We start from the raw sequence: 56,484 nt of genomic DNA on the forward strand, positions 1-56,484 counted from the left end.
GTCCGTGTGCTGCGGAGAGACGTACCGCTCCGTCTCGTACACCGCGTTCGGCCACTGCGACTCGGTGATCGTCGTCTGCATCACCACCATCATCGCCGACAGGTCCTGTTCGATCAGCGTGTGCGCCTCGATCAGCGGATGGTGGCGCCGGACCTCGTTCCAGGCGATCGCCGCCGCCGCGGCCGCGCTCAGCAGCGCCGTCAGCGCCGGACCCGGCCCCGAGCCGACCGCGCCGAGCACAGCGAACAGCAGGGCCAGGCAGGTCAGCAGCACGATCGTCCACGACCACAGCGCCGTCGCCCGCCGGGACACCTCCGTCTTGCGCTGGTACCAGTTGCGCTGCTCGATCAGCCGGTCCCGTACGTACGTCTCCCGGCGCAGCTGGTAGCCCTGGCCCCGCAGCCGCTGCATCGCCCCGGTGATCTCCCCGCCCTCCGGCACCAGCCCCGCGGCCCGGGGGTCCTCCCAGCCCATCTTGCGCAGCTCGTCCAGGCCGGCCTCCAGCCGGGTCCGGTACGTCGCCTCGGGGGCGCTGACCTCACTGCCGAACGGCGCCCCGTGCACCGCGTACCGCCAGGCCAGGGACTTGATGAACTCCGCCGCGCTCCGGTTGAGCTGCCACTGCGGCCGGGCCCGGCGCCGGGTCGCCCGGACGCCCACCGCCAGCACGCCGGCGTAGGCCAGCGCGCTCAGCGCGCCGAACAGGTGCAGCGAGCCCGCCGCGGGCGCGGCGGGCAGGGTGGCGGCCGCCGCGGCCGCGACCAGCAGCACCAGCTGCCGGCGCGTGGCCCGGGTGGACTCCCGCTGCCGGGAGATCGCCGCCTGGTCGGTGTGGTGGAAGAGGGCCGGCAGGTCCTCGTTCCGGAACGTCATGCTGTCGCTCACAGCGAACCCCCCAGGTCTGCTGTAGGGGCGCGGGGCGGCCCGTGCGGGGGCCGCGCCGCGCCGGATCACACGGCGAGCGGCTCCAGGTCGCGGTGGACGCGTCGCTCGTCGCGGGCGTAGCGGGTCAGGCCGTGGTCCTCGCCGAGCAGCCGGGTCAGCTCGCCCACGGTCTCCGTCCGGACCCGGGCCGCCTCCTCCTTGCGGCCCATCATGTCCAGGCTGACCGCCATGTTGGAGGCGGCCGCCAGGGTCTCCGGGTGGTGCGCCCCGAGCGCCTCGCGCAGCCGCAGCACCACCAGCCGCTCCAGCTCCAGCGCGCCCTCCGGGTCCCCGAGGTCGGCGAGGGCGTTGGCGAGGTTCAGGTGGCCGAAGATGGTGTGCGGGTGGTTGTCGCCCAGCACCTCGCGCATGTGCCGGATCGTCTGGCGCAGCATCGGCTCCGCCGTGTCCGCGGAGCCCGTGCCCCAGTGGAACACCGCCAGGTTGTTCACGGCCGCCAGGGTGTACGGGTGCCGCTCGCCCGGCACCTTCACGTACTCGTCCACCACCTCCTGCGCCAGGTCACGGGCCGCGCCCGGGTCACCGGTCGCGAACAGGTCCGCCGCCAGGTTCAGTTCGCAGGCCAGCAGGTCCGGGTTGACCGAGGTGTACTTGGCGCGGTAGCGGTTGCGGGTCGCGGTCGTCAGCCGCAGCGCGTCCTCCAGATCGCCCGCCCGGCGCAGCGACACCGCCAGGTTCTTCGCCGCGGACAGGGTGCCCGGGAAGGCCCGGCCGAGCGTGCGCTTGTAGATGTCGTAGGTCCGGCTCAGCAACTGCACCGAATCGTCGTACCGGCCCACCTCGCGCAGGTCCCGGGCCAGGTTCTGCGCCGAGGACAGGGTGTACGGGTGGTCCGGGCCCAGTACCTCCGTACGCCGGTCGAACACCTCCTGGTCGATCTCCCGGGCCCGGGAGTACTGGCCGACCATGCGCAGGTTCAGGGCCAGGTTGTTGGCGGCGGCCAGGGTGCGCGGGTGCGCCTCGTGGAAGATCTGCCCGAAGCCCTCGTGCGCCGCGGTCGCCAGCTCCATCGCCTCGCCGTAGCGGCCGAGCGCCCCCAGGTCCATCGCCAGGCCGCTGGTGGTCATGTACGTGTGCGGGTGCGAGGGGCCGAGCGAGGTCCGCTGCCGTTCCAGGGTGACCTCGTCCAGTTCCTTCGCCTCCACGAACCGGCCCTGCGACCGCAGGATGTTCGACAGGTGGAAGCGCAGGTACAGGTACTGCAGGTCGCTGTCGCCCAGCATCTCCTTCCACACCTCGCGCAGCTCCTCGCCGAGCTGGTACGCGGCCTTGAAGTCACCGCGCTTCCACAGGTAGCGCACCCGGTCGATCAGCAGCCTGCGGGTCTCCGGCTCCTTGCAGAACCGGGCCTCGGAGGGCGTCAGGTGCGGCCAGATGGTGTTGAACCGGGGCCAGGTCGCCGGATTGTCTATGGGCTCGTCGTCATCGGGCCGGGCGCCGGCCAGGATCCGGTGCACGGCGTGCCGGGCCTCGCGCTGCTCCTCCTCCGACAACTGCGCCCGGATCACGGCCTGGACCAGGCGGTGCACCTGGATGCTGTTGCCGACCTGGTCGACCTTGGCCATCGCGAACCGGCCGATCTCCCGGATCACCCGGCCCAGCATCAGCTTCTCCTGGAGCGAGGAGTCGTACGGCTTGAGGGCGTTGATCATCTCCTTGCTGTAGAGCAGGTTCGCGGATATCGGCTCCGGCGCGAAGAAGGCGCACAGCTGCAACAGCCGTACCGCGGCCGGGGAGCGCTGCTGGAGCCGCTCGATGGAGACGTTCCAGGTCGCGGCGACCGGTTCCGGATAGCCGGCCGGCTGGTTCAGCCCCAGCACGCTCGCGGCCTGCTGGGCCAGCTGCTCCAGGTACGCGGACACGGGCGTGGCGGTCTCCGCGATCCAGGCACCCGCCTGCTCGACGGCGAGCGGCAGGTCACCCACCGCTATGGCCACCTGCTCGGCGTCCTCCTGGGAGAGCCCGGGGGCCCGCCGCTGGAGGTGCTCGACGGACTCCTCGCGCAGGAACACGTCCACCGGCAGCGCGTCACCGTACTGCGACCAGGACTGGTTGCGGGAGGTGACCAGGACGTGCCCCGGGCCGCCCGGCGGGAAGAACCGCTTGAGCGTCTCGGGGTCGTCGGCGTTGTCGAAGACCAGCAGCCAGCGCGAGGTGGGCACGCCGCGCCGCAGCAGGTCGATCGCCTCCTGGGACGCGGCCGCCATGTCCTCGCCCGTCTGGGCGCCCAGCCGGACGGCCAGCTCCGCGAGGGCCGCCACCACGTCGTCGGTCTGCTCCGAGGAGATCCACCAGACCAGGTCGTAGTCCGCCATGAACCGGTGCACGTACTCCAGCGCCACCTGGGTCTTGCCGACGCCGCCGAGCCCGTACAGGGTCTGCGGCTGCGGCAGCACCACGGCCATGCCGCCGCCGAGCTGGTTGCGCATCCGCTCCAGCACGATGCTGCGCCCGGTGAAGCCGGTGTTGCGGGGCGGCGCGTTCCAGATCTTGGGCACGGTCCCCGGGAACCGGGGGCCGGGCTGGGAGGCGCTGTTGACCGTGTCGGTCAGGGCCATGGGCCGCTCCACCGCGCGCAGCAGGGCGGTCGTCGCGTGCACCTCGTCGAGGCGGAAGAGGTCCACCGGGTTGCGGTCGATGTACGGCGTCGCCAGCCGTACGTCGCCCACCCGCAGCGGCACCAGCTGGCGCCGGCCCCCCGTCGGGTCCTCGGCGGCGGCCCGGTTCCACACCTCGACGGCGCGGCCGGACTTGAGGAAGGCGCTGGAGAGCAGCACGACCGTGCGGGCGGCGTTGTCGACGCTGAGGCCCGATCCGCCGAGCGTGCCCCCGTCGGAGGGGGCGGGGGCCGCTTCCGCCGAGACGTCCTTGGGCACCACGCGGAAGCCGGCCCGGGTGAGCACCGACTCGATCCAGTCGGCCCACATCCGGTTCTCGGCGACGTAGCAGAGGAACAGGTCGGCGGGCAGGGCCGGGCGGCGCCGGGTGAAGGCGTCCCGGATCCGCATCCGGACGTCCTCCGCGATGGCCGGCATGGAGGTGATCTCGCCCTCGGTGACGACCGCGGTGAGCCGCTCGAACGCCGACAGCAGGGAGTTGGTCAGGCCGGCCTCGTCGCCGAAGGTGGCCAGGGTCTCCTCGTAGGCGTAGTAGGGCCGGTACGGGATCTCCACCGCGCCCCAGTAGGAGGTCAGGTCGTCCCCGACGAGGCCGCCCGGGAAGCGGTCGAACTTGATCCGCGCCAGTGCCCGGCCCGCGTCGGCCTTCTCCTTCTCGCCCTCGTCGATGCGCATCGGCACCGGGTAGATCTTGATGCCGCGGTCGTTGAACCGCTCGTCGATCTGCCGGGCCACGGAGGCGGCGCCGTCGATGGACTGGTCGGAGAGGGTGAAGCAGTCGACCAGGACGTCCGGCAGGTGCACGGTGCAGATGTCGGCGATGTCGGACAGGCCGGTGCGGCTGTCGATCAGCACGTAGTCGTAGTTCTTCTTCATGTCGGCGCGCAGCGCGTCGAAGAAGAGGCCGCCGCCGAGGCGGTCGTAGAAGTTGTCCCAGTCGAAGGTGGACACGGTCGCCGAGTACTCGCGGTTCTGCCGGCCCGCCGAGACGAAGTCGAGGGTGCCGCCGTCGGGGAACTCCCAGCCCAGCGTCTCCGGGGTGAGGGAGACCGCGTGCGGCTGGATCCGCGCGTAGTCCTTGTGCCAGTCGTCGGCGCGCTGCACGGGGCTGGTAGCGGCCCAGGCGTACTCGCTGATCAGGTCGATGACCCCGGTGGTCGCCCCGAGCGTGGAGGGATCCAGGAAGGGGTGGAAGAAGCGGTGCAGACCCGGCGCCTCCAGGTCCCAGTCCACGGCGAGCACCCGCTTGCCGTTGGCCGCCAGGATCCAGGCGGTGTTCGCGAGCGCCATCGTGCGGCCGGTACCGCCCTTGTAGGAATAGAAGGTGACGATGCGTCCGCCACGGCTGTCACGACCGGCTGTCATCCGTGTCCCCCCGCTCTGTGTCGCTGACGTCGTTGGTGTCGGTCCCGCGCGGTGCGTCACCGCCCGCCTCGGTGTCGGGCGGGAAGGGAACGCGCGGCAGCGGCGGCGGGGGCGGCTCGTCCATCCCCATCGGCCCGACCAGCCGCGGCCGTTCGGTGTGGGTGCCGCCCGCGGGCGGGTACACCTGGGCGTGTCTGAGGAACTGCTGGGCGGCGGCCTCGACCACCTGGGGCAGGATCTGCCCGAGCATCTCCATGTTGGCGACGCCGTTCGCGGCCGCCCGGCAGGCGGCCCGGCCCTGGCTCATCTTGACGGGCATCGTCCCCTCCAGCCGGTCCGCCAGCTCGCCCTCCTTCGCCCGGCTCTGGTGGTCGTACCGGTTCCAGGGCACGACCACGTTGATCCACGGCCGGTGCTCCTGGTCGAAGGCGGCCAGCCGCTGGCGGCGCGGTTCGTCCTCCACCGCCCAGCGGTCGACGATCAGGATCTCCGGCCGGGTCGGCGGCTGCTTGCTGTCGAAGTGCCCCGCCTCGTCGTCGAACGAGCCCAGGCTGGTCTGGTAGTTGAGGTTGCGGATCACGTCCTCGGCCACGTAGGCGATGGGCCGCTGCGCCACCGGGTGGTACGGGTTCCACTCCAGCGCGCTGTCCCCGTAGTACTCGGGGCTGCGGCCCTCGGGGAGGTCGTGCCGGGAGGCGGCCGCCACCGTGATGTGCAGGGTGCGGGCGGGGTTGCCGCCGTTGCTGCCGAAGGCGCTCGGCACCACCCGGTAGTCCAGCGGCTTGATCGGATCGATGCGTACGCTCTCGGCGACGTGCACGATGCGCTTGGCGAGTTCGTACACGGCCGCCTCGTACTGCTCGGCGTAGCCGCGGAGTTTGATCAGCCCGTACAGGCCGTCGGTGACGTAGCGCTCGCCGAAGGTGTTGTGGTTGAACTGCAACCGCGAGGCGGGGCCCGGCATGTGGGTGGCGGGCACCGGGACCCACAGGGCCGGCACGATGGCCTCCGGCGGCGGCTCGTTGTGGCGCGCCCCGTGCTGGATCGCGCGCTGCGCGAAGGCGAACCACTCCTTGCCGCACATCTCGCTGGCGAAGTAGCGCGGCGAGAACAGGGGGACGAAGACCCGGCAGGTGGCGAGCGCCGCCGCGAGCCGTTCCGACCAGCCCTCACCGCTGCGTATCTCGCGGTCCATGAAGCCGGCCTCCGAACCGGCGGGCAGATCGGTGAGCGCCATGACGTGGTTGCAGAGGTCACGGAAGAGCCGCTCGACCCACATGTCGGGGTCGGGACCCCCGGCCCCGAACCTCGGCGTATGCGCATAACTGAGAAAGAAGTACGGCTGCACTGATGCGGGCACACGACCCCCGTCCCGAAGATGCGAGCGAAGAAACATCATTCCGGAGCTGCTTCGCCACATCCCCTCATCGTTCAGTCAATCAGCGTCTGTTTTCGGTCATCCAGTCGATTGCGTGACCAACGGCATCGGAAATCGAGAAGAGCACGGCCCCGGCCCCTCCCAGCCGCCCCCTGCGCAACCGTGAATCCGGGAACGCGTCGCCGATCTCCGCGAAATCACTGTCGTCCAGTGCGACGTCCTCGTACGTCGTCCACTCCTCCCCCTGCCGTCCCCCCGGAAGGTTCACCTTCACCACACAGTCGTACATGCGCAAGGGGGGCTTCGGAATTCGGTACTCCGCCAGATGGAAAGCGGTGCAGGCCGAAAATCCCACATTGATCATGAGTACCTGGCCGCCCTCCCAGCACATTTTTCCCAGGGGCGACTCCTCGCCCAGGTGGCATTCGAGGCGGTGGCCGGAGCACAGCCGCCGCGCGTCCTTTCCCAGCGCCGCGAACGAGGTCTGCGGATGCGCGCTGCGCGCGGCGCCCGCAGTGGTACGGACGGCCTCGGCGAACCGCCCCACGCCCTGGCTCGGCGTCCACCGCCGGTCGAACGCGGGCATCCGGGCCCGGAACTCCCGCACCTGCGGCTCCGAAAGGCCGGCGATCCGCTCCAGGTGCGCCGTGGAGGTGAGGGAGTTCTCCGAGGTGAACGCGGGCACCACCAAGGTGCCGTGCCGGCCCAGTACCCCCGTCAGGGCGTCGCGCAGCGGCCCGGTCCGCAGGCCGGTGCCGCCGAGCGCGGCGTGCACCAGCAGCCGCGCCCCCGGGCGCACCCCGAGCAGGCATAACTCCCGCGCCAGCGCCGGCACCTCCGGGCCGGCCGGCGACCTCACGCGTCGACCGCCTTCGACTCCCACCGCAGCTCCGCCACCAGCCGCTTGCCGGTGCTGGTCAGCTCGGCCGCACCGGCCAGCCGGTCCAGGGCCCGCTGGATCCGGTCGGCCGCCCCCGGTTCGGGGGCCGCCGTCGCCCGCCGGTACGCCTCCACCGCCACCCGCTCGTGTACGTCGGCCAGCAGCCGGGACACCGGGACCGGGCGCTCCCGCCACGGCGACGGGTGCTGCCACTCACCGTCCAGCGCGTACAGGTCGGCCACCTCGGTCAGCGCCCGCAGCCGCGCCCGGCGGCGGCCGGTCAGCAGCGCCAGGGCCGTCTCCCGGACCCCGGCGCCGTACGGCACCCCGAGCGCCCCGGGCCCGTGCCGCCCGGCCTCGCCCCGGCCGGGCTCCCGCGGACCGCCCGCGAGCGGGGTCAGCGTCGTCAGCCCCGGCGCGGCGGCCCGGGCGAACTCCGGGACGGCGGCGTGCAGCAGCGCCCAGGCCGCGTCGAGCCTGCCCCGCCACTCCTCGGCCTCCCCGGCCCCCAGCCGCAGCCTGGGCGGCCGGGCGAAGCAGTTGCGGTACGGGTCGAGGTCCTCCAGCGCCACCGGGGCGGTGTCCGGCCCGGGCGGCGACCAGCTCCGTACGGGCAGCCACCGCGCGTCCCCCGCCGCCGGACCGAAGCGGTGCTCGGCGCGGCCGTCGCGCACCGCGTACCCGGCCCCGGCGGCCCGCAGCGCGGCCCGCCCCCGGGTGCCCGGTTCGCCCAGCCGCAGCAGCCCCAGGGTCGGCAGGTACACCTCGCCGTCCCGGTAGGGCACCTCGGCCGGCAGGTCGAGCCCGCCCCGCAGCACCGCGGCGGCGGCCAGCGCGGCCAGCCTGCGCGCCGCGCCGGGGCCGTCGGGGCGCCCCTCCCGCCCGGCGTCCAGGGCCTCCAGGACCCAGGTGCGGGTGAACGGGTGGTCCAGTACGGCCGCCAGCGCGGCCGCGCCCGCCTCCCCGGCGCGCTCCACGGAGGCCAGCAGCTCCCAGGACCGCGCCCATTCGGGATCACCCGTACGGTCGGCGTTCAGCCGGGCGAGCAGCATCCGGGTCAGCTGCTCCTGGGAGCGGGCCAGTTCGGCCGGGTCGGTGAGTTCCGGCGCGGTCTCCCGGGCGGCGGTGCGGCCCTCGACCCCGTCCACCAGCTCGCGCAGGTCGGTGCAGTACACGGAGGGGTGGTCGAAGCTCCCGCCGCCGTCCGGGTCGGCCCGGTAGCGGTGGGTGTAGAGGCCGCCGCCGCACGAACGTACGACGGGGCAGCGGCGGCACGGGTCACTGACTCCGGCCAGGCCCAGCTGCCGGGCCCGCACCCCGGGGTGGGCGGCGACCTGGTCGAAGGAGTGGCGGAACACGTCGAAGCCGGTGGCGGCGGCGCCCTCGTAGGCGCTCTTGAGGGAGTCGACCTGCTCCAGGGTCCCGTCCGTCTCCACGACGACCAGGTCGGTCGGCGCGAGGCCCAGGGACTCGGTCAGGCTCGGGCCGCCGCGCAGGGTGGACAGCAGGGACTCGAAGAGCCGTACGGAGACCGGCCGCCCGAGCCCCTCCCAGTGGTCGAAGACCCGCAGCAGCCAGCGGGCGTACGCGTCGGGGGCGCCGTCGGGGCGGACCGGCGGGGTCTCCCAGGTGGCGTGGGGCAGCAGGAAGTCCACCCGGGGCGGCTGCAGTTCCACCAGGGCGTCCAGTACGGCGACGGGGTCGTTGGCCACGTCCACGGTGCAGAGCAGGCCCTGGTAGAGGTGGCGGTAGGGCTCCGAACGGAGCAGTGCGACCGCGGCGAGGACCAGGGGGTGGCTGGTGCGCCCGTCGGCGAACCTGCGGTGGCGGTCGTTGGCGGCGCGGTCCCCGTCGAGGGAGATGCCGACGCGGACGCCGAACTCGGCGAAGAGGTCGAGGCAACGGCGGCCGAGCTGGAGCCCGTTGGTGTGGATCCGCAGGTCGAGCGCGGCGGTCCCGGCGAGGGCGCGGGTGAACTCCTCGCACACGAGGCGTAGTCGGGCGGTGCCCGCCAACAGGGGTTCCCCTCCGTGGAGAATCACCGTGACGGAGGGGATTGCATGGTCACGGGCATGTTCGGCGAGCCGCGACGCGGTCTGCGAAATGACCTCGGGGGAGATCACTTTCGGCCGGGCTCGCCAGCTCTGATCAGCGTGTTCGTAGACGTAGCAATGATCACAAGCGAGATCGCATCTGCTGTGAACCTTGAGGACGATCTCGCGAAAAGCGATCAGGCCGGTCATTCCACCAGTCTAGAGCGCGTGCTCCGGTGTCAGAGCGCAGAGTTGAAGATCGGTGCCTGAACGTGACGGCCGTTTTCCGAGGGCAGGACGCGGCCGAGCGCCGCGGCCGCCGACGCGCTGCGGACGTCGATCCGGTCGAGCGGGACCCGGGGGGTCTTGACCGTGCTGGTCGCGGGGGTTGCGGAAGTGTTCACGACACCGTCCTCGGGGAGGCCATGCGAAATGGGCAGGGGAGCGACACCAGCGGTCGCCGCTGGTGTCAAGCGTGGACTTTACTCGTCCACACCTTATTGGCAACCGAGACATGACGCCTGGTCAAGCGTTCTACGGAAAGGCTGCCGCAATTCTCGAGGTGCGGTAATCGGCCGTTTGCCGTAGGGCAAGATCCTTTATTCCTGACGCCAGGTCATCGCCGGTGGGGATCAGGGTTCCGGGTCCGGCCGCGGGCCCGGACACCCGGTCGGCGGACCGGGGAGCCGGGCTACGCGGGCTGTTGTTCGCCGGGCCGGGGGACCGGGAGGTCGCGCAGCAGCCAGGTCAGTACGCCGGGCAGCGCGCGCAGGGCCGCGAAGTGGGCGGCGGCCGGATCGAAGGTGGTGGTGGCGCCCGGGATGCGGCGGGCCAGCCAGCGGGAGTGCCCCACGGGCGAGAACACGTCCAGCTCGCCGTGCCAGATCAGCACCGGGCAGCGGATGTCGGCGGGGTCGAAGCCCCAGGGACCGCTGAACGCGATCGCGTCGTCGATCCACCCGTACGCCGAAGTGCGCACGCCCTCGCGGTAGTTGCGCAGCAGCATCGCCCGCAGGCCCGCGTCCGCGACGATCAGGCGGTCGTTCTCCGTCAGCTCCCGGCGCAGGTCCTCCAGCAGCCGGCGGGGATCCTCGCGGATGCCCTCGGCGCGGGGGATCAGCCGGGCGGCGAACCCCTCGGGGTCGTCGTAGGCCTTGGTGTACTCCTCGACGTTCGAGGCGGCCATGCCGTCGAACCAGTCGAGGTCCTCCGCGTCCCGCGGCGCGAGCGGGACCAGGGCCGCCGTGCGGGTGACCCGGTCCGGGAGCAGGGCGGCGCAGGCCAGAGCGCCGGGGCCGCCGCCGGAGCGGCCGGCGACGGCGAAGCAGTCCAGGCCGAGCGCGTCGGCGATCGCGGCCACCTCCGCGGCCACGTCGGCGACGGTGCGGCCCGGGTGCCGGTCGGAGCCGCCGTAGCCGGGCCGGTCGTAGGCGATGAGCTGGACCCGCCGCTGGTAGAGGACCATGCCGCGGGGGGCCGGCCCCAGGCGGCTGCCGGGGGTGCCGTGGAGCAGGAAGACCGGCTTGCCGTCCGGGTCCCCCCAGCGCTCCACCATCAGAGTGCGGCCGTCGGCGGTGCGCACCTGGTTGCGCACGCGCTCCCTCCCTCCCTCACGTTCGACGTGAGCAGTCAGGGTGATTGTGCGCTTCGGTGCAGGAGTGCGGTAGAGCGCACCCGGCGGCAATTTCCCGGCTCGTCCGGGGGCGCGGTCCGCCGCCCCTGGCGCTTGCGCCCGTGCGGGCATCGCCCACGGCACAGTGGGGACATGAACGCAGACGACGAGAACGTGCTGGCCCGGGGACGCGTGGCGACCCGGCTCCCGGCCGGGGACCTCGACCGCGCGCGGCGCTTCTACTCCGAGCGGCTCGGCCTGGAACCCGTGGACGAGCGGCCCGGCGGGCTGCTGTACCGGTGCGGCGGCACGGAGTTCGCGGTGTTCCGGTCGACGGGGTCCTCGCCGGGCACCTTCACCCAGATGGGATGGGAGGTCGACGACCTGGACACGGCCGTGTCGCAGCTCAGGCGGCGCGGCGTGGTGTTCGAAGAGGTCGACGTACCCGGCTTCCGGACCAGGAACGGGATCGCCGAGATCGAGGGGAACTACCCGAGCAAGGGCTCCCGGGGCGAACGCGCCGCCTGGTTCCGCGACAGCGAGGGGAACCTGCTGGGCATCGGCGAGCCGGTGGCCTGAGGAGACGACGCCCGAGGAGACGACGCCCGAGGAGACGACCGGTGGCCTGGGAGACGCGGCGTGCCGGTCAGGGCCCCGGTGTCCGGGCGCCGGGGCCCGCCGTGCCGCTGCCCACCGCCGGGCCGCCCCGGCCGTGCCGCCGGACCGCGCAGACCAGGGTGACGGCCGAGCCGAGCACCGCCCAGGCGGCCAGCACCAGCATCGCCGGGCCCGCGTCGTTGCCCCGGAAGTACGTGATCGAGCGGGCGGCGTACGTCCCGGCGCCCGGTGGCAGGGCCGGTCCGATGGCCCTCCAGAACGGCGGCAGCAGCGGGTACGGGTACGCGCCGCCCGCGCTCGGGTTGCCGAGGACGACCACCAGCAGGATCGCCAGGCCGATGCCGACCACCCCCGCCACGCCCTGGAACGCCAGGGTGATCGCGCCCACGGCGAAGACGACCAGGGTGCCCAGCCCCCACAGGGCCGGCACGCTGCCGGGCAGCGCGCCCAGGACCGGGCCCGCGATGACCGTGCCCAGCAGCCCGGCTGCGATCGAGTACAGCAGCAGCGAGCCGAGCCGGATGACGGCGCGGGCGGAGTTCGCGGGCCGGGCGCCGGCGCTGATCGCGAGGATCGCGGCGCACAGGTAGCCGCCGACGCACCAGCCCACGACCAGGTAAAAGGAGCTCAGGCCGCGGGCGTCCCCGGCGGCGGCCGGGGCCACGTCCACGATCCGCACCTCGCGCCCCTGGGCCGCCTCGGCGCGGCCGACGACCTCGGCGAGCGCCTGGGACAGCGAGGCCCCGGCGCCACTGGCGACCAGCAGCCGGTCGGTCCTCCCGGCCGGGTCGATGACCAGCGCTCCGTCCACGTCCCGGGCCCTGACCCGGGCGAGCGCCGCCGCCTCGTCCGGGACGGTGCGGGTGTCGAGCGGGTCGCCGGGCAGGGCGTCGAGGCGCTGCGCGGAGCGGGTGGCGAGCTGTTCGGCGGGCGCGGTCACCGCGAGGGGGATCCCGCTCGGCTGGGGGTGGTGGAACGCCCCGATGTAGGAGGTGATGAAGGCCAGCTGGAGCGCCAGCACGCCCAGGACCAGCAGGAAGGCCCGGGTGCTGACGGCGTCCTTGATCTCGGCCAGGAAACCGCCGGAGGGGCCCGCGGGTGCGTCGGTGGTGGGCTGGGTCATGTCTCACACGTTCGGCGGACCGGGGGCCGGGCGCAGCAGGGGTGGGCCGAACGGGGGCCGGGTCCGCCGGAACGGACGGCGAATGGATGATCGAACAACTGTTTCGCACGGGTATTCGAATTGCTCTATGGTGGAGACGGGGGAGGTGTTCACCGAAGGGAAGCAGGAGGCCGCGGGTGCCAGGTTTTACGCATCTGCACACCGTTTCGGGGTTCTCCATGCGCTACGGAGGCTCCCACCCGGAACGGCTGGCGGAACGCGCCGCCGAGCGGGGCATGGACGCCCTCGCCCTCACCGACCGCGACACCCTCGCGGGCGCGGTGCGCTTCGCCCGGGCGGCGGCGGAAGCCGGGATCCGGCCCCTGTTCGGGGTCGACCTGGCCGTGTCGCCCGCGGCGGGCTCCGCGGGGCCGGGGGGCTCCGGATCCCCCCGCGCCGCCGCTGCCCCGGTCTCCGCCTCGGCCGCCGCTTCGGGCCCCGGCCACGCCGAGGCCTCCTCCCGGCGGCGCAACCCCGTCCGGGGCGGCGCCTTCGTCGACGAGTCCGCCGCCCGGGCCGTCTTCCTCGCCCGCGACGGCGCCGCCGGCTGGGCCGAACTGTGCCGCATGGTGACCGCCGCCCACGCGGGCTCCCCCGACGTCCCGCTCCTGCCCTGGCCGGAGCTGCGCGGCGCGAGCGGCGTGTTCGTCCTGCTCGGCCCCGGCTCCGAAGTGGGCCGGGCCCTCGCCGCGGGCCGGCCGGACCGGGCCGCGCGCCTGCTCGCGCCCTGGCGCGAGGTCTACGGCGACGACCTGCGCCTGGAGGCCGTCCACCACGGCCGCACCGGGACCGGGCCCGGCTCGCTGCGCCTGGCCGCCCGTACGGTCGGCTTCGCCGCCGAGCAGGGCGTCCCGGCCGTGCTCAGCAACGCCGTCCGGTACGCCGACCCCGGCCAGGGGCCGGTCGCCGACGTCCTCGACGCGGCCCGCCGGCTGGTCCCCATCGACCCCCGCAAGCCCCTCGACAGCGGCGAACGCTGGCTCAAGGACCCCGCCGCCATGGCCGAGACCGCCGACGGGATCGCCCGGGCGGCCGGACTGCGCCCCGCCGACGCCCGCCGGCTGCTCGCGGAGACCCGGCGGACCGCCGAGGCCTGTGCGGTGGACCCCGAGGACGACCTGGGGATCGGCTCCGTCCACTTCCCCGAGCCCCGGCTCGTCGGCGCCGCCCACCGCACCGCCCAGCGGGTCCTCGCCTCCCGGGCGGCCGCGGGCATGGTGCTGCGCGGCTACGCCGACGACCGCCGGTACTGGGAGCGGATGCACGCGGAACTCGACGTCATCGCCTACCACGGCTTCGCCTCGTACTTCCTGACCGTCGCCCAAGTGGTGGACGACGTAAGGGAGATGGGCATCCGGGTGGCCGCCCGCGGCTCCGGCGCGGGGTCCCTCGTCAACCACCTCCTCGGCATCGCGCACGCCGACCCCCTCGCCAACGGCCTGCTGATGGAGCGCTTCCTGTCCAAGCGCCGCCGGGTGCTGCCCGACATCGACATCGACGTGGAGTCCGCGCGCCGGCTGGAGGTCTACCGGCGGATCATCGACCGGTTCGGCACCGAACGCGTCGCGACCGTCTCCATGCCCGAGACCTACCGGGTCCGGCACGCCATCCGCGACGTGGGCGCCGCCCTGTCCATGGAGCCGGCCGCCGTCGACCGGCTCGCCAAGGCCTTCCCGCACATCCGGGCCCGCGACGCCCGCGCCGCCCTCGCCGAACTGCCCGAACTCCAGGGCGTACGGGGGGAGTCGCACGGACGGCTGTGGGAACTGGTCGAAGCCCTGGACGGGCTGCCGCGCGGGATCGCCATGCACCCGTGCGGAGTGCTGCTCTCCGACGCCTCGCTGCTCGCCCGCACCCCGGTCGTGCCCAGCAGCGGCGAGAGCTTCCCCATGTCCCAGTTCGACAAGGACGACGTGGAGGAACTCGGGCTGCTCAAACTCGACGTGCTGGGCGTACGGATGCAGTCCGCGATGGCGCACGCCGTCGCGGAGCTGCGCCGCGCCACGGGGGAGGAGCTCGACCTGGACGACCCGGCGCAGGTGCCGCCGGGCGACGGGGCGACGTACGAGCTGATCCGCTCGGCCGAGACGCTGGGCTGCTTCCAGATCGAATCCCCGGGCCAGCGCGATCTGGTGGGACGGCTCCAGCCCGCCACCTTCCACGACCTGGTCGTGGACATCTCGCTGTTCCGGCCCGGCCCGGTGGCCGCCGACATGGTGCGCCCGTTCATCGAGGCCCGGCACGGGCGGGCCCCGGTCCGCTTCCCGCACCCGGACCTGGCGGACGCGCTGCGGGAGACGTACGGGGTGGTGGTCTTCCACGAGCAGATCATCGAGATCGTGCACGTCCTGACCGGCTGCGGCCGCGACGAGGCCGACCGGGTGCGGCGCGGGCTGTCCGACCCGGACTCGCAGGGCCGGATCAAGGTCTGGTTCGCGGCGACCGCGCGGGCGCGCGGCTACTCGCCCGAGGTGATCGCCCGGACCTGGGAGATCGTGGAGGCCTTCGGCTCGTACGGGTTCTGCAAGGCGCACGCGGTGGCCTTCGCCGTCCCCACGTACCAGTCCGCCTGGCTCAAGGCCCACCACCCGGCCGCCTTCTACGCCGGACTGCTCACCCACGACCCCGGCATGTACCCGAAGCGGTTGCTGCTGGCGGACGCGCGGCGCCGGGGCGTGCCGGTACTGCCGCTGGACGTGAACCGGTCCTCGGTCCGCCACCGCATCGAACTGGTGTCCGAGGTGCCGCCGCTGTGGGGGCTCCGGCTCGCGCTGGCCGACGTCCACGGCATCAGCGAGGCGGAGGCCTCCAGGATCGAGGCCGGCCAGCCCTACGCCTCCCTGCGCGACTTCTGGGACCGGGCCCACCCGGGGCGGCCCGTGGCCGAACGGCTGGCCCAGGTGGGGGCGTTGGACGCGTTCGGCGCGAACCGCCGGGACCTGCTGCTGCACCTGAGCGAACTGCACGGCGCCCAGCGCGCGGCCGACGCCCGCGGAAGCGCCCAGCTCCCCCTCGGCGGCGGCCGCTCCACCGCGCCCGTCGGGCTGCCCGACCTCAGCGAGGCCGAGCGGCTCAGCGCCGAACTGGGCGTCCTCGGCATGGACGCCTCGCGCCACCTGATGGCGGACCACCACGCCTTCCTCGCCGAACTGGGCGCCGTCCCGGCCCGGCGGCTGCGCGACACCGAGCACGGGCGGACCGTGCTGGTCGCCGGCGCCAAGGCGGCCACCCAGACCCCGCCCATCCGCTCCGGCAGGCGGGTCATCTTCACCACCCTCGACGACGGGACCGGCCTGGTCGACCTGGCCTTCTTCGACGACAGCCACGAAGCCTGCGCCCACACCGTCTTCCACTCCTTCCTGCTGCTGGTGCGCGGAGTGGTGCAACGGCGCGGCCCGCAGAGCCTGAGCATCGTCGGGACGGCGGCCTGGAACCTCGCCGAACTGGTCGAACTGCGCGCGCAGAGCGGCCTGGAGGCGGTCACCGCCAAGCTGGCCGAACCGGTCCGCGAAGACACCGCGCCCCCCGCCCCCGGCCGCCGGATCCACCTGCCGACCGGCTACGAGATGAACCCGTGGGCCGACCTCCAGCCGCCCGGGACGGGCCCCGCGACCGGGCGCAAGCTGTGGCACTCCAGCCCGGGGAGCGCGGGATGAGCAGCGCGATCCTGCACGTGCGGTGCGCCCCCGCGCTGACCGGCGAGGGCTACCGGGAGGTCCTGGAGCTGCTGCGGGAGTTCTCCCCGCTGGTGCAGGCCCTGCCGCCGCGCGCCGCGCTGGTCCAAGTGGGCGGGGCGCAGCGCTACTTCGGCGCGGACGCCGCCCGCATCGCGGAGGTGGTCCGGCTGCGCGCGGTGGCCCGGCTGGGCACCGACGTCCGGATCGGGGTCGCCGGCACCTGGTCGGTGGCGGCGACGGCCTCCGCCCGGGTGCCCGGACCCGGCGGGGTCCTGGCCGTCCCCGCGGAGGCGGTGCCCGGCTTCCTCGGGCCGCTGCCGGTGGAGGCGCTGTACGGGCTGGGGTCCCGGCAGGCCGAGGCGCTGCGCGGCTACGGGCTGCATACGATCGGGGCGCTCACCGAGGTGCCGCCCGGGGTCGTCGAGCGGATCCTCGGCAAGCGGGCCGGCCGCCTGGTTGTGGAGCGCGCGCAGGGGATCGATCCGCGCCCGGTCACCCCGAGGGACCTGCCCTCCTCGGCCGCCGTCCGCACCCGGTTCTCCCGGGAGGAGCTGGACGGCCCGCACGCCCGGGCCGCGCTGCTCGCCCTGGTCGTCCGGCTCGGCGCCACCCTGCGCGGGCGCCGCCAGGCCGGGCGGGCCCTGACCTTGACCCTCCAGTTCGCCGGGGGCACCCGCTGGGAGAAGACCCGGCGGCTGCCGGAGCCCTCCGCCCACGACGAGGACCTGCGCGCGATGGCGTACCGCCTGATGGACGCGGCCGGCCTGCAACGGGCCCGGCTGACCGGCGTGGTGCTCCGGGCCGAGGACCTGACCGGCGCCGAGGGGGTCTCCCGCCAGCTCACCCTGGACCCGGTCCGCGAGTCCCGGCTGACGGTCGAGGCGGCCATCGACCGCGCCAACGCCCGCTTCGGGGCGGGCACGGTCCGGCCGGCGGCGACCTTCGGCAAGGCCTCGTAGGGCGGGAGGTCGCAGGCGCGTCCGCCGCGCCGCCCCGGCCCCCCGGGAACACGTACGCCTCCGCCCCTCGCGATAGACCGGAGGGCAACTCGGCACCCGAGTTTTTACCGACGCGTAACTTCCCAGTCTTGCTACTCGCCCGTAATTTAGCCGCAGCAGCTCCCCTTGTGATCCGGATCACGGGACCCACCCCCCGCACCATCCCCATGACGCAAGGAGATCACCCGATGCTGCCCTGGCGCCGCCTGCTCCGCCCGCTGGCCGTCCTCACCCTCGCAGCCGCCGCGCTCGTCGCCCCCACCGGCACCGCGCAAGCCGCCTCCGCCCCCACCAGCGGCTGGAACGACTGGACCTGCAAGCCGTCCGCCGCGCACCCCCGTCCCGTCGTGCTCGTCCACGGCACCCTCGGCAACTCCGTCGACAACTGGCTCGGCTTCGCGCCGTACCTCGTCCACCGCGGCTACTGCGTCTACTCCCTCGACTACGGCCAGATCCCCGGCCAGTCCTTCTTCAACGGCCTCGGCCCCATCGACAAGTCCGCCGTCCAGCTCGGCACCTTCGTCGACCGGGTCCTGGCCTCCACCGGCGCCGCCAAGACCGATATCGTCGGCCACTCCCAGGGCGGCATGATGCCCCGCCAGTACCTCAAGTTCCTCGGCGGCGCCGCCAAGGTGAACGCCCTCGTCGGGCTCGCCCCCGACAACCACGGCACCACCCTGTCCGGCCTGACCCAGCTGCTGCCCTACTTCCCCGGAGCCGAGGACCTGATCAGCGCTTCGACCCCGGGCCTCGCCGACCAGATCGCCGGATCCCCCTTCGTCACGCAGCTCAACGCGGGCGGGGACACCGTCCCCGGAGTCGCCTACACGGTGATCGCCACCAAGTACGACGAGGTGGTGACCCCGTACACCAGCGGGTTCCTGAGCGGGCCGAACGTGCACAACGTCGTGCTCCAGGACCTGTGCGCCCTCGACCTCTCCGAGCACGTGGCCATCGGCCTGACCGACCGCATCGCCTGGCACGAGGCGGCCAACGCCCTGGACCCGGCCCATGCCGAACGGACCACCTGCGCCTCGGTCTTCCAGTGACCGGCCGGGCCGCCTGAGCTAGCGGCGGCGGTGGCCCGCCGTCGTGCGGCGGCGGGCCACCGCGAAGAGCACGGCCGAGCCGGCGGCCAGGGTGCCCGCCCCGGCGATCGCGATCATCGGGGTGGAGCCGTCGCCGCCCGTCTGTGCGAGGTCACCGCCCGCGGCCGCCGCCGCCGACGGCGAGGCGAACGGGGACTCGGCGGTCGAGCCGTTCGTATTCGGGTCGTTGTCGCCGTGGCCGCCGTGCTCCACCGTCGACTTGGCCGCGCCCTCGAAGATCTGCTTGTCCGTCGGCGGCTTGGCGACCGGGCCGTTGGACGGCTTGGCACTCGCGGCGGCGCCGCCCGTGGCCCCGGTCCCGGTCCCGCTGCTGCTCGGCTTCGAGCTGGGCACGCTGCTCCCGCCGTCCTTGCCGAAGACCACGTCCGAGCAGGTGTAGAAGGCCTCCGGGCTGTCCGAGCGCTGCCAGATGCTGTAGATCAGGTGCCGGCCGCTCTTCTTCGGGACCGTGCCGGAGAAGACGTAGTCACCGCCCCGCATCCCCGGGTCGGTGACCTTCGCGAACGGCTCCGGCTCCAGGTCGGACCACTTCAGCGGCTTCGCCGGGTCGTAGCCGTCCTTCGTCACGTACAGCTCGAAGGTGCCCTTGTGCGGGGCGGTGCCCTTGTAGCGGAAGGTGTGCGCGCCGGACGTCATGGCACTGGCCGGCCAGTCCGCCCGGGGCAGGTCCAGGCCCCGGTACTTGTCGTTGCCCGCCGAGCACAGCTGCCCGTTGGGGATCAGCGCCCGGTGGTTGCCCGCAGCGTTGGCGATGTTCACCGCGTTCCAGTCGTACAACGCCTGCGCGCCGCCCGCCGCGACCGCCGCCTTGCAGGCCGCCGACCGGGGGGATTCGGGGCCTTCCGCGTAGCAGGCCGCCACCCGGCTGACCGGGTCGGTCATCGAGCCGTGCGCGGCCGCCGGGCCGGCGGCGTACGCGGCCACCGCGAGCGGGGCGAGTCCGGCGGCGGCGATGCGGCCGGCGGTGCGGATGGCGGTGCGCATGGTGGGTCTCCTCCGGGCGGCGGCGAGGGCGGGTGCGCCGGGGAGGGCCGGTCGGCGCGTCCCCGGACACGAGGTGTCTCCGACGCCGTTCCGGCCCTCCCCGGCCTCCGCCAACCTAACCGCCCCGACCTGCGGTTCCGCCCGGATCGGGGCCCGGAGGCCGATCCTTAGGGTCCGCTTAAGGCAGCGGTAAGCAGCCCCTGAGGAAGGCGGCTCACTTCACGTTGACCGCGGTCCAGGCAGCGGCGACCGCCTGGTACTCCGTGCCGCCCGTTCCGTACAGGTCCGCGGCGGCCTTGAGGGTCGCCACCCGCGCTCCCGCGTAGTCCGTCGAGGAGGTCATGTACACCGACAGCGCCTTGTACCAGATCTTGTACGCCTTGGTCCGGCCGATGCCGGCGACGGTGGAGCCGTTGGCGGTCGGCGAGTTGTAGCTGACGCCGTTGATGGTCTTCGCGCCGCTGCCCTCGGACAGCAGGTAGAAGAAGTGGTTCGCGACACCGGAGGAGTTGTGGACGTCGAGGCGGCCGACGTTCTTGTCCCAGTAGTCCGCGGAGGCGCCGTCGCGGCTCGGCTTGTCCATGTACCGCAACGGCGTGCCGTTCCCGTGGATGTCGATCTTCTCGCCGATGAGGTAGTCGCCGGGGTCGGACGGGTTGGCGGCGTAGAACTCCACCGAGGTGCCGAAGATGTCGGAGGTGGCCTCGTTGAGCCCGCCGGACTCCCGGGTGTAGCGCAGCCCCGCCGTCGAGGCGGTCAGGCCGTGCGACATCTCGTGGCCGGCCACGTCGAGCGAGGTCAGCGGCTTGGTGTTGGTCGTGCCGTCCCCATAGGTCATGCAGAAGCAGCTGTCGTCCCAGAACGCGTTGACGTAGGCGTTCCCGTAGTGGACGCGGGAGTACGCCGCGACGCCGTCGCCGCGGATGCCCAGCCGGCCCAGTTCGTTCTTGTAGAAGTCCCACGTCACGGCCGCGCCGTACTGGGCGTCGACGGCGGCGGTCTGCCGGTTGGCGGGGGTGCCGTCCCCCCAGTTGTCGTCGGCGTCGGTGAACAGGGAGCCGGTCCCGCTCGTGCCGCCGGCCAGGTCGTAGGTCTTGTGGCCGCCGCGGGCGGTGTCGTTCAGCTCGAACTGCGAGCCGTTGGCCTTCGTGCCGACGGTGACCGAGCCGCTGTACTCGCTGGCGCCGATGCCCGTCTCGATGGCGTCGTAGGAGTAGAGCACCTTGCCGCTGCGGGCGTCGGTGACGGTGTGCAGCTTGCTCGGCGTCCCGTCGTCGCCGGCGCCCTCGGTGACGCTCTCCCAGGCCAGTACCGGCGCTCCGCCGACGGCCCAGACGACCTTGCGGGCGCCCTTGGGGGCCGCGAGCGAAGCGGTCCTGGTGTCCACGGATATCCGGGCGCCGTAGGCCTTCGTGGTGGAGCGCGCACCGTTCTTGGTGTGCACGACCAGGTCGCCGCCGAGGACCGGCAGACCGGCGTACGTGCGCTCGTAGCGGGTGTGGACGGTGCCGTCCGCGTCCTTGACGACGTCCCGGGCCACGAGCCCTTCCTGGTCGCCGAGACCGATGGCCTTCGCGGTGGACGGGGCGTCGGACTGGGCCCGGGCGATCGCGGAGGCGCGCGCCGTCCCGGTGAGCGGGACGGCCGTGGCGCCGGCCTCGCGCTCGGCGGCGGCGTTGGCGGGACCGCTCTGCACGGCGAGGGCGACCATCGCGGCGGAGGCGACGAGGGCGGCGGCGCGGAGGACGTGAACACGGCTGCGGGAGGTGGGGGTTGAGGACGTGGGGTGAGTCACTCGTTGCTCCTTGGCTTGCCAGTGGGGGGGCAGTGGTGGAGACAGTGTCAGGAAGTCGCCCCCGATTGGCAGGTGCGCAACAAGAATTTGACCTTCTCGTTGTCCGGAGAACGTAAAGCGGTATCCGCTGGCCGGTGAACGTGCCCGGTTTCGGCAGCGGCCGTGCGCGGAACACGCCCTAGCCGACCCCGGGGATCTGCCGCGCGGCGAAGGCGGCGCGGACGGCGTCCGCCGCGGTCTTGCCGTACATCCGCTGCGCCGTCGAGACCGTCGTCCGCGCCGCGTCCGCGAAGTCGGTGTCGGCGCGGAAACCGAACTGCGCGTTGACGATGATCCGGTCGGCCGTACGGGCACCCAGCGCGCCCCGGATGTCGAAGAGCGCGCGCGACCAGATCTCCCCGTCCGCGTGCACCTCCCCGACCCGGTCGGCGTACACCTTGGAACCGTCGATCCGCCGCAGGCAGTGCGGGGCCGGGCTGTAGCCGGTCGAGTCCCAGTCGGCGACGCACGCCAGGTCCGTCCTGCGCGGCCAGCCGTATACGTCGTCCGCGTGCGCGCCGACCTCGACCGCGAGGTAGTCGCCGAACGCCTCGCCGATCGCGCCCGCCTCCGGGGAGGCGCCGAAGCCCGGGACCTGCGCCTCGTGCACCGCGTGGCCGTACTCGTGGACGATCACCTCGGCGTCCTCGGCGTCGTCCACCCCACCCTTGCCGAAGCGGATCTCGGCCTTCTTGTCGGAGAAGAAGGAGTTGTCCGCGCCCCACTGGTTGATCCGCACCGGCTGGGCGCGGTCGTTGGCCCCCGGCAGTTCGCTCCCGAAGCCCAGCCCCTGGAGGTACTCCTGCGCCTCGTTCACCCAGAAGTACGCCATGACCTGCTCGAACCGGTCGTCGGCGCGGTCGTACCCGGCGGCGTCCGCGGTCTGCGCGGAGGGACCGGTGTCCGAGCGGACGTACGCCCACTTCCCGGACAGCGAGCCGCTGCCGTCCAGGTTGCGCAGCTGGGCCAGGGCGTAGGCGGAGGCCGGCACGGCGTCGGCGGCGTCCTTGGCGTCGGTCAACGTCTGGTCGCCGGAGGACTGGACGGGGTTGACCATGAAGACCCGGGCCTGGGGGAGCCGCGTCGGCGCGGGGTCCGCCGAGGGCAGGGCCGAGACCGGACCGGCCAGGGCGAACAGCGCGGCGGTGGCGGTGCCCGCGCAGACGAGGCCGCGGGGTATGCGGCGAGCCATAGACGTCCTCCTGTAAGGAAGTGGTGGCGTGTTGAGGCCGCGATCCTCACCCACGCCGCCTCCTGTGCGCCAGGGGCGGGAGGGAAGTGACGGTGGGTCCGTGCGGGGTCCGGCCGCACGGGCCCGTGCAGCGGTCCTCAGGCGAGCAGTCCGGGCAGCCCGGCCGGGGTCCTGGCCTGGGCTTCGAGGGCGTCCAGGGCCCGTACCGCCCCGGCGGCCGCCGCCGGGTCGCGTTCGGCGAGGCCGCTCGCCGCGAACTCGTCCTCGTCCAGGCGCAGGACGGTCGACCCGTCCCCGGAGACCCACAGGTCGAGGTCCAGGTCCTCCACCACGATCTCGCCGTCGCCGACCACGGCCGGCCGGGTCACGTCGCAGTACCACCCCTTGAGGCGGCCGTCGCCGGTCCGCACCTCCTTGACCGCGTACCAGCGGCTGCGCCAGAAGTGCTCGGTGAACACGTCACCCGGCTCGAAGCGGACGAAGCCGAAGTCCCGTACGTCCTCGGCCGCCCAGGGAGCGCGCACGGACAGCCGGTCCCCCGTGTCGGTGACGAGCTCGGCCGGGTAGCGGATCTTGGTGCGGCCCGCTTTGACGAGGGTGACGGTGAGCAGGCCGGTCATGCCGTCGCTTCCTTCTGCTCGGAGCGGGGGGCGAGTCGCTTCGCGAAGCGGGTCTCGGTGGCCCGGATCTCGTAGCCGAACCACTTGTTGACGGCGAGCATCGGCGCGTTGCCCGCGTCGTTGCCGGTCAGCGCCTCGGTACAGCCCGCCGCGAGGGCCCGGTGCAGAGAGGCGGTCTTGGCGAGCTTGGCCAGGCCGCGGCCGCGGTAGGCGCGGCGGGTGCCGGTCATCGCCGAGCCGTAGCGGCCCTGCCCGTCGGTCCGGGCGGCCGAGAAGGCGGCCACGACGCCGTCGACGAGGACGACCGTCGTCAGGTCGTGGTCGAGCGAGGGTTCGCGCCACACGTCGGTGAGCCAGTTGTCGTAGTCGTCCAGGGCCACCGGTACGTCGCCCGGTTCGTCGGACGAGGCCTCGGCGTCGGCCTCGTACAGCGGGCGCGGATCCTCCGCGAACGCCGAGGCGGGGCGCAGTTCGACGCCGGGCGGCAACGCGGCCGGGTACGGCGGCAGGGCCGCCGCGGACAGCTCCAGGCGCAGGAAGTGCGCCGAGCGGCTGGGCCGGTAGCCGTGCCGAGCGGCGAAGGCGTGGTCGCCGGGCCCGTCCAGGACCCAGGCGTACGCGTCCACGGCCCCGGCGGCGGCCAGGTGCTCCTCCGCCGCGCGCAGCAGGGCGCTCCCGGCGCCGCGGCCGCGGTGGGCGGGCCCGACCTGGAGGTTGACGTAGCCCTGGCCCGGCCCGGGGCTCCCGTGCGCGAGGCCGACCTGGGCGGTGGCTACGGCCACGCCGTCCGCCCGCTCGGCGAGCAGGACCCGGTGCCGCTTGCCGGGGCGGGCGGAGGTGACCTCGTAGGCCACCCCGGCCGGGGTGCTGATCATGAACGGGAGGGCGGACCGGCGCAGGCGCACGACGGCCTCCACGTCCCCGGGATCGCCGGGACGCAGGTCACGGATCGAAACGGTCATGCGGCCGACGCTAAGCGCGCGGGCGCCCTCGGCGCCTGCGAATTAACCGGGCGGTGGGGGACAATCGGCCCCGTGACCTCGACTTCGACCCACCTCAAAATCAAGATCGACGCCGCGCCCGGCGCTGCCGCCCCGTACGAGCAGCTGCGCGCGCAGATCGCGGACGGGGCCCGGACCGGGCGGCTGCCGGTGGGGTGCAAACTGCCGACGGTGCGGGGGCTCGCGGAGGAACTCGGACTCGCGGCGAACACGGTCGCCAAGGCGTACCGGGCCCTGGAAGCCGACGGCGTGATCGAGACCCGGGGGCGCAACGGGACCTTCGTCGCCGCCGCCGGGGACTCCGCCGCACGGGAGGCGGCCGCCGCGGCGCAGGCGTTCGCGGACCGCGCCCACCGGCTGGGGCTGTCCATGGCCGAGGCCCGGGCGGCGGCGGAGGAGGCCCTGCGGGCGCGGTACGGCACGTGAGCCCCGCGCGCCGGGGGCAGGCCGCAGGTCAGGCCTTGCGCCGGCTGAGCCGCGCCATCAGGTGGTGCTGCATCGGCTGGCCCATCGCCTCCATCTCCTGAACCACGATCAGCTCCCCGCCCTCCAGCGCGTACCGGCGCCGCATCCCGGTCACCTCCTTGGCCCGGGGGGTCACCGACACGCTGCGGGTCGCCATCTCGATCTCCGTACCGGACACCCGGCCGACGTAGGTCTCGACGACCCCGGTCGGGTGCGCCAGCACCACCTCCAGCGAGGCGTCGGGCATGACCCGCCACCAGCCGGCTTCCCGCCCCGACGGGCGCAGCGCCGCGCCCGCTTCGTCGATCAGCCAGGCGCGGGACTCGTAGCGCAGGAAGGGCCTTCCGTCATGGCTGAAGGTCACCTCCTGCTCGTACCGGAACCCGTGCTCCAGGGTCGGGTACTCGCCGCTTCCCCGGCCGTGCCAGCGCCCGATGAGCGCCAGCACGGGCCGCAGCTGCGGGTGCGGCTCCGGGCCCTCGCCGAGGACGAAGGTGTCGGGGTAGGGGTTCTCCTGCGCCGGTTCGAGCACGTGGACTCCTGTTCGGTGCGCCCGGGGGCGCCGGGCACGGCGGGACGAGGTCTTCGGCGCCATTGTCCCCGCCCCGGGCCCGCCGGGACGGGACCTACAGGTAGAGCCCCGGCTCCGCGCCGTGGCCCTGCGGCGGCAGCAGGGCCGCCGTCGGACCCGTACCGCGGCGCAGGGCGAAGAGTTCGGCCAGCGTGGCGCCCTCGCGGGAGAGGCCCTCGTCGGTGCCGAGCCAGTCCGCCGCCTCACGGTGCGTCAGCCGCCCCACCTCGATCCGGGCCAGGCAGCGGCCCGGCCGGACCACCGCCGGGTGCAGCCGCTCCAGGTCCTCGTTGGTCGTCACCCCGACCAGGACGTTGCGGCCCTGGCCGAGCAGTCCGTCCGTCAGGTTCAGCAGCCGGGACAGCGCCTGCCCGGCCTGGTGGCGGGCCTCGCCGCGGATCAGCTCGTCGCAGTCCTCCAGCAGCAGCAGCCGCCAGCGGCCCTTGGCCGTGCCCTCGTCCTCGCCGATCGCGATGTCCATCAGGTAGCCCACGTCGTTGAACAGCCGCTCCGGGTCCAGGACGCAGTCCACCTGGCACCAGTCCCGCCACGACCGGGCCAGCGTGCGCAGCGCGGAGGTCTTCCCGGTCCCGGGCGGCCCGTGCAGCAGGAGCAGCCGGCCCGCGATGTCGTCCGGGGTCACCTTCATCAGCCGGTCCATCGCCTCGGCCACCGGCGCGGTGTAGTTGGGCCGCACCTCCGCCCAGGTGCCCGCCGCGATCTGCCGGGTCGTGCGGTAGGGGCCGCGGCGCGGGGAGACGTACCAGAACCCCATGGTGACGTTCTCCGGCTGCGGTTCGGGTTCGTCCCGCGCCCCTTCCGTGGCCTCGCCGAGCACGCCCGTGGCGAGTTCGTCGCTGACGGCCGTCACCGTCACGTCCGCGCCCCGGCTCCAGCGCGACACGAGCACGGTCCAGCCCTGGCCCTCGGCGAGCGTGGCGCTGCGGTCGGTGTCGCGCGCCGAGCGCAGCACGGTGGCGCCGGGCGGCAGCAAGGTGGCCTCCGCCTTGACCCGTTCGATGGAGACGCTGTGCGAGTACGGCTGTTCGCCGGACGCGAACCGGCCGAGGAACAGGGCGTCGACGACATCCGACGGCGAGTCGCTGTCGTCGAGGGTGAGCCGGATCGGCAGCGCGTCGTGCGGGTTGGCTGACATGGCGCCCATGATCCGGCACGAACTGCCCTCCCGCACCCGTGTTTCGCCGGATCGAGTGCTCGGGTTCCCCCTTCAAACCCCTCGCCGGTGAAGATTCGGAGCGGAGTCGACTCCGAACATTCTTGGCATGAACACTTCCAGCCAGGCCGCGTGCGCTGTACCAACGACTCAGGAGTAACCCCCACTAGGAGCCGCACACATGAGCATGAGACTGTCGCGCTTCGCCACCCTCACCTCCGCCCTCTTACTCGCCGCGGGCGCCGCCCTGTTCGGCGCAGGCCAGGCGGCCGCCTCCGCCCAGGCCGACTTCGGCTACGTAGCCCTCGGAGACTCGTACTCCTCCGGCGTGGGCTCCGGCAACTACGACAGCGGGAGCGGTGACTGCAAGCGCACTTCCCGGGCCTATCCGGCCCTGTGGGCCGCCGCCCACTCCCCGCAGACCTTCTCCTTCGTCGCCTGCTCGGGCGCCCGTACGGGTGACGTGCTCTCGGGCCAGCTCGGCCCGCTGAACTCCGGCACCGACCTCGTCAGCATCACCATCGGCGGCAACGACGCCGGATTCTCCGACGTCATGACGACCTGTGTGCTCCAGTCCGAGTCCACCTGCGTCAACCGCGTCAACCAGGCCAAGGCGTACGTCGACTCCACCCTCCCCGGTCAGCTCGACCAGGTCTACAACGCCATCTCCGGCCGCGCCCCGGCCGCCCACGTGGTGGTGCTCGGCTATCCCCGCTTCTACCAGCTGAACGGTTCCTGCATCGCGGGCCTGACCGAGGGCGAACGCAGCGCCATCAACGGCGCCGCCGACTACCTCAACGCCGCCATCGCCAAACGCGCCGCCGACCACGGCTTCACCTTCGCCTCGGTGACCGGCGCCTTCACCGGACACGAGATCTGCTCCGGCAGTGCGTGGCTGCACAGCCTCAACTGGGCCAACATCGGCGAGTCCTACCACCCGACCGCCACCGGGCAGTCGAGCGGCTACCTGCCCGTCTTCGCCGGCAAGGCATAGGGGCCCGGCCGGCCGCTACGGAGTACTCCCCGGGTCCGGCGCCGGGCTCGGGGAGCCGGAGGGAGCCGGCGGCATGGAGGAGGCCCCGGCCGACGGGGTCTCCTCCTCGCACGTCACGGAGAAGTCCAGCCACGCCGAGACCGCCCGGGCGGGCCGGCGCACCTCCAGCCGGACCGCGTCGTCGGAGCCGCCACCGGCCCCGCGGCCGGACTCGGTGTGGTCGAACTGCCGGGTCCGTGCGCCGCCCGCCTCGTACGTGACGCTCTGCCAGCCCGCTTCCGAGGCGGCCGCACCGCGGGTCACCCAGCGGTACTCCACCTCGGCGGGGACGGCGGCCACCTCGATCGTGCCGGTGAAGGCGGGCGCGTCGGCCGGGCGCGGCGGGCAGGCGCCGCGGTAACCGCCGTGCAGGGTGTGGACGTACAGCGTCACCTGCTGCCCCGGCGCCGGGCTGCCGCTCGCCGAGGATGACACCGTGGGCGATGCCGAAGGGACCGGCGACGGGGTCGTGGGTGCGGGCGCCGGGCCGGCCGGGCCGCTCCCGCCGCCGGGCGCGCCCGGCCCCCCGCGGTCGTCGAGCAGCAGCCACCCCAGCGTCAGCACCGCCGCGAGCAGCACCACGATCCCGGCGGTCAGCACCAGCCCGGCCCGCGTCCGCCGGGATCGCGGAGCGGCGTCCCGGGTGCCGACGGGCGTCGTGGGCGCGGGGCCGTAGGGACCCGGAGCCGAGCCGTGTCCGTACACCGGTGCCGTCGGCGCGGCGGGCCCCGACGACGCGTACCTCCGGGTCGCCGGCGCGTCCGGCCCCGACCCCGGGCCGCCCGGGGCCCGTACGGTCCCTCCCGCGCCGACGATGCGCAGCATCCGGGCCGCCTCCGCCGCGGGCAGCCGCTCGGCCGGGTCCTTGCGCAGCAGCCCCTCCAGTACGGGCGCCAGCGGCCCGGCCCGGCGCGGCGGCGGCAGCTCACCCTCCACCACTGCCCGCAGCGTGGCCGGCGGGGTGTCCCGGCGGAACGGCGGAGCCCCCTCGACGGCCGCGTACAACAGCACCCCGAGCGACCACAGGTCGGACGCGGGACCCGGCTCACGGCCCAGCGCCCGCTCCGGTGCCAGGAACTCGGGCGATCCCACCACCTCTCCGGTCATCGTGATCGCGGACGAGCCCTCCAGGCTCGCGATCCCGAAGTCGCCGAGGAGGACCCGGCCGTCATTGGCGACCAGCACGTTGGCGGGCTTGACGTCCCGGTGCACCACCCCCGACCCGTGCGCGGAGCGCAGCGCGGCCAGCACCTGTTCGCCGATGTGCGCCGCCCGTTGCGGGGGCATCGGCCCCTCGCCCTCCAGTACCTCCGCCAGCGAGAGCCCGCGCACCAGCTCCATCACGATCCAGGGCCGGCCGTCGTCGGTCGCCACGTCGTAGACGGTCACCACCCCGCGGTGCGAGATCCGGGCCGCCGCCCGGGCCTCCCGCTCCAGCCGCCGGTACATCCGCTCGACCTCGGCCGCGTCCAGCCCGGTGGGAGCCCGGACCTCCTTCACCGCGACCTCGCGGCCGAGCACCTCGTCCCGCGCCCGCCACACCGTGCCCATGCCGCCCCGGCCCAGCGGACCCAGCAGCCGGTACCGGCCGGCGATGACACGCCCGTCCCCATCCACGTTTCCGCTCACCCGAGCCCCCCGTACGCGTTACCGGACGATCACTCCAAGTTAGCGCAGCGGGAGGGCGTCGGCCCCGGTCGTGACGGGACCGCCGCAATGGAGCCGCCGATGCGGATCCGGACCGGTCCGGCCTGTGCGGAGAGTGATCGCCGACTGCGCTGAGTAATCGTCAACTCCCCGTAGGTATAGGGGTAATTCACACCACCGGGATACCCGGGGGCGACGCCGGGACGATAGGGTTAACCTGCCCGGGCCGGGTGCCCTCGTACGGGTGGGGAGAGACATGGAACAGATAGCAATGCGCAGCAGGCCGCCTCGCGTGCCTGCCATCACCTGCGGCAGCAGTGCGACCAGTTCGCGCCTCGACCGCCATCTCGCCGTGCTGGGCGGACCCGCCGTCCCGCACCACGAGGCCGCGGAGGCGACGCTGCTGATGCGCGAACTCACCTCCCGCGACCACACGCACGTCCAGCGGAGCCGGAGCGCGCGCGTCGCGCTGTTCGCGCCGCTGCGCCGGCTGCGGCGCACCCTCTTCGGCAGCCGCCGCTCGTAACTGCCCCTGCGAGGCGGCCGGCCCGGCCGCACCCCCGGCCCCGTCCCGCCCCCGATGCACTCCGGCAGTGCCTTCGGGGCGCCGGTGTGCACCGGCCCTTCCCGGTGGCAGCCGGTGTTCCCGGCCGTGCCTGGCCGTACCCCGCCGCACCCGGCAGCCCGGCGCGCCCGCGCCGGGCTGCCGGGCCCGGTTGCGGGCGCCTGGGAGCCCGGCCGGACCCGGCCGACCGGACTCCCGTAGCGTCAGGCGATCACACCGTCCCGGCGCAGCGCCGTGATCCGCTCGTCCGTCATTCCCAGGCCGCGCAGCAGCGCCCCGGTGTGCTCGCCGAGCGCCGGCACGGCTCCCATCCGCGGCGGCGGGCCGTCCGGCAGCCCGATCGGCGGCAGCAGCGCCCGCAGCGGGCCCACCGGTGAGCCCACCTCACGCCAGCGGTCCCGGGCCGCCAGCTGGGGGTGCGCGGCGAGCCGGGACACCGAGTTCAGCCGTGCGCACGCGATGCCCGCCGCCTCCAGGCGCCCGATCGCCTCGTCCGCACCGAGCGTGGCGAGCGCCTCCGCCACCACCGCGTCGGTCTTCTCCCGGCCGCGGGTGCGTGCGGCGTTCGTCGCGTACGCCGGATCGTCGGCCAACTCGGGTCGGTACAGGACCTGTTGCGCGAGGCGGCGCCACTCGCGGTCGTTCTGTACGGACAGCAGGACGCGGTCCCCGTCGGCCGTCGGGTAGGCGTCGTAGGGTGCGATGACCGCGTGCGCGAGACCGGTCCGTACCGGCTGGCTCCCGCCGTGCATCGTGTGGTGCAGGGGATGGCCCATCCACTCCGCGAGGGCGTCCAGCATCGACACCTCCACCCTGCCCCCGCGCCCGGTGGTCCCGCGGCGCAGCAGGGCGGCGAGCACCCCCGAGAAGGCGTACATGGCGGCCGCGATGTCGGCCGCCGGGATCCCCGCCTTGACGGGCCGGTCCGGGGTGCCGGTCACCGACACCAGCCCCGCCTCGCACTGGACGAGCATGTCGTAGGCGCGTTTGTGCGCGTACGGGCCCTCGGGGCCGTAACCGGAGATGTCCACGGCGATCAGCCGCGGGTAACGGGCGCACAGCGCGGCCGAGTCGATGCCGAGCCGGGCGGCGGCGCCGTGGGCGAGGTTCTGGACGAAGACGTCGGCGCCGTCCAGCAGGCCGTGCAGGACGTCCCGCCCGCGCGGATCCTTGAGGTCCAGCGCGATCGACTCCTTGCCGCGGTTGGCCCAGACGAAGTGCGAGGCGAGGCCCTGGGCGGTGGTGTCGTAGGCGCGGGCGAAGTCGCCGCCGTCGGGGCGCTCTACCTTGACCACCCGCGCGCCCAGATCGGCGAGCTGGCGGGTGGCGAAGGGGGCCGAGACGGCCTGTTCGACGGCGACGACGGTGATGCCGTCGAGGGGCAGCGGATCGGCGGCGGGCGGCGCGGGGTGCGTATCAGGAGCCATGACAGCCTGCCTACCGGCTCGGACCCGGGCCTGTCACCCCGCAGGGTGCCGAGATCTCGCGGGCTCCGCCCGGCCGCCGGGCGGCTGACGGCCCGGGAGGCCGCGGAGCCGCCCCGGTTTCAGCGGCGCCCCGGGAGGCCGCGGAGCCGCCCCGGTTTCAGCGGCGGCCCGGGAGGCCGCGACGGGGCCGCCCCGGTTTCAGTTCAGGCCGCGGGCGAAGCGGCGCGCGGCCGTCGGCCCGAACAGCGCCAGCAGGACCAGGGACCAGAGCACCGCCCCGGCCACCGGATGGGCCGCCGGCCAGGCGGCTCCCGCCACGGCCTCGCCGCCCGCGTTCCCGCACAACACGCGCACCGCGCCCGCCACCGCGCTGATCGGGTTCCACTCGGCCACCGCCCGGAGCCACCCGGGCAGCCCGGCGGTGGGCAGGTACGCGCTGGAGAGCATCGGCAGGACGAAGGTGGCGCTGCCCAACTGCCCGGCCGCCTCCTCGCTCTTGCTCAGCAGCCCCAGATACGTACCCGTCCAGGCCGTGGCGAAGCGGAACAGCAGCAGCACCCCGAGGGCGCCGAGCGCGCCCGGCAGCCCGTGCTCGGTCCGCCAGCCCATCGCCAACCCCACGAGCATCAGCGGCACCATCGACAGCGCGGTGGTCAGCAGATCGGCGGCGGTCTGCCCGAGCGGTACGGCGGCCCGGCTCATCGGCAGCGTGCGGAACCGGTCCATCACCCCCCGGTGGGCGTCCTGGGCGGCGGTGAACATACCGGTCATCAGGCCGTTCGCGGCGGTGGCGGCGAGCAGCCCCGGCACCAGGAACTCCCGGTACTCCGAGCCCGGCATGGCGAGCGCGCTGCCGAAGACGTAGCCGAAGAAGAGCAGCATGGTGATCGGCATCGTCTGGGTGAGGATCAGCAGCGCCGGCGCGTGGCGGGCCTTCTGCAACTGCCGGGTGAAGACGGCGCCGCCGTCGGACAGCAGGGTGCTCATGCCGCGTTCTCCTTCGCGTGGCCGGTGGCGGTGGCGGTGGCGGTGGCGGTGCCGGTGGCGGTGCCGGACCGGACCCGGGTGAGGCGCAGGAACACCTCGTCGAGGGTGGGCGGGCGCAGTGCGGCGTCGGTGAGCGGGATCGCGGCGGCGTCGAGGGCGCGGATGATCCGGGGCAGGGTCAAGCCGGCGTCCAGGACCGTGGCGCCGACCGTGAGGCGTTCCCCGTCCAGGACGGGCCGGCCGCCGGTGAGCTGGTCGAGGACGACCGCCGCTCCCGCGAGGGCCGCCGGGTCGGCGACGGTGACCTCGGCGTAGGACCCGATGCGGGCCTTGAGCTCGGCGGGGGCGCCGCCGGCCACGGCCCGGCCGCCGTCGACCACCACGATGTCGTCGGCGAGCCGGTCGGCCTCCTCCAGGTACTGGGTGGTGAGCAGGACGCTCGTGCCCTCGTCGGCGAGTTCCCGTACGGCCGCCCAGATCTGCTCGCGCGCCGCCGGATCGAGGCCGGTCGTCGGCTCGTCCAGGAACAGCACCCGGGGGCGGTTGATCAGTCCCGCGGCCAGGTCCAGGCGCCGCTTCATACCGCCCGACCAGGTGGAGGCGACCCGGTCGGCCGCCTCGCCCAGGGCGAAGCGGTCCAGCAGTTCGTCGGCCCGGCTCCGGCCGGCCGCACCGCGCAGCCCCGCGAGGCGGGCGAAGAGCCGCAGGTTCTCCCGGCCCGTCAGGTCCCCGTCCACCGAGGCGTACTGGCCGGTGACCCCGATGGCGCGGCGTACCACGGCCGGATCGCGGCTGACGTCGTGACCGGCGACCAGGGCCCGGCCGCCGGTGGGTGCGGTGAGGGTGGTGAAGACGCGGACGGCGGTGGTCTTGCCCGCGCCGTTGGGGCCGAGGAGGCCGCACACCGTGCCTTCCGGGACGGCCAGGTCCAGACCGCGCAGGGCGTGGACCTCCCCGTAACTCTTTTCCAGACCCTCACTAAGTACAGCGTACGTAGTAGTCATGTGTGGCACCCTACCGCACTGCGTACGGTGTACGTAACTACGATGGGGCGATGGACGAGGAGATGAGCGGATGACGCCCGGCGGCCGCACCGCGGAACCCGAAGTGATCTGGGCCCGCCCGCAGCGGGCCGGCCGGGGCCCCCGGCCCGCGCACAGTCGTGACTCGATCGCGGCCGAAGCGGTGCGGATCGCCGACGCGGAGGGCATCGACGCCGTCTCCATGCGCCGGGTCGCGGCCGGGATCGGCGCCGGGACGATGTCCCTGTACAACTACGTCCCGCGCAAGGAGGACCTGTACGAGCTGATGGTCGACGCGGTGAGCGGCGAGTACTCCTACGCCCCGCCGACCGGCGACTGGCACGCCGACCTGCTGGCCCTGGCCCGTCAGACGCGCACGCTCATGCACCGCCACCCCTGGCTGCCCCGGCTGCTGAGCCCGGTGTACGGGTTCGGCCCCAACGCCCTGCGGTACCTGGAGCACAGCCTGGCCTGTCTGGCCCCGCTGGACGTGCCGGACGGGGAGAAGCTGGAGCTGATCGCGGCCGTCAACGGCACGGTGGCCACGTACGTGTCGAGCGAACTGGCCCTGGCCGAACGGGCGCGCACCCTGCCCTGGAGCGAGGCCGAGGAGCAGGGCGTACGGACGGCATGGCTGGCCTCCCGCATCGCGACGGGGGAGTACCCGAGGCTGGCCGCCGCCCTCGCGGGGTGGACGGGCATCCCCGCCGACCTGGGCGAGGCGTTCGACCGCTCGGTGTCGCGGCTGCTGGGGGCGTGGGCGCCGTAAGCCTGGGCCCGCGGCAGCGCTGACCTACAGGAGGGCGAACTGGCCGCCCGGCCCCTCCTCCTCGTGGTCCAGGACCGAGGCCGGGCGCCGGGCCCAGCGCGGCGGGGGCAGTACCCCGGCGGCTTCCAGCGCGGCGGGCGACAGCGACGGCCCCGGCTCGAACGCCGCCCGCAGCGGAGCCAGATCCGCGAGCAGTGCCAAGGTCGTCACCAGGGACAGCAGCTCCGAGGTCCAGGCCTGCGGCCACTCGGCGGGACCCAGGGCCGCCAGCCCTTGCGCCTGCGCCGCCCGGTGGCCGGTGCGGGCCGCGAACCAGGCCTCCAGTACCCGCGCGCCCTGCGCCTCGTACTCCCACGCGGCCGCCGGGACGGGGGAGATGCTCCCGTCCCCCAGGGTCAGCGTCTCGGTCCCCGGGTCGTACGCGAGGGCGGCCGGCCAGGCCGTGACCGCCGAGCGGACGTACGGCCGGCGCCCGCCCGGCAGCCGGGGCGGGTCACCGCCCCGCGCGCCGCGCAGCTGCACCGCGAGCAGCCGCCGGCCCAGCTCCAGCCCGGCGCGCCAGTGCTCCGGGTCGGCGGCGAGCGGGACCTCGTACGCCCCCCGGGGCCCGGGGCGGCCCGCCGCCAGGATCCAGCAGAGGACGTCCTGCGGGGTGACCGGGCCGCCGTGGTGCTCGCCCAGCAGGGCCGCCAGGCCCGGTGCGAGGTTGGGCTCCGCGCCGCCGGGGCGCCGGTACAAGGGGCGCACACGGCCGGGGCGGCCGATCGGCAGATGGGCGGTGACCAGCGGCTCCGGGGCCTCCACGAGGAACAGCTGCGGCTCGTCGCGGACCCGCCACAGTTCGGGGCGGGCCGCGTCGATGAGCCGCTGGTCCGGCAGCAGCCACTGCTCGTCGAAGGGGGCGCGCAGGACGCGTACGGGCTGCGGGCAGGGGCCGGGGGAGACCGCGAAGGGGGTGGTGGCGGAGCGCTGACCGGGCAGCGCGGCCGCCCCGGTGGCGGGCGTACGGCCGCGGGCGGGGCGGAACAACCGCTCCTGCTCCGCGCCTTCGGCTGCGGCGAGCGCCGTCCAGCGGGCCCGCAGGGTGGCGGGGTCGGCGGCCGCGACCCAGTCCCGCCCCAGGCGCGGGGGGCGTACGGCCCAGGGCATCAGATCGTCCAGCAGCGGGTTCTGCGGCGGTACGTCAGGGCTCACGCGGCCGATGGTATCGACGGGCAGCGGTGGCCGGGCCCGCTCCGGGGCCAAGGGTTACGCTCCTTGTGTACGCCTATGTACGCATATCCGACAGGAGGCGGCCATGAGTCAGTACGACGAATACTCGACCCCGTCGCAGGCCGAGGGCGAGCGCCTCGACGAAGACATGGACGAGAAGGAGAAGCAGCAGCGGCACCCGCAGACCATGCGCGGCACGCCCTCCCAGGCGGAGGGAGAGCGGGGTACGGAGGAGGAAGAACGCCCACGGTGAACGGGCGCGGGCCGCGGGCCCGCGCGCCGCTCAGGTCGCGTCGACGGTCACGGTGAACGAGAACCGGTCGCCCCGGTAACGGATCCGCGCGACGTCCACGACCCGGCCGTCCTCGTCGTACGTCACCCCCGTGTAGTGCAGGATCGGGCTGAGCAGCGGGACGGCCAGCAGCTCGGCGGTCTCCGGGTCGGCGAGCCGGGCCTCCACCGTGTCGGTGATCCGGCTGATCCGCACGCCCGCGACGTCCCGGATCACCTTCGTCATCGGCCAGCGCTCCAGATCCGCCGGATCGATCGCGCGGGCCAGCTCCGGGAGCACCGCGTTCTCCGCCCAGTTGCTCGGCTCGCCGGTGTGGCTGTCGTGGCGCAGCCGGCGGTAGGTGACCACCTCCGCGGTGTCCGGGAAGAACTCCAGCAGGTCCCCGGCCACCGCCGCGCGGGTGTGGCCGAGGACCGTCGTACGTTCGCCCGACTGCTGGGCCACGATCGCGTCCACCGAACCGAGCAGCCGCACGGGCGCCCCGCGCCGGGCGCCCGGTTCGATGAAGGTGCCGCGCCGGCGGTGCCGGCTGATCAGCCCCTCGCCCTCCAGCTCCTTGAGCGCCTGGCGCATCGTCAGCACGCTCACCCCGTAGTGCTCGGCCAGCTGCTCCTCGGTGGGCAGCCGCAGCGAGGCGTCCGGGGAGCGCCCCAGTATCGAGGCGCGCAGCGACTGGGAGACCTGGTACCAGAGCGGAAGCTTCCGGTTCAGCACCAGGGAGTCGGGGGCGAAGGCGGTCACGGTGTTTCTCCGTACGGGCGGGACGGGGGCGGGTCTTTCGCGGGCATGGCTTTCGGGGCAGGGTTTTGACGACCGGCACCCTTCAGGCGCGGAAGTGGCGCTCCAGACCCTGCCACACGTCGTCGTACCCGCGCTGGAGGTGCTCGGCGCTCGCCGCCTGGGCGGTGGCGGTGACGGGCCAGCGGGTCTCGAACATGAACGCCAGACCGTCGTCGATCTTCTGCGGCTTCAGCTCCGCGGCGCTCGCCCGGTCGAAGGTCTCGCGGTCCGGTCCGTGCGCGGACATCATGTTGTGCAGCGAGCCGCCGCCGGGCACGAAGCCCTCGGCCTTGGCGTCGTAGGCGCCCTCGATCAGGCCCATGTACTCGCTCATCACGTTCCGGTGGAAGTACGGCGGCCGGAAGGTGTCCTCCCCGACCAGCCAGCGGGGCGCGAAGACGACGAAGTCCACGCCCGCGAGCCCCGGGGTGTCGGAGGGCGAGGTCAGTACGGTGAAGATCGACGGGTCCGGGTGGTCGAAGCTGATGGATCCGATCACGTTGAAGCGGCGCATGTCGTAGACGTACGGGGTGTGCGTGCCGTGCCAGGCGACCACGTCGAGCGGGGAGTGGTCGTAGGTCGCGGACCAGAGGTTGCCGCAGAACTTGTTGACCACCTCGGTCGGCCGCTCGACGTCCTCGTACGCCGCCACCGGGGCCCGGAAGTCCCGGGCGGCGGCGAGGCCGTTGGCGCCGATCGGGCCGAGGTTCGGGAGCTCGAAGGGCTGCCCGTAGTTCTCGCAGACGTAGCCGCGGGCATCCTCGTCCAGCAGCTCGACACGGAACCGGACGCCGCGCGGGATCAGCGCCATCTCGCCCGGGCGGGCGCTGAGCAGCCCGAATTCGGTGCGCAGCAGCAGGCCGCCGCGCTCGGGGACGAGGAGCAGCTCGCCGTCGGAGTCGCTGAACACCCGGTCCGTCATGGGCGCGTTGGCGGCGTAGAGGTGGATGGCCATGCCGGTGCGCTGGGTGGCGTCGCCGTTGCCGCCGAGGGTCCACAGGCCGGCCAGGAAGTCGGTGCCGGGGGCCGGGTCGGGGAGCGGGTTCCAGCGCAGGCGGTTGGGGTCGGGGACCGTCTCGGTGAAGGGCGCGGTGCGCAGGGCGCCGTTGTCGAGGCGGGTGAAGGGCGGGTGCGCGGCCGAGGGGCGGATGCGGTAGAGCCAGGAGCGGCGGTTGTGGGTGCGGGGCTCGGTGAACGCGCTGCCGCTGAGCTGCTCGGCATACAGGCCGAGGGGGGAACGCTGGGGCGAGTTCCGGCCATGGGGGAGCGCCCCGGGAACGGCCTCGGAGCTGTGCTCGTTACCGAAGCCGGTGAGGTACGCCAGTCCCTCCGCGGTCTTCGTGGCCTGCTCGCTGGTGCTGCCGCCGTCACTCATGCAACGCTCCCGGGTCTGCCGTAGGAATCCTATGCCTGACAGTAGGATTTCTGCCCGCCCGCCGTCAACGCTTCCAGGACCGGCGAGGCGGTCCGCGTCCGCTCGGGGAGCGGAGTCCGGGCGGCGGCGAGCGGAGTTCGGGCGATTCGGTCCCGAGGGGATCCGAAAAGGTGAACATTCCTCTACTCTCTCGCGCATGCCGTGGACCCGCAGGATTCCTGCCGTGCCGGCGGTGCTCCTTGCCGCCCTCCTCGCTCTCCTGTCCCTCCTCGCCGCCGCGCCCCCCGCCGCCGCGCACGAGGAGCGCCCCGTCACCCTCCCCGACGGAACCGGCTCCGTGCCCCGGTACCGTACGGCCGAGCCCGACCTGCTGGTCTGCAAGACGGACCGGCCGGACTTCGAGCGCCGGATATCCGGCTTCCCCGAAGACCTCAGGCAGCGCAACCTCGCCCTCTACGAGCGGTGCGAGAAGACCGGCTACCGCCACCTCCAGGACGCCGTCGACGCCGTCGACCGGGCCGGGATGAACATCGCGATCCTGCCCGGCCTCTACGAGGAGGAGCCCTCGCTCCCCAAGCCGACGGGGGAGTGCGCCCACCTCAAGGCCCCCAACTCCGCACTCGGCTACCAGATCCTGTCGTACGAGCAGCAGGAGCAGTGCCGCCACAACCAGAACCTGGTCGCCGTCCTCGGCAAGACGGACCTCCAGATCGAGGGCACCGGCGCCTCCCGGCTCGACGTGGTCATCGACGCCAAGTACCAGAAGCTCAACGCCATCCGGGCCGACAAGTCCAACGGCATCTACTTCCGCAACTTCACCGCCCAGCGCACCACCTTCAACTCGCTGTACGTCCTCGCGGGCGACGGCTTCGTCATCGACGACGTGCTCACCCGCTGGAACGACGAGTACGGCTTCCTGACCTTCGCCAGCGACCACGGCCTGTACAAGAACTGCGAGTCCTACGGGAACGGGGACTCCGGCATCTACCCCGGCAGCGCCTCCAACATCAACGACGGCCGCGGCTACGACGTCCCGCGCTACTCCATCGAGATCACCGGCTGCCACAGCCACCACAACATGGTCGGCTACTCCGGCACCGCCGGGGACTCGGTCTGGGTGCACGACAACGAGTTCGACCAGAACATGGGCGGCGCCTCGATGGACAGCGCCTTCCCCGGCCACCCCGGACTGCCCCAGAACCACGCCAAGTTCGAGCGGAACCTGATCCACGACAACAACGCGGACTACTACCCCAACGTCGCCGACGGCACCTGCGCCAAGCCGCCCATCGAACGCGGCTACGAACAGGGCGTCGTCTGCCCCCAGATCTCCATGCCCCCGGGCACGGGCATCATCACCGCGGGCGGCAACTGGAACCTGTACGAGAACAACTGGGTGTACGGGCAACGGCGCGCGGGCTTCTTCCTCAGCGCCGTGCCCGCGTTCATCCGCGGCGAGGAGGCGTGGTCCAAGCAGGCCGACACCTCCCACCACAACCGCTACGCCGACAACGTCCTCGGCAAGGACAAGTCGGGCGCCTCCCGTCCCAACGGGATGGACGTGTGGTGGGACGGCCAGGGCAGCGGCAACTGCTGGCAACCGGGGCCGGACGGCTCGACCCCCGGCACCCTGCCCGAGTGCGGAGGCCGCCGCGGCTCGGTCTCCGGCGGCTCCGCGCGGCTGGCCGGCGAGCCGGTCAAGCTGGTCCAGCTGCTCGTCTGCGCCGACTACAACGTCCAGGCGCGCAAACTCCCCGCGGGCTGCGACTGGTACGGCGCGCGCGGCCCGGAGCGGGTGGAGACACAGCTCGCCCTCGCCGTGGCCGCCGTACTGCTGCTGGTCGGCGGGGTGCTGTGGCGCCGCCGCCTGCGCCACTCGCGGCTCGGCACGGCCGCGTCGCTGCTGGGCGCGGTGGGCCTGGTGCTGGACGTCGCCGGCTCGACCATGACGCTCGAAGCGACCTTCGTCCCCGCGCTCGCCCTGCTGCTCCTGGGCCTCTGGTGGACGGGAGCCGGCCTGGCGCTGCGGCCGGACCGGCCCTGGCTGGCCCGGCTGACCCTGCTGCTCGGCGCGCTGACCTTGCTCGACGCCTTCGACAAGGCCGTCCTGATGATCCCGTGGATCCCGCTGAGCCCCGCCTGGATCCGCGGCCCCGTGGCGGTGCTCTGGATCCTGTGGGCGGTCGTCGCCTCCGCCCGCCCGGGCCCCACCCCGGCCCGCCCCGCAGGACCCGGCGGCGACCCGGACGGCGACCGCGCCCCGGTCCCGGCGGGCCCGCCCCCGGCCCTGAGCGCCGCAGCCATCCCGGACTCACCGGACACCACCGGAGGGACCCCGTGACCGAGCGCCCCGCCGACCACGCCGCCGCCCATGCCACCGACCGCAGCGCCTGCGACGCCTGCGCCCCGCTGACCCGCCGGGCGCCGCGCCGGCCCCGCCGGACCGCCCGGACCGCAGTCCTGTTCGCGCTCCTGGTGCTGCTCACGGGCGGCGCGGCCACCGGCTGCGGGGGCCGGGCCACCACCCACCACAAGCCGGGCACCAGCCACGAGCAGGCCTCCGGCAACGTCGGCACCCTGCTCCCCGCCCAGGACGGCGCCGGCCACCACCTGCGCGAGGTGCCGGCCGAGGGCGCGCCACAGGTACACCTCACCGCACGCCCCGACTCCGAGGACGGCTGGAACCTCCAGCTGACCGTGACCGGCTTCCGCTTCACCCCCGACAGCACGGGCGGCGCCGCCCTCCCCGGGGCCGGCCACGCCCACCTGGAGCTCGACGGCCGCAAGCTGGCCCGGGTGTACGGCCCCTGGTTCCACCTGCCCGCGGCGCAGGTGCCCGAGGGCGCGCACACCCTGACCGTCCGCCTGTACGCCGACGACCACACCGCCTGGGCCGTCGGCGGCAAGGCGGTGGAGGCCTCCGTCCCGCTGACCGGCGGAGCCCCCGGCGCAGTCGGCCACACCCACGACGCCGCCACCCCACCGCCGGCGACCCCGGAGTCCGACCGGACGGTCACCCTCACCGTCCGGGCCGGCAAGGTCACCCCAGCCCCGGGCCGGATGGAGGTGACGCGCGGCGAGCGCGTGGCCCTGCGGGTCACCAGCGACCGCGCGGACACCCTGCACGTCCACGGCTACGACAAGGAACTCGCCCTGCCCGCAGGCCAGGAGGCCACCCTGATCCTGACGGCCGACCGCACCGGCCTGTTCGAGGTCGAGACCCACGAGTCCGGCCTCGTCCTGACCCAGCTCCTCGTCCGATGACCCCAGCGCGACCGCTCTTGTGCTCCGCCCTGTGCGCGGGGGGTGACCGCGGTGCCCGGGACGTGGTCCCGCACCCGGCCGATCCGGCCGTCACCCTCCTCGCGCACGGGATCGGATCCCAGCACGATCTGCCGATATCTCCCTTCTACGCGTTCGCCGGCGCTTTCGCCGCGCTGTTCGTCTCCTTCCTCGCCCTCGGCCTGCTCTGGTCCACCTCCCGGTTCCGCGGCGACCGCTCCGGACTCGCCCTGCCCGCCGGGCTCCAGCGGGTGGCCGACGCGCCGGCCACCCGCACCACCCTGCGCGGACTCGGCCTCGCCGCAGCCCTCGCCGTACTCCTCCACCTCCTCCTCGGTCCCGACGATCCGGCGCGGAACCCCGCTCCCGGCGCCGTCTACGTCCTGTTCTGGGTCGGACTCGTCCCCGCCTCCCTCCTCTTCGGCCCCGTCTGGCGCCTGCTCAACCCGCTGCGCACCCTGCACCGGCTGCTCGCCCGGGCCCTGCCCCGCCGGGGCCCGGGCCGGCCGCTCCCCGCCGGACTCGGCCAGTGGCCCGCCGCGGTCGGGCTGTTCGGCTTCACCTGGCTGGAGCTCGTCTCACCGGATCCCGCATCGACCACCACCCTTCTGTTCGCCCTCGGCGGCTACGCCGCCGTCCAACTCGCCCTCGCCGCACGCTTCGGCGAGAACTGGTTCGCCGCCGCAGACGCCTTCGAGGCGTACTCCGACCTCCTGGCCCGCCTCTCCCCCCTCGGCCGTCGTGACGACCGCCGCCTGGTCCTCCGCAACCCCTTCAACGGACTCGACGCGACGCCCGAGCGGCCCGGACTCGTCGCCACCGTCTGTGTCCTGCTCGGCTCCACCGCCTACGACGGCTTCTCCGACAACCCCTCCTGGATCAACGCGATACAGACCTCCCCCCTCGGCCGCACCCCCGCGGCCACGCTCGGACTCCTCGGTTCCGTCACCCTCGTCGCCACCCTGTACTGCCTGTGCGCGGCGGCCACCCGCCTCGTCAGCGGCCCGCACCCCGGCCCGCTGACCGCCTTCGCGCACTCACTCGTGCCGATCTCCCTCGGCTATCTCACCGCCCACTACTTCTCCCTTCTCGTCACCGAAGGACCACGCACAGTAATCATGGCACTGGGCACTGACAACGCCCCCGAACCCTTGCCGCCACTGGGCCCCGGCGCCCTCGCCGCCCTCCAGGTGGTCGCCGTGGTCACCGGCCACGTCCTCGGAGTCATCGCGGCGCACGACCGCTCCGTACGCCTCTTCCCGCCGGCGAGGGCCGTCGCGGGCCAACTGCCGCTGCTCGCACTGATGATCATCTACACCATCGGCGGACTCAGCCTCCTGCTGAACTGAGACCGCCGACCCGAGCGCCCACCAGGAGCGGCATGATGGACCCCGTGCCCCCCGCCCAGCCCATGCGCCGGACCCCGGTCCAGCAGCGCAGCGCAGACCGCCTCGCCCGCATCCTCGACGCCTGCGCCGAACTGCTCGACGAGACCGGGTACGAGAACCTCAGCACCCGCGCCGTGGCCCAGCGCGCCGGAGTGCCCATCGGGTCGGTCTACCGCTTCTTCGGGAACAAGCGGGCCATGGCCATCGCCCTCGCGCACCGCAACCTCGACCGGTACGCGGAGGGGATCCGAGAGCGGCTCGCCGCGCTCCCGGGCACCCACTGGCGGCCCGTCGTGGACGCGGTGCTGGACGAGTACCTGGCCATGAAGCGCAGCGTCCCCGGCTTCGCCCTCGTGGACTTCGGAGTGCCCGCGCCACCGCCCGAGGGGCCCGCGGCCGACCCGAACCACCTGGTCGCCGTCCGGCTCACCGAGCTGCTCGCGCGCCATCTCGGGATCGCTCCCGACGCCGCCCTCGAACGGGCGGTCCTGGTCGCCGTGGAAGCCACCGACGCGCTCATCCAACTCGCCTTCCGGACCGACCCGGCGGGGGACCCGGGCATCGTCGCCGAAACCCGCGCCATGATGCAGGCGTACCTGGCGAGGGTGCTGGACTGACCCGGTGCCGCCGACGGTCCGCCCCCGCCGCGGGTGTCCGGCGCGAACCGGTGAGGGTGCGACCCGTCGCAGCCCTCCCCAACCTCCCTACCGGTCGGTATGCTCGGGGCGCCGTCGGCCCGCGCCGCAGCCTGCCGCTCCCCAGGAGGGTCCATGCCCCGCACCGCCCTGCGCATCTGTCCGCTCTGCGAGGCCACTTGCGGCCTCACCCTCACCATCGAGGGGAGCACCGTCACCGGCGCCCGGGGCGATCGCGACGACGTGTTCAGCCGCGGCTTCATCTGTCCCAAAGGCGCCTCCTTCGGTGCTCTCGACGCCGACCCCGACCGGCTGCGCACCCCCCTCGTCCGCCGCGCCGGGCGCCTCACGGAAGCCACCTGGGACGAGGCGTACGACGCCATCGCCGCGGCCGTTCCGGCCCTGGTCCGGGAGTACGGAGCCCAGTCCGTCGGCGTGGTCCTCGGCAACCCCAACGTCCACACCATGGCCGGCGCCCTCTACCCCCCGCTCCTGCTCAAGGCCCTGGGCACCCGCAACCTCTTCACCGCCAGCACCCTGGACCAGATGCCCAAGCACGTCTCCAGCGGCCTGCTCTTCGGCGACCCCTTCGCCATCCCGGTACCCGACCTGGACCGCACCGACTTCCTGCTGCTGCTCGGCGCCAACCCCGTCGAATCGAACGGCTCCCTGTGCACCGCGCCCGACTTCCCCGGGCTGCTCAAAGCCCTGCGCGCACGCGGGGGCAAACTGGTCGTCGTCGATCCGCGCCGCACGCGCACGGCCCGGCTCGCCGACCGGCACCTCGCCCCGCGCCCCGGCAGTGACGCCCTGCTGCTGGCCGCGCTGGCACGGACCCTGCTCGCCGAGGGGCTGACCGCCCCGGGGGTCCTCGCGGAACACACCGACGGACTCGGGGAACTCGGCGCCGCGCTCGCGAGTTTCACTCCTGAGGCCGTTGCCCCCGCCTGCGACCTCCCGGCCGCCGAGATCCGCGCCCTCGCCCGTGAGCTCGCGGCCGCGCCGACCGCCGCCGTGTACGGGCGGATCGGCAGCTGCACCGTGGAGTACGGCACCCTCGCCAGCTGGCTGGTCGACGTACTGAACATCCTCACCGGCAACCTCGACCGCCCGGGCGGAGCCCTCTTCCCGCTCGCGGCGGCCGGACCGCGGCCCCGCCCCGCGGGCCCCGGCAAGGGGTTCGCCATGGGCCGGTGGCACAGCCGGGTCAGCGGCCACCCCGAGGTCAAGAGCGAACTGCCCACCGCAGCACTGGCCGAGGAGATCGAGACCCCGGGGGAGGGGCGCATCAGGGCGCTGATCGCCATCGCCGCCAACCCGGTGCTGTCCGCCCCCGACGGCCGCCGCCTCGACGGGGCGCTGGCCGGCCTCGACTTCATGGTCAGCGTGGACCCGTACCTCAACGAGACCTCGCGCCACGCCCACGTCGTGCTGCCGCCGCCACCCCCCGCCCAGAGCGCGCACCACGACTTCGCCTTCAACGGCTTCGCCATCCGCAACCAGGTGCGCTACACCCGGCCGGCCGTCCCCCTCGAAGCGGACCGGCTCGACGAGTGCGAGATCCACGCCCGTCTCGTGCTCGCCGTCTCCGGCATGCACGGCAGCGCCGCCCCGTCCACCGTCGACGAGCTGGCCATCGGGGCCACCCTCGCCAAGGAAACCGCCGACCCGCACTCCCCCCTGCACGGAGAGGACCCGGCGCGCCTGGCCGGTCTGCTCACCGGGGAGAGCGGCCCCGAGCGGCGTCTCGACCTGATGCTCCGACTCGGGCCGTACGGAGACCGGTTCGCCGCCGACCTGCGCGCGGACACCGGCACCGGGTCAGGTTCCGGCACGGGGGCGGGTACCGGCGCGCCCGAAAACGGCGTCGACGGGCCGCCCGAGGCCGGTCTGAGCCTGGACCGGGTCCTCGCGCACCCGCACGGCATCGACCTGGGCCCGCTGCGCCCCCGGCTCCCGGGCGTGCTGCGGACCCGCAGCGGCAGGATCGAGCTGCTGCCGGACCCGATCGCGGCCGAGCTGCCCAGGCTGCGCGCGGCGCTCGCCGAACGCCCCGCCGCCCTGGTGCTCGTGGGCCGCCGCCACCTGCGGTCCAACAACAGCTGGTTGCACAACGTCCCAGCCCTGGTCGGAGGTTCCAACCGCTGCACCCTCCAGGTCCACCCGGACGACGCGGACCGGCTCGGGCTCACCGACGGCGGCCGGGCCCGGATCACCGCCGACGGCGGCGCCCTCGACGTTCCGGTCGAGGTCACCGACACGGTCCGCGCCGGAGTCGTCAGCCTCCCGCACGGCTGGGGCCACGACCGGGCCGGCTCCCGGCTGTCGGTGGCCGCCTCCGATCCGGGAGTCAACGTGAACCAGCTGCTGGACGGCACCCGGCTGGACCCGCTGTCCGGCACCGCGGTGCTCAACGGCTTCCCCGTCGAGCTGATGCCCCTGCCTTGACCTGGGGTTTTGCTCGTATTGCTCACGCCCACACGTCTTGTTGGCACAAGGAGGCGGAGCCTACGTTCCCTGCATGCTGACTCTCCTCGGCTTCGCCATGATCGGGACTTTCCTCATCCTGATCATGATGAAGAAAATGTCGCCCATCGCGGCCCTCGTCCTGATCCCCGCGCTCTTCTGCGTGTTCGCCGGGAAGGGTGCCCACCTCGGCGACTACGTCATCGACGGCGTCGGCAAGCTGGCCCCGACCGCCGCCATGCTGATGTTCGCCATCGTCTACTTCGGCGTGATGATCGACGTCGGCCTCTTCGACCCGGTCGTGCGGGGCATCCTGCGCTTCTGCAAGGCCGACCCGATGCGCGTCGTGGTCGGCACCGCGGTGCTCGCCGCGGTCGTCTCGCTCGACGGTGACGGCTCGACCACCTTCATGATCACGGTCTCGGCCATGTACCCGCTCTACAAGCGGCTCGGGTTGAGCCTGGTCGTCATGACCGGCGTCGCAGCCACCGCCAACGGCGTCATGAACACCCTGCCGTGGGGCGGCCCCACCGCCCGCGCGGCCACCGCCCTCAAGCTCGACGCCGCCGACATCTTCGTGCCCATGATCCCGGCCCTCGCCATGGGGCTGGTGTTCGTCCTCGTGCTCGCCTACGTCCTGGGCGTGAAGGAACGCCGCCGCGTCGGCACCCTCGTGCTGCCCGGCGAGCAGCCGCACGAGGCCGTGCTGGTGGCGGAGCCGGCCGCGGCGGCGCCCGTCACGGTCACAGCCGGCGGCGGCTCCGCCCCCGTGACCGGCGCGGACGGGGGAGGCGCGGCCGCCGCACCGGTACCGGTCATGCCCGCCGGGGCGGCGAACGCCGACGGAATGCAGGGCCTCGATCCGCGCCGGCCGACCCTCCGCCCCCGCCTCTACTGGTTCAATGCCGCCCTGACGGTAGTCCTGCTCACCGCGATGATCATGGAGCTGCTCCCGATCCCGGTGCTGTTCCTGCTCGGCGCCGCCCTCGCCCTCACCGTCAACTTCCCGCACATGCCCGACCAGAAGGCCCGGATCGCCGCCCACGCCGACAACGTCCTGAACGTCGCCGGAATGGTCTTCGCGGCCGCCGTCTTCACCGGCGTCCTCACCGGCACCGGCATGGTCAAGCACATGGCCGACTGGCTGGTCGGCGCCATCCCCGACGGCATGGGCCCGCACATGGCGCTCGTCACCGGAGTGCTCAGCCTGCCCCTGACCTACTTCATGTCGAACGACGGCTTCTACTTCGGCGTCCTGCCGGTGCTGGCCGAAGCCGGCGCCGCCCACGGCGTCCCGCCGCTGGAGATCGCGCGCGCCTCCCTCGTCGGGCAGGCGCTGCACATGTCCAGCCCGCTGGTTCCGGCCGTCTACGTCCTCGTCGGCATGGCCAAGGTGGAATTCGGCGACCACACCCGCTTCACCGTGAAATGGGCGGCGCTGACCTCCCTCGTGGTCCTCGCGGCAGGGATGCTTTTCGGCATCATCTGATCCCGGCGAACCCTGGCGCCCGCAAAACTACCGTTGCTAGTTTGTAGGCTGTCCGCGAGGTCGGCGTCTACACGCTCGCGCGTGCTCGGGAGGAAAGCCATGAAGGCCCACGACGGGATGTACATCGGCGGCGCATGGCGGCCCGCCTCGGGACGCGACCGGATCGAGGTCGTCAACCCGGCCGACGAGCAGGTCATCGGCGGGGTCCCGGCCGGTACCGCGGACGACGTGGACGCCGCGGTACGGGCGGCCCGCGCGGCCCTGCCCGGCTGGGCCGCGACGGCCCCGGCCGAACGTGCCGCCCTGATCGGGGCCCTGCGCGATGTCCTGGTCGCCCGCAAGAGCGAGATCGCCGAGACGATCACCGCCGAACTCGGGACGACGCTCGGCTTCGCGGAGGCCGTCCACGTCGGCGCTCCGATCGGGGTCGCCGCCTCCTACGCCGAACTCGCCGCCTCCTACCCCTTCGAGGAGCGGCTGGGCAACTCCACGGTGCTGCTCGAACCGGTCGGCGTGGTCGGGGCCATCACGCCCTGGAACTACCCGCTGCACCAGATCGTTGCCAAGGTGGCACCCGCTCTCGCCGCCGGCTGCACCCTCGTCCTCAAGCCGGCGGAGGACACCCCGCTGACCGCACAGCTCTTCGCCGAAGCCGTGCACGAGGCGGGCATCCCGGCCGGAGTCTTCAACCTGGTGACCGGTACCGGCCCGGTCGCCGGACAGGCGCTGGCCGCACACGAGGGAGTCGACCTCGTCTCCTTCACCGGCTCGACCGCCGTCGGCCGCCGGATCGGCGCCACCGCCGGCGCCGCGATCAAGCGGGTCGCCCTCGAACTGGGCGGCAAGTCGGCCAACGTCATCCTGCCCGGAGCCGACCTCGCCAAGGCCGTCTCCGCGGGCGTGGCCGACGTCATGCGCAACTCCGGTCAGAGCTGCAACGCGCTCACCCGCATGCTCGTCCACCGGGACCAGTACGAGGAGGCCGTCACCCTCGCGGCCGCCGCCGTCGCCAAGTACGCCACCGGCGACCCCACCCAGCCGGGCACCCGCGTCGGCCCGGTCGTCAACGCCACGCAGCGCGACCGCGTCCACGCGTACATCGTCAAGGGCGTCGAGGAAGGCGCGCGCCTCGTCGCGGGCGGGCCCGATGCGCCGCACGAGCAGGGCTACTTCGTCGCCCCGACCGTGTTCGCCGATGTCACGCCCGAGATGACCATCGCGCAGGAGGAGATCTTCGGCCCCGTGCTGTCGATCCTGCGCTACGAGGACGAGGAGGACGCCCTGCGCATCGCCAACGGCACCGTGTACGGGCTCAGCGGCGCGGTCTGGGCCGCGGACGAGGAGACCGCGGTCGCCTTCGCCCGCCGGATGGACACCGGCCAGGTGGACATCAACGGCGGCCGCTTCAACGTGCTCGCGCCGTTCGGCGGCTACAAGCAGTCCGGGATCGGCCGAGAGCTGGGCCCGCACGGCCTGGCCGAGTACCTCCAGACCAAGTCCCTGCAGTTCTGAGACCGCCCGCAGCAGTACTGGGCCCCGCCCGCACACCCGCCCGAACCGCTACCGCCGCCCGCCCCGAGAGACGGAAACGACCATGGTCCGCGCCGCCATCCTGCCCGCCGTCGGAGCCCCGCTGGAGATCCGGGACATCGTGCTGCCCGAACCCGGCCCCGGCCAGGTCCGGGTGCGGCTCGCCGCAGCCGGTGTCTGCCACTCCGACCTCTCCCTCACCAACGGCACCATGCGGGTCCCCGTCCCCGCCGTCCTCGGCCACGAGGGCGCCGGGACGGTTCTCGCCGTGGGGGAGGGGGTCACCCATGTCGCCCCGGGCGACGGGGTGGTGCTCAACTGGGCCCCGTCCTGCGGCGAGTGCCACCACTGCCTGATCGGCGAGGTCTGGCTCTGCGCCAATGCCCTCACCGGCGTCGGCGCCGTCTACGCCCACGACGCCGACGGCACCGAGCTGCACCCCGGGCTCAACGTCGCCGCGTTCGCCGAGGAGACGGTGGTCGCGGCGAACTGCGTGCTGCCCGCGCCCGACGGGATCCCGCTCGCCGAGGCCGCGCTGCTCGGCTGCGCCGTCCTCACCGGCTACGGCGCCGTCCACCACAGCGCCCAGGTCCGCCCCGGCGAGTCGGTCGCCGTCTTCGGCGTCGGCGGGGTCGGACTGGCCGCCCTGCAGGCCGCGCGGATCGCGCAGGCGGGCCCGATCATCGCCGTCGACGTATCCCCGGCCAAGGAGGAGCTGGCGCGGGCGGCCGGAGCCACCGAGTTCGTCCTCGCCTCCGACACCACCGCCAAGCAGGTCCGCGCCCTCACGGCCGGCCAGGGCGCGGACGTCGCCATCGAGTGCGTCGGCCGGGCGCAGACCATCCGGGGCGCGTGGGAGTCCACGCGTCGCGGCGGCCGCACCACCGTCGTCGGCATCGGCGGCAAGGAGCAGCAGGTCACCTTCCACGCCCTGGAGATCTTCCACTTCGCCCGCACCCTCACCGGGTGCGTCTACGGCAACAGCGACCCGGCCCGCGACCTGCCGGTGATCGCCGACCACGTCCGGGCCGGCCGCCTGGACCTCGGGGCCCTCGTCACCGACCGCATCGCCCTCGACGGCATCCCGGGCGCCTTCGACGACATGCTGGCCGGCAAGGGCGGCCGCTCCCTGGTGGTCTTCTAGCGCCCGCCGAACCGCCCCCGGCCGCCGGAACCGCCGCCGCCCGCCACCTTTCGGATCGCCGCCCTGCGGACCCCGCCTGCCGGACGCAAGCTCCGGCGCGCCCTCCGGGACAGGCCGACGGCAGGCGTACCTACGGCTGCCGCAACGCCTCGTACTGGAGGGTCAGGCCGTCCAGCAGGGCCGACAGGCCCGTCTCGAAGGCGCCCTCGTCCACCTCCACCTGCCGCTCCGCCAGCAGGTGGGCCTGCCCGAGGTGCGGGTAGTCGCCCGGGTCGTACGCCGTCCGGTCGTCCACGAAACCCCGGGCGAAGGAAGCGACCGCCGAGCCCAGGATGAAGTACCGCATCAGGGCGCCGATCCGCGTCGCCTGGGCCGCCGGCCACCCGGCCGCCGTCATGGCGCCGAACACGGCGTCCGCGACCCGCAGCCCCGCCGGGCGGCGCCCCGGCCCCCGCGCCAGCACCGGCACGATGTTCGGGTGGTCGGCCAGAGCGGCCCGGTAGGAGTGCGCCCAGTCGTACAGGGCCGCCCGCCACTCCCGGTCGCCGTCGAACATCGACAAGTCGACCCGGCCGCTCACCGAGTCGGCCACCGCCTCCAGGATCTCGTCCTTCGTCCGGAAGTGGTTGTACAACGAGGGCCCGCTGACCCCGAGGGCGGCCGCCAGCCGCCGGGTCGACACCGCCTCCAGCCCCTCCGCGTCCACCAGCGCGCCCGCCGCCTCGACGATGCGGTCTCTGCTCAGGAGGGGCTTGCGCGGTCTGGCCATGCGCCACATAGTAGGGCCTGACGGCATTAAACTAGCGCTGCTAATTAATGGCCCCGCCCCGCACGAGGACCACCCACCACGACGCCCGGAGGCCCCGGTGAACCTGGAGCTCAGCGAGGAGCAGACCGCCGTACGTCGACTCGCCCGCGAGTTCACCGAGCGCGAGATCGTCCCGTACGCCGCCGACTGGGACCGCGCCGAAGGCGTCGACCGGTCCATCGTGAAGAAGCTCGGGGACCTCGGGTTCCTCGGCCTGACCGTCCCGGAGCAGTACGGCGGCTCCGGCGGCGACCACCTCGCCTACGCGCTCGTCACCGAGGAGCTCGGCCGCGGGGACTCCGCCGTCCGCGGCATCGTCTCCGTCTCCCTCGGCCTCGTCGCCAAGACCATCGCCGCCTGGGGCACCGAAGAGCAGAAGCAGGCCTGGCTGCCCCGGCTGTGCTCCGGCGAGGCGCTCGGCTGCTTCGGCCTGACCGAGCCCGGTACCGGCTCCGACGCGGGCAACCTCACCACCCGTGCCGTGCGCGAGGGCGACGCGTACGTCCTCAGCGGCAGCAAGATGTTCATCACCAACGGCACCTGGGCCGACGTGGTGCTCCTCTTCGCCCGCACCAACGACGAGCCGGGCCACCGCGGCGTCTCCGCCTTCCTCGTCCGGGCCGACAGCCCCGGACTGACCCGCCGCGAGATACACGGCAAGCTCGGCCTGCGCGGCCAGGCCACCGCCGAACTCGCCCTCGACGGGGTCCGCGTGCCCGCCTCCGCGATGCTCGGCCCCGAGGGCAAGGGCTTCTCCGTCGCCATGTCCGCGCTGGCCAAGGGGCGGATGTCGGTCGCGGCCGGCTGCGTGGGCATCGCCCAGGCGGCGCTGGACGCCGCGGTCGGGTACGCCGCCCAGCGCGAGCAGTTCGGCAAGCCCATCGCCCAGCACCAGCTGGTCCAGGAGCTGATCGCCGACATCTCCGTCGACGTCGACGCGGCCCGCCTGCTGACCTGGCGCGTCGCCGACCTGATCGACCGGGGACAGCCTTTCGCCACCGAGGCCTCCACCGCCAAGCTCTTCGCGTCCGAGGCCGCCGTACGCGCCGCCGGCAACGCCCTCCAGGTGCACGGCGGCTACGGCTACATCGACGAGTACCCCGCCGGGAAGCTGCTGCGCGACGCCCGCGTCATGACCCTGTACGAGGGCACCAGCCAGATCCAGAAGCTCCTCATCGGCCGTGCCCGCACGGGGGTTTCGGCCTTCTGAGGAGGCGGGGCGGGGCCCGGGCCGGGCGCCGTGGGCGTCGGGCGCCGGTCTGAGTACGTACGTGAGTACGCGCGCGGATGCGCCGCCGGCCGCCCCGCCGCGACGCTTGACCCATGAACGAGACACCGGTCAAGCAGCAGAACACGGGGGCGTACTACGGCCAGGCCGTCGCCTCCTTCGCCATCGCCCTCGCCGCTGTCGGGCTGGGCATCTACAACATGGACGCCGACGGCTGGGTCCGCGCCTTCCTCGGTATCGCGGTCCTCTACCTCACCACCTCGGCCTTCACCCTGGCCAAGGTCGTCCGCGACCGCCAGGAGGTCACCCAGATCGTCAGCCGGGTCGACCAGGCCAGGATGGAGAAGATCATGGCGGAGTACGATCCCTTCGCCCCCAAGCAGATCCCCGAGCGCCCGGCCGCTCAGGCCTAAGCGCTTGCTCACCCTCCGGTAAGGTGTTGGTTCCTACAAGCCGAAGAGGGTGAGCGAGCGATGGACAGTGCCGGCGCGGCCGAGACCGGCGGCTACCAGCCGTGGTCGGAGGTCACCCCCGACGCCGCCCGGCGGCTGCTGGTCGCCGCCGTCGAGACCTTCGCGGCGCGCGGCTACCACGCCACGACCACCCGGGACATCGCGGCCCGCGCCGGGATGAGCCCGGCGGCGCTCTACATCCACTACAAGACGAAGGAAGAGCTGCTCCACCGGATCAGCCGGATCGGCCACGACAAGGCGCTGGAGATCCTGGAGACGGCCGCCGGCCGCCCCGGAACCGCCGCCGAGCGGCTCGACGCGGCGGTGCGGTCCTTCGTGCGGTGGCACGCCGCGCACCACACCACGGCGCGGGTGGTGCAGTACGAGCTCGACGCCCTCGCTCCGGAGCACCGCTCCGAAATCGTGGCACTGCGCCGGCGGAGCGACGCGGCCGTCCGTCGGATCCTCGCCGACGGGGTGCGGTCCGGGGAGTTCGACGTTCCCGACGTTCCGGGCACCACCCTCGCCGTGCTGTCCCTGTGCATCGACGTGGCCCGCTGGTTCAACGCCGCCGGCGAGCGCACGCCGGACGAGGTCGGCGCGCTCTACGCCGGCCTCGTGCTGCGCATGGTGGCGGCGACACCCTGAACCGCGCGGCGCGCCGCCCCGGCAGCCCCGCGGCCCCGCCTCAGAAGTAGTACCGGGACACCGATTCCGCCACGCACACCGGCTTCTCGCCGTCCTCCCGCTCGACCGTCACGGTCGCGGTGACCTGCACCCCGCCGCCCGTCTCCGTCACATCGGTGATCACGGCGGTGGCGCGCAACCGGGATCCGACCGGTACCGGAGCCGGGAAGCGCACCTTGTTCGTCCCGTAGTTGATGCCCATCCGCATCCCCTCGACCCGCATGACCTGCGGCACCAGGCTCGGCAGCAGCGACAGCGTGAGGTAGCCGTGCGCGATGGTGGAGCCGAACGGTCCGGAGGCCGCCCGCTCGGGGTCCACGTGGATCCACTGGTGGTCGCCCGTGGCGTCGGCGAAGAGGTCGATCCGCTTCTGGTCCACCTCCAGCCACCCGCTCGGGCCCAGCTGCGCACCGATCCCGGCGCGCAGTTCCTCGGCGGACGTGAAGATCCTCGGTTCGGCCATGCCCTGCCCCTGCCTCTCGCTGATCAAGCTAATAAGCGCTTGCTCAGCATGCTCGGGCCGTCCGCCCCTGTCAACGGAGCCCGGTCATCAGCCCCCGCTCACCGCTCCCGCTCACTGCCCCGGCCCACCGCCGCCGGTCCGCGGCCGCGCCGACTACCCTCGGTCAAGTGCCGCAGATTCCCGGGAAAGTCCACGAACTCACGGTCGGCCAGCTGTCCGCGCGCAGCGGCGCGGCCGTCTCCGCGCTCCACTTCTACGAGGCCAAGGGCCTGATCAGCAGCCGCCGCACCTCCGGCAACCAACGCCGCTACACGCGCGACGCGCTGCGCCGAGTGGCCTTCGTACGCGCCGCACAGCGCGTCGGCATCCCGCTCGCGAGCATCCGCGAGGCACTGGCCAAGCTCCCCGAGGAGCGCACGCCCACCCGCGAGGACTGGGCGGCCCTGTCCGAGGCCTGGCGCAGCGAACTCGACGAGCGGATCAAGCAGCTGACCCGACTGCGCGAGAACCTCTCCGACTGCATCGGCTGCGGCTGCCTGTCGCTGACGGCCTGTGCGCTGTCCAACCCGGACGACGTGTTCGGCGAGCGCCTCACCGGCTCCCGGCTGTCGTTGTAGCGGCGCGGGCCCACTCCTGGACGGCGGCTGCCACCAGCTCCGCGTTCGAGCGGGCCGGCCGGCCGTCCGGTAGCAGCAGTACGTTCCCCACCCCGATGCGCGCCCCGGCACCGCACCGCGCGGCCAGCCGCAGCGCCGGCCACGCGGCGGCCTCTCGCCCGAACAGCACCCACGGCAGCCGCCGCAGCTCCGCCGCCAGTGCCGGATCCGCCAGCACCGGAGCCGCCAGTGCCGGATCCGCCAGTGCCGGATCCCCCAGCGCCGGGCCCGCCCGCGCCGGTTCACCCACCAGCCGCACCCGCCCCGGGTGGGCCGCCGCCCAGCCCGCCAGGTCCGCCCGGGCCCCGGACCCGCCCGACGCTTGCGCCCCGCCCGGCGGGACCACCGCGTCCACCGCCACCCCGCGCGCCAGCAGCGCCGACGCCAACTCCCGCGCCCCCGGCTCCGCCCAGTGCACCACCGCCCGCTCCGGCAGCACCGCCCACGACCGCACCCGCTCCAGCCGCCCCGCCGGATCCGGCTCGGCCGCCACGCTCACCGGCACGCCCAGCGGTACGGAGACCCCCGCGCCCCGCAACGCCTCCAGGACCGGCCCCACCACCCGCGGCGAGAGGCTCTCGCGCCCGCACGGCGTCCGCGGGTGGACCAGTACCTCCCGGGCCCCCGCGGTGACCGCGGCCACCGCCGACTCCGCCAACGCCTGCGGGGACATCGGAACGGCGCCCCCGTCGGCCGCGTCCCGCGCGCCGTTCAGCGCGACCTGGATCCACGCCGCCGTCCCACGCGGGGCGCCCGCACCTCCCGCCCCGGCCGCCGTACCGCTCACGCCGCCGACGCCGGATACGTCAGCGCGTCCGCCAACGCAGGTCTGGGCACCACGATCCCGCAGCCCCCGCACACCGGCCCGTCCCACGCCCACGCCCCGGCCCACGCCGCGTGCCCCGCGCCCACCGGCGGCCAGCGCAGCTCCTGCTCCCCGCAGACCGGGCACGACGTCCCCGGCTCCGACTCCAGCGCCTTCACCAGCCGCCGCAGCACCTCGCCCAGCGTCCCGTCCGGCCGCACCCCCGGGTCGGCGCACCGCACCACCGCGTCCCCGCTGCCGCCCCACGCCCACTCCGGCCGGCGCAGCCCGTGGTGCTTCTCGCGCCTTCTGCGCTCCGCGAACTGGCGCTCGTACTCCAGCCAGACCGCCCGCGCCTCCTCCAGCTCCTCCAATGCCGCGACCAGCCGCCGCGGATCGGCCGCCCGGTCCTCGGGGGCGATCCCGTGCCGGTCGCACAGGTGCCACCACGTCGCGCGGTGCCCGTACGGGGCGAACCGCTCCAGACAGCGGCGCAGCGAATGGCGCCGCAACGCCCGGTCGTTGCGCCCATCGCGCACCTGGTAGGCCAGACTCCGGAATCCCGCCATGACACCTTCACCTCCGCCGCGCCCACGCCCACACCGACGTCGAGACGCCGTACGAGGTGAACGTCGTCCTACGTCCCGACGTGCCCAACATGCCCGGAGGGATGTGGGCGCATGCGGGGCGGTCGAGGCGTGCGGGTGGCACATGGCCGGAAGTCAGCGCCCCATGCGCCCCGCCGCCACCACGATCCGGGCCAGTTCCTCGTGGCAGATGTCGCTGTGCGCCCCCGTCGGTGCACCGCCCCTGCGGACCACGGCGCCCGCGTCCACGCTGACGCAGCCGGACGCCGGCAGCCCGTCGCGCAGCGCCGCAGCCAGCGTGAGCCGGGGCGCGCCCGGCACCGCCTGCACGCCGTCGTGACCGAGCGCGCCCCACCGTTCGTCCAGACCCAGCACACCGGCCGAATCCCCTGCCATCCGTGAGGCGAGCGGATAGAACACCTTGAGGGCGGTGTCGTAAGGGGAGTGACAGGCGACCACCGGACCGTCCACCGCGCGCTGGAGACCGTGCAGGGTGCCGCCGCGGCTCTTGTCGTGCGGTAGGCGCTCGGTGAAGGCGTAGTGGGAGAAGGCCCCTTGGAGCAGGGTCAGGGACTTCACGTACCGGGCGCCGCCCGGCACCGCCCGCAGGGCGAAGGACACCACCCGGCCGCCGAAGCTGTGCCCCACCAGGTGGATCCGCAGGTCCGGCCGGTGCCCGGCCAGCCGGGCCAGGACCGGCCCCAGCCCCCGCTCGCCGATCACCCCCGCCCGTTTCTTCATCTCGTAGTACGTGGCCTGGCGCAGCACCTCCTTGGCGCCGCTCCACAGGGCGTGCAGGGCGCCGCCCATCGAGAACTCCGCCCCGCCGGGCGCCCCGCCGGGGGCCCCGCCCGCCTCGGCCAGTGCCTCGGTGAAGCAGCGGCACACCTCCAGGACGTCCTCGGTGAACATCGCCGGCACGTCGGCTCCGGTGGCGGTGGGTACCGCCGCCACCCCGGCCAGTTCCCGCACCAGTGCCCCGAATTCCACGAAGGCGGCCTCCGACTCCGGCCGCTGCGACAGCAGTTCGGCGACCCGGTCGAGTTCCGCCGCCCGTCCCGGCCAGAACTGCCCGAGGGCCCGCCTGGTCTCCGGGTCCAGCGCCGTCCCCGGCCCGGGCCCGGCGAGCGCGGCCGCGGGCCCGCGCGGGTCGAAGTCCGGTATCGGCTCGTCCGCGAAGCGGATCGAGGGCCACAGGACCCCCGCGTAGCCGAGCCGGACCGCGGGGCCCACCAGTCCCGGGAACGGCGCGAAGAACCGGTCGTAGAGCAGTGTCGAGGTGTCCGGTTCGCTGTTCCAGCCGTGCGCGAAGACCAGCAGGTCGGTGACCTCCATCCCGTCGAGCGCGGTCCCGGTCCCCGGGGCCGGATCCCCGTCGGCGTCGAAGACCAGCTCCGCGTACGGAGCCACCCCGACGCCCGTTCCCCACGCCGCCCCACCCGACATGACGCCCCCCTCCGGGTCCTGCCGCCGTCGCGTTCAGCATCCTGCGCCCGGGCCCGCCCGGCCAGCCCCGCGA

48 protein-coding genes (1 of these 48 running past the window's edge) are annotated in these 56,484 nt (G+C 73.8%); 21 read left to right on the forward strand and 27 right to left on the reverse strand.

The features are described from left to right. From ACZ4M3_RS32355 to ACZ4M3_RS32385, 7 genes are all read right to left on the reverse strand, one after another. Positions 1–873: the 5' portion of a DUF4231 domain-containing protein gene (locus tag ACZ4M3_RS32355; protein WP_467738712.1), read on the reverse strand. The gene continues 24 nt to the left of window position 1, outside the view; only the first 873 of its 897 coding nucleotides appear in the window; its start codon is at positions 871–873; the stop codon falls past the left edge of the window. A gap of 77 nt (positions 874–950) precedes the next feature. Then, positions 951–4,928 carry an FxSxx-COOH system tetratricopeptide repeat protein gene (fxsT, locus tag ACZ4M3_RS32360; RefSeq protein WP_467738713.1) on the reverse strand — a complete coding sequence of 1,326 codons (3,978 nt, stop codon included), beginning with the start codon at positions 4,926–4,928 and terminating at the stop codon, positions 951–953. After that, positions 4,912–6,324 (reverse strand): TIR-like protein FxsC, encoded by a 1,413-nt coding sequence (locus ACZ4M3_RS32365; protein WP_467738858.1) that lies wholly within the window; start codon positions 6,322–6,324, stop codon positions 4,912–4,914. The genes fxsT and ACZ4M3_RS32365 overlap by 17 nt, the downstream gene beginning before the upstream one ends. 43 nt (positions 6,325–6,367) lie before the next feature. After that, a complete protein-coding gene (locus ACZ4M3_RS32370; protein WP_467738715.1) occupies positions 6,368–7,189 on the reverse strand; it encodes an AAC(3) family N-acetyltransferase in 822 nt (273 codons plus the stop codon). After that, positions 7,162–9,429, reverse strand: coding sequence for a radical SAM/SPASM protein FxsBH, inactivated beta-hydroxylase extension form (fxsBH, locus tag ACZ4M3_RS32375; RefSeq protein ID WP_467738717.1), 2,268 nt, complete (start codon positions 9,427–9,429; stop codon positions 7,162–7,164). The genes ACZ4M3_RS32370 and fxsBH overlap by 28 nt, the downstream gene beginning before the upstream one ends. A gap of 29 nt (positions 9,430–9,458) precedes the next feature. Further along, positions 9,459–9,623: an FxSxx-COOH cyclophane-containing RiPP peptide gene (gene fxsA, locus ACZ4M3_RS32380; protein ID WP_467738719.1), complete on the reverse strand. Its 165-nt coding sequence runs from the start codon at positions 9,621–9,623 to the stop codon at positions 9,459–9,461. Positions 9,624–9,910: 287 nt separating this feature from the next. Continuing rightward, positions 9,911–10,813 carry an alpha/beta fold hydrolase gene (locus ACZ4M3_RS32385; RefSeq protein WP_467738721.1) on the reverse strand — a complete coding sequence of 301 codons (903 nt, stop codon included), beginning with the start codon at positions 10,811–10,813 and terminating at the stop codon, positions 9,911–9,913. Positions 10,814–10,984: 171 nt separating this feature from the next. Here ACZ4M3_RS32385 and ACZ4M3_RS32390 point away from each other — a divergent pair, with 171 nt between their 5' ends. Then, a complete protein-coding gene (locus ACZ4M3_RS32390) occupies positions 10,985–11,410 on the forward strand; it encodes a VOC family protein (protein ID WP_467738723.1) in 426 nt (141 codons plus the stop codon). A gap of 67 nt (positions 11,411–11,477) precedes the next feature. Here the strand turns inward: ACZ4M3_RS32390 and ACZ4M3_RS32395 are convergent, their stop codons facing one another. Next, complete coding sequence (locus ACZ4M3_RS32395; RefSeq protein WP_467738725.1) at positions 11,478–12,572, reverse strand: DUF3533 domain-containing protein; 1,095 nt, start codon at positions 12,570–12,572, stop codon at positions 11,478–11,480. A 176-nt stretch (positions 12,573–12,748) separates the two neighbouring features. On the opposite strand from ACZ4M3_RS32395, the gene ACZ4M3_RS32400 reads away from it, so the two are divergent. From ACZ4M3_RS32400 to ACZ4M3_RS32410, 3 genes are all read left to right on the forward strand, one after another. Further along, entirely contained in the window at positions 12,749–16,267 is a 3,519-nt protein-coding gene (locus tag ACZ4M3_RS32400) for a DNA polymerase III subunit alpha (protein WP_467738727.1), read from the forward strand. Further along, the gene (locus tag ACZ4M3_RS32405; protein ID WP_467738729.1) at positions 16,264–17,247 is read left to right on the forward strand and encodes a DNA polymerase Y family protein; all 984 of its coding nucleotides are present in this window, start codon (positions 16,264–16,266) and stop codon (positions 17,245–17,247) included. Before ACZ4M3_RS32400 ends, ACZ4M3_RS32405 begins: the two co-directional genes overlap by 4 nt. 227 nt (positions 17,248–17,474) lie before the next feature. Beyond that, positions 17,475–18,335: an esterase/lipase family protein gene (locus ACZ4M3_RS32410; RefSeq protein ID WP_467738860.1), complete on the forward strand. Its 861-nt coding sequence runs from the start codon at positions 17,475–17,477 to the stop codon at positions 18,333–18,335. An 18-nt stretch (positions 18,336–18,353) separates the two neighbouring features. Here ACZ4M3_RS32410 and ACZ4M3_RS32415 read toward each other — a convergent pair whose 3' ends face one another. The 5 genes from ACZ4M3_RS32415 to ACZ4M3_RS32435 form a co-directional block, all read right to left on the reverse strand. Beyond that, entirely contained in the window at positions 18,354–19,379 is a 1,026-nt protein-coding gene (locus ACZ4M3_RS32415; protein ID WP_467738731.1) for a lytic polysaccharide monooxygenase, read from the reverse strand. 214 nt (positions 19,380–19,593) lie between these two features. Next, positions 19,594–21,090 carry a M4 family metallopeptidase gene (locus ACZ4M3_RS32420; RefSeq protein ID WP_467738862.1) on the reverse strand — a complete coding sequence of 499 codons (1,497 nt, stop codon included), beginning with the start codon at positions 21,088–21,090 and terminating at the stop codon, positions 19,594–19,596. Positions 21,091–21,352: 262 nt separating this feature from the next. Then, positions 21,353–22,405 (reverse strand): M4 family metallopeptidase, encoded by a 1,053-nt coding sequence (locus ACZ4M3_RS32425; RefSeq protein ID WP_467738733.1) that lies wholly within the window; start codon positions 22,403–22,405, stop codon positions 21,353–21,355. 137 nt (positions 22,406–22,542) lie between these two features. Beyond that, positions 22,543–23,025: a ribonuclease FAU-1 family protein gene (locus tag ACZ4M3_RS32430; protein WP_467738735.1), complete on the reverse strand. Its 483-nt coding sequence runs from the start codon at positions 23,023–23,025 to the stop codon at positions 22,543–22,545. Then, positions 23,022–23,987 carry a GNAT family N-acetyltransferase gene (locus tag ACZ4M3_RS32435; protein WP_467738737.1) on the reverse strand — a complete coding sequence of 322 codons (966 nt, stop codon included), beginning with the start codon at positions 23,985–23,987 and terminating at the stop codon, positions 23,022–23,024. Before ACZ4M3_RS32435 ends, ACZ4M3_RS32430 begins: the two co-directional genes overlap by 4 nt. A 72-nt stretch (positions 23,988–24,059) precedes the next feature. On the opposite strand from ACZ4M3_RS32435, the gene ACZ4M3_RS32440 reads away from it, so the two are divergent. Next, the gene (locus tag ACZ4M3_RS32440; RefSeq protein ID WP_467738739.1) at positions 24,060–24,452 is read left to right on the forward strand and encodes a GntR family transcriptional regulator; all 393 of its coding nucleotides are present in this window, start codon (positions 24,060–24,062) and stop codon (positions 24,450–24,452) included. A gap of 28 nt (positions 24,453–24,480) precedes the next feature. On the opposite strand, the gene ACZ4M3_RS32445 is transcribed toward ACZ4M3_RS32440, so the two are convergent. After that, a complete protein-coding gene (locus ACZ4M3_RS32445; protein ID WP_467738741.1) occupies positions 24,481–25,023 on the reverse strand; it encodes a heme-binding beta-barrel domain-containing protein in 543 nt (180 codons plus the stop codon). A gap of 94 nt (positions 25,024–25,117) precedes the next feature. Then, positions 25,118–26,227, reverse strand: coding sequence for a DUF5925 domain-containing protein (locus ACZ4M3_RS32450; protein ID WP_467738743.1), 1,110 nt, complete (start codon positions 26,225–26,227; stop codon positions 25,118–25,120). Positions 26,228–26,423: 196 nt separating this feature from the next. On the opposite strand from ACZ4M3_RS32450, the gene ACZ4M3_RS32455 reads away from it, so the two are divergent. Beyond that, positions 26,424–27,230: an SGNH/GDSL hydrolase family protein gene (locus tag ACZ4M3_RS32455; protein WP_467738864.1), complete on the forward strand. Its 807-nt coding sequence runs from the start codon at positions 26,424–26,426 to the stop codon at positions 27,228–27,230. 15 nt (positions 27,231–27,245) lie between these two features. Here the strand turns inward: ACZ4M3_RS32455 and ACZ4M3_RS32460 are convergent, their stop codons facing one another. Next, positions 27,246–28,898 carry a serine/threonine-protein kinase gene (locus ACZ4M3_RS32460; protein WP_467738745.1) on the reverse strand — a complete coding sequence of 551 codons (1,653 nt, stop codon included), beginning with the start codon at positions 28,896–28,898 and terminating at the stop codon, positions 27,246–27,248. Positions 28,899–29,172: 274 nt separating this feature from the next. Between ACZ4M3_RS32460 and ACZ4M3_RS32465 the strand changes: the two genes are divergently transcribed. After that, positions 29,173–29,442: a hypothetical protein gene (locus tag ACZ4M3_RS32465; protein WP_136214965.1), complete on the forward strand. Its 270-nt coding sequence runs from the start codon at positions 29,173–29,175 to the stop codon at positions 29,440–29,442. A gap of 242 nt (positions 29,443–29,684) precedes the next feature. Here the strand turns inward: ACZ4M3_RS32465 and ACZ4M3_RS32470 are convergent, their stop codons facing one another. The 3 genes from ACZ4M3_RS32470 to ACZ4M3_RS32480 form a co-directional block, all read right to left on the reverse strand. Continuing rightward, entirely contained in the window at positions 29,685–30,908 is a 1,224-nt protein-coding gene (locus tag ACZ4M3_RS32470) for a CaiB/BaiF CoA transferase family protein (RefSeq protein WP_467738747.1), read from the reverse strand. Positions 30,909–31,106: 198 nt separating this feature from the next. Then, positions 31,107–31,895: an ABC transporter permease gene (locus tag ACZ4M3_RS32475; RefSeq protein WP_467738749.1), complete on the reverse strand. Its 789-nt coding sequence runs from the start codon at positions 31,893–31,895 to the stop codon at positions 31,107–31,109. Further along, positions 31,892–32,899 carry an ATP-binding cassette domain-containing protein gene (locus tag ACZ4M3_RS32480; protein WP_467738751.1) on the reverse strand — a complete coding sequence of 336 codons (1,008 nt, stop codon included), beginning with the start codon at positions 32,897–32,899 and terminating at the stop codon, positions 31,892–31,894. The genes ACZ4M3_RS32475 and ACZ4M3_RS32480 overlap by 4 nt, the downstream gene beginning before the upstream one ends. 70 nt (positions 32,900–32,969) lie before the next feature. On the opposite strand from ACZ4M3_RS32480, the gene ACZ4M3_RS32485 reads away from it, so the two are divergent. After that, positions 32,970–33,686 (forward strand): TetR/AcrR family transcriptional regulator, encoded by a 717-nt coding sequence (locus ACZ4M3_RS32485; protein ID WP_467738753.1) that lies wholly within the window; start codon positions 32,970–32,972, stop codon positions 33,684–33,686. A gap of 24 nt (positions 33,687–33,710) precedes the next feature. Here the strand turns inward: ACZ4M3_RS32485 and ACZ4M3_RS32490 are convergent, their stop codons facing one another. Continuing rightward, the gene (locus ACZ4M3_RS32490; RefSeq protein ID WP_467738866.1) at positions 33,711–34,835 is read right to left on the reverse strand and encodes a type ISP restriction/modification enzyme; all 1,125 of its coding nucleotides are present in this window, start codon (positions 34,833–34,835) and stop codon (positions 33,711–33,713) included. A gap of 148 nt (positions 34,836–34,983) precedes the next feature. Here ACZ4M3_RS32490 and ACZ4M3_RS32495 point away from each other — a divergent pair, with 148 nt between their 5' ends. Next, on the forward strand, positions 34,984–35,151 hold the full coding sequence (locus tag ACZ4M3_RS32495) for a hypothetical protein (protein ID WP_467738755.1): 168 nt from the start codon (positions 34,984–34,986) through the stop codon (positions 35,149–35,151). A gap of 30 nt (positions 35,152–35,181) precedes the next feature. On the opposite strand, the gene ACZ4M3_RS32500 is transcribed toward ACZ4M3_RS32495, so the two are convergent. After that, on the reverse strand, positions 35,182–35,931 hold the full coding sequence (locus tag ACZ4M3_RS32500; protein ID WP_467738757.1) for a GntR family transcriptional regulator: 750 nt from the start codon (positions 35,929–35,931) through the stop codon (positions 35,182–35,184). An 82-nt stretch (positions 35,932–36,013) separates the two neighbouring features. Continuing rightward, positions 36,014–37,345, reverse strand: a complete 1,332-nt coding sequence (gene hmgA / locus ACZ4M3_RS32505; protein WP_467738759.1) for a homogentisate 1,2-dioxygenase — start codon at positions 37,343–37,345, stop codon at positions 36,014–36,016. A gap of 196 nt (positions 37,346–37,541) precedes the next feature. On the opposite strand from hmgA, the gene ACZ4M3_RS32510 reads away from it, so the two are divergent. The 8 genes from ACZ4M3_RS32510 (at position 37,542) to ACZ4M3_RS32545 (ending at position 49,279) form a co-directional block, all read left to right on the forward strand. Then, entirely contained in the window at positions 37,542–39,686 is a 2,145-nt protein-coding gene (locus ACZ4M3_RS32510; RefSeq protein WP_467738761.1) for a right-handed parallel beta-helix repeat-containing protein, read from the forward strand. Positions 39,687–39,754: 68 nt separating this feature from the next. Next, entirely contained in the window at positions 39,755–40,609 is an 855-nt protein-coding gene (locus tag ACZ4M3_RS32515; RefSeq protein ID WP_467738868.1) for a cupredoxin domain-containing protein, read from the forward strand. Next, positions 40,606–41,976 carry a hypothetical protein gene (locus ACZ4M3_RS32520; RefSeq protein WP_467738762.1) on the forward strand — a complete coding sequence of 457 codons (1,371 nt, stop codon included), beginning with the start codon at positions 40,606–40,608 and terminating at the stop codon, positions 41,974–41,976. The genes ACZ4M3_RS32515 and ACZ4M3_RS32520 overlap by 4 nt, the downstream gene beginning before the upstream one ends. A gap of 35 nt (positions 41,977–42,011) precedes the next feature. After that, the gene (locus ACZ4M3_RS32525; RefSeq protein ID WP_467738870.1) at positions 42,012–42,632 is read left to right on the forward strand and encodes a TetR/AcrR family transcriptional regulator; all 621 of its coding nucleotides are present in this window, start codon (positions 42,012–42,014) and stop codon (positions 42,630–42,632) included. A 153-nt stretch (positions 42,633–42,785) separates the two neighbouring features. Then, the gene (locus ACZ4M3_RS32530) at positions 42,786–45,098 is read left to right on the forward strand and encodes a molybdopterin oxidoreductase family protein (RefSeq protein WP_467738763.1); all 2,313 of its coding nucleotides are present in this window, start codon (positions 42,786–42,788) and stop codon (positions 45,096–45,098) included. 73 nt (positions 45,099–45,171) lie between these two features. Continuing rightward, complete coding sequence (locus tag ACZ4M3_RS32535; protein ID WP_467738764.1) at positions 45,172–46,605, forward strand: CitMHS family transporter; 1,434 nt, start codon at positions 45,172–45,174, stop codon at positions 46,603–46,605. Between the two features lie 99 nt (positions 46,606–46,704). Continuing rightward, positions 46,705–48,117, forward strand: a complete 1,413-nt coding sequence (locus ACZ4M3_RS32540) for an aldehyde dehydrogenase family protein (protein ID WP_467738765.1) — start codon at positions 46,705–46,707, stop codon at positions 48,115–48,117. A gap of 82 nt (positions 48,118–48,199) precedes the next feature. Then, positions 48,200–49,279: a Zn-dependent alcohol dehydrogenase gene (locus ACZ4M3_RS32545; RefSeq protein ID WP_467738766.1), complete on the forward strand. Its 1,080-nt coding sequence runs from the start codon at positions 48,200–48,202 to the stop codon at positions 49,277–49,279. Positions 49,280–49,409: 130 nt separating this feature from the next. On the opposite strand, the gene ACZ4M3_RS32550 is transcribed toward ACZ4M3_RS32545, so the two are convergent. After that, positions 49,410–50,048 (reverse strand): TetR/AcrR family transcriptional regulator, encoded by a 639-nt coding sequence (locus ACZ4M3_RS32550; RefSeq protein ID WP_467738767.1) that lies wholly within the window; start codon positions 50,046–50,048, stop codon positions 49,410–49,412. Positions 50,049–50,145: 97 nt separating this feature from the next. Between ACZ4M3_RS32550 and ACZ4M3_RS32555 the strand changes: the two genes are divergently transcribed. The 3 genes from ACZ4M3_RS32555 to ACZ4M3_RS32565 all read left to right on the forward strand — a co-directional run bounded on the left by ACZ4M3_RS32555 (position 50,146) and on the right by ACZ4M3_RS32565 (position 52,415). After that, the gene (locus ACZ4M3_RS32555; RefSeq protein WP_467738769.1) at positions 50,146–51,297 is read left to right on the forward strand and encodes an acyl-CoA dehydrogenase family protein; all 1,152 of its coding nucleotides are present in this window, start codon (positions 50,146–50,148) and stop codon (positions 51,295–51,297) included. Positions 51,298–51,410: 113 nt separating this feature from the next. Further along, on the forward strand, positions 51,411–51,728 hold the full coding sequence (locus tag ACZ4M3_RS32560) for a YiaA/YiaB family inner membrane protein (protein ID WP_467738771.1): 318 nt from the start codon (positions 51,411–51,413) through the stop codon (positions 51,726–51,728). Between the two features lie 60 nt (positions 51,729–51,788). Beyond that, positions 51,789–52,415, forward strand: a complete 627-nt coding sequence (locus tag ACZ4M3_RS32565) for a TetR/AcrR family transcriptional regulator (RefSeq protein WP_467738773.1) — start codon at positions 51,789–51,791, stop codon at positions 52,413–52,415. A 40-nt stretch (positions 52,416–52,455) separates the two neighbouring features. On the opposite strand, the gene ACZ4M3_RS32570 is transcribed toward ACZ4M3_RS32565, so the two are convergent. Further along, positions 52,456–52,917, reverse strand: coding sequence for a MaoC family dehydratase (locus tag ACZ4M3_RS32570; RefSeq protein ID WP_467738775.1), 462 nt, complete (start codon positions 52,915–52,917; stop codon positions 52,456–52,458). 167 nt (positions 52,918–53,084) lie between these two features. Between ACZ4M3_RS32570 and soxR the strand changes: the two genes are divergently transcribed. Further along, a complete protein-coding gene (gene soxR / locus ACZ4M3_RS32575) occupies positions 53,085–53,534 on the forward strand; it encodes a redox-sensitive transcriptional activator SoxR (RefSeq protein ID WP_467738777.1) in 450 nt (149 codons plus the stop codon). Here the strand turns inward: soxR and ACZ4M3_RS32580 are convergent. The 3 genes from ACZ4M3_RS32580 to ACZ4M3_RS32590 all read right to left on the reverse strand — a co-directional run bounded on the left by ACZ4M3_RS32580 (position 53,509) and on the right by ACZ4M3_RS32590 (position 56,411). Continuing rightward, positions 53,509–54,360, reverse strand: coding sequence for a 3-keto-5-aminohexanoate cleavage protein (locus ACZ4M3_RS32580; protein WP_467738779.1), 852 nt, complete (start codon positions 54,358–54,360; stop codon positions 53,509–53,511). The genes soxR and ACZ4M3_RS32580 overlap by 26 nt on opposite strands. Continuing rightward, on the reverse strand, positions 54,357–54,947 hold the full coding sequence (locus ACZ4M3_RS32585) for a hypothetical protein (RefSeq protein WP_467738781.1): 591 nt from the start codon (positions 54,945–54,947) through the stop codon (positions 54,357–54,359). The genes ACZ4M3_RS32580 and ACZ4M3_RS32585 overlap by 4 nt, the downstream gene beginning before the upstream one ends. A gap of 153 nt (positions 54,948–55,100) precedes the next feature. After that, positions 55,101–56,411 carry a serine-threonine protein kinase gene (locus ACZ4M3_RS32590; protein WP_467738783.1) on the reverse strand — a complete coding sequence of 437 codons (1,311 nt, stop codon included), beginning with the start codon at positions 56,409–56,411 and terminating at the stop codon, positions 55,101–55,103. Positions 56,412–56,484 lie beyond the last annotated feature (73 nt).

The organism is Streptomyces sp. NPDC026522 (genome assembly GCF_055567555.1).

Bases quoted from the DNA above. Each gene is read 5' to 3' on its own strand.
- fxsT (WP_467738713.1), bottom strand. From the start codon at position 4,928: ATGACAGCCGGTCGTGACAGCCGTGGCGGACGCATCGTCACCTTCTAT.
- ACZ4M3_RS32365 (WP_467738858.1), bottom strand. From the start codon at position 6,324: ATGTTTCTTCGCTCGCATCTTCGGGACGGGGGTCGTGTGCCCGCATCA.
- fxsBH (WP_467738717.1), bottom strand. From the start codon at position 9,429: ATGACCGGCCTGATCGCTTTTCGCGAGATCGTCCTCAAGGTTCACAGC.
- ACZ4M3_RS32390 (WP_467738723.1), top strand. From the start codon at position 10,985: ATGAACGCAGACGACGAGAACGTGCTGGCCCGGGGACGCGTGGCGACC.
- ACZ4M3_RS32395 (WP_467738725.1), bottom strand. From the start codon at position 12,572: ATGACCCAGCCCACCACCGACGCACCCGCGGGCCCCTCCGGCGGTTTC.
- ACZ4M3_RS32405 (WP_467738729.1), top strand. From the start codon at position 16,264: ATGAGCAGCGCGATCCTGCACGTGCGGTGCGCCCCCGCGCTGACCGGC.
- ACZ4M3_RS32410 (WP_467738860.1), top strand. From the start codon at position 17,475: ATGCTGCCCTGGCGCCGCCTGCTCCGCCCGCTGGCCGTCCTCACCCTC.
- ACZ4M3_RS32415 (WP_467738731.1), bottom strand. From the start codon at position 19,379: ATGCGCACCGCCATCCGCACCGCCGGCCGCATCGCCGCCGCCGGACTC.
- ACZ4M3_RS32420 (WP_467738862.1), bottom strand. From the start codon at position 21,090: ATGGTCGCCCTCGCCGTGCAGAGCGGTCCCGCCAACGCCGCCGCCGAG.
- ACZ4M3_RS32425 (WP_467738733.1), bottom strand. From the start codon at position 22,405: ATGGCTCGCCGCATACCCCGCGGCCTCGTCTGCGCGGGCACCGCCACC.
- ACZ4M3_RS32430 (WP_467738735.1), bottom strand. From the start codon at position 23,025: ATGACCGGCCTGCTCACCGTCACCCTCGTCAAAGCGGGCCGCACCAAG.
- ACZ4M3_RS32435 (WP_467738737.1), bottom strand. From the start codon at position 23,987: ATGACCGTTTCGATCCGTGACCTGCGTCCCGGCGATCCCGGGGACGTG.
- ACZ4M3_RS32450 (WP_467738743.1), bottom strand. From the start codon at position 26,227: ATGGGCGCCATGTCAGCCAACCCGCACGACGCGCTGCCGATCCGGCTC.
- ACZ4M3_RS32455 (WP_467738864.1), top strand. From the start codon at position 26,424: ATGAGACTGTCGCGCTTCGCCACCCTCACCTCCGCCCTCTTACTCGCC.
- ACZ4M3_RS32465 (WP_136214965.1), top strand. From the start codon at position 29,173: ATGGAACAGATAGCAATGCGCAGCAGGCCGCCTCGCGTGCCTGCCATC.
- ACZ4M3_RS32470 (WP_467738747.1), bottom strand. From the start codon at position 30,908: ATGGCTCCTGATACGCACCCCGCGCCGCCCGCCGCCGATCCGCTGCCC.
- ACZ4M3_RS32475 (WP_467738749.1), bottom strand. From the start codon at position 31,895: ATGAGCACCCTGCTGTCCGACGGCGGCGCCGTCTTCACCCGGCAGTTG.
- ACZ4M3_RS32480 (WP_467738751.1), bottom strand. From the start codon at position 32,899: ATGACTACTACGTACGCTGTACTTAGTGAGGGTCTGGAAAAGAGTTAC.
- ACZ4M3_RS32485 (WP_467738753.1), top strand. From the start codon at position 32,970: ATGACGCCCGGCGGCCGCACCGCGGAACCCGAAGTGATCTGGGCCCGC.
- ACZ4M3_RS32490 (WP_467738866.1), bottom strand. From the start codon at position 34,835: ATGCCCTGGGCCGTACGCCCCCCGCGCCTGGGGCGGGACTGGGTCGCG.
- ACZ4M3_RS32495 (WP_467738755.1), top strand. From the start codon at position 34,984: ATGAGTCAGTACGACGAATACTCGACCCCGTCGCAGGCCGAGGGCGAG.
- hmgA (WP_467738759.1), bottom strand. From the start codon at position 37,345: ATGAGTGACGGCGGCAGCACCAGCGAGCAGGCCACGAAGACCGCGGAG.
- ACZ4M3_RS32510 (WP_467738761.1), top strand. From the start codon at position 37,542: ATGCCGTGGACCCGCAGGATTCCTGCCGTGCCGGCGGTGCTCCTTGCC.
- ACZ4M3_RS32520 (WP_467738762.1), top strand. From the start codon at position 40,606: ATGACCCCAGCGCGACCGCTCTTGTGCTCCGCCCTGTGCGCGGGGGGT.
- ACZ4M3_RS32525 (WP_467738870.1), top strand. From the start codon at position 42,012: ATGGACCCCGTGCCCCCCGCCCAGCCCATGCGCCGGACCCCGGTCCAG.
- ACZ4M3_RS32530 (WP_467738763.1), top strand. From the start codon at position 42,786: ATGCCCCGCACCGCCCTGCGCATCTGTCCGCTCTGCGAGGCCACTTGC.
- ACZ4M3_RS32535 (WP_467738764.1), top strand. From the start codon at position 45,172: ATGCTGACTCTCCTCGGCTTCGCCATGATCGGGACTTTCCTCATCCTG.
- ACZ4M3_RS32540 (WP_467738765.1), top strand. From the start codon at position 46,705: ATGAAGGCCCACGACGGGATGTACATCGGCGGCGCATGGCGGCCCGCC.
- ACZ4M3_RS32545 (WP_467738766.1), top strand. From the start codon at position 48,200: ATGGTCCGCGCCGCCATCCTGCCCGCCGTCGGAGCCCCGCTGGAGATC.
- ACZ4M3_RS32550 (WP_467738767.1), bottom strand. From the start codon at position 50,048: ATGGCCAGACCGCGCAAGCCCCTCCTGAGCAGAGACCGCATCGTCGAG.
- ACZ4M3_RS32560 (WP_467738771.1), top strand. From the start codon at position 51,411: ATGAACGAGACACCGGTCAAGCAGCAGAACACGGGGGCGTACTACGGC.
- ACZ4M3_RS32565 (WP_467738773.1), top strand. From the start codon at position 51,789: ATGGACAGTGCCGGCGCGGCCGAGACCGGCGGCTACCAGCCGTGGTCG.
- ACZ4M3_RS32570 (WP_467738775.1), bottom strand. From the start codon at position 52,917: ATGGCCGAACCGAGGATCTTCACGTCCGCCGAGGAACTGCGCGCCGGG.
- ACZ4M3_RS32585 (WP_467738781.1), bottom strand. From the start codon at position 54,947: ATGGCGGGATTCCGGAGTCTGGCCTACCAGGTGCGCGATGGGCGCAAC.
- ACZ4M3_RS32590 (WP_467738783.1), bottom strand. From the start codon at position 56,411: ATGTCGGGTGGGGCGGCGTGGGGAACGGGCGTCGGGGTGGCTCCGTAC.